Origin of the sequence: Kaistia geumhonensis (assembly GCF_030815145.1) — a bacterium.
GTDB classification, from domain to species: domain Bacteria; phylum Pseudomonadota; class Alphaproteobacteria; order Rhizobiales; family Kaistiaceae; genus Kaistia; species Kaistia geumhonensis.
This window is the reverse complement of the sequence record NZ_JAUSWJ010000001.1, coordinates 566,044-622,686: the sequence shown is the minus strand read 5'-3', so window position 1 is coordinate 622,686 and position 56,643 is coordinate 566,044. Positions and strand designations below refer to the sequence as shown.

Annotated in this window: 49 protein-coding genes and 1 pseudogene (2 of these 50 cut by a window edge); 30 read left to right on the top strand and 20 right to left on the bottom strand. The window is 67.3% G+C overall.

Annotated features, from left to right (window positions below):
- From trpD to QO015_RS02905, 4 genes are all read right to left on the bottom strand, one after another.
- A protein-coding gene (gene trpD / locus QO015_RS02920; protein WP_266281573.1) for an anthranilate phosphoribosyltransferase crosses the window boundary here: on the bottom strand, positions 1–813 show its 5' portion. Its footprint begins 201 nt before the window's first position; 813 of the gene's 1,014 nt are visible here — the first part of the coding sequence; the start codon lies at positions 811–813; its stop codon lies beyond the left edge, outside the window.
- Between the two features lie 4 nt (positions 814–817).
- Positions 818–1,429 (bottom strand): anthranilate synthase component II, encoded by a 612-nt coding sequence (locus QO015_RS02915; RefSeq protein WP_266281574.1) that lies wholly within the window; start codon positions 1,427–1,429, stop codon positions 818–820.
- A 12-nt stretch (positions 1,430–1,441) separates the two neighbouring features.
- The gene (trpE, locus tag QO015_RS02910) at positions 1,442–2,956 is read right to left on the bottom strand and encodes an anthranilate synthase component I (RefSeq protein WP_266281576.1); all 1,515 of its coding nucleotides are present in this window, start codon (positions 2,954–2,956) and stop codon (positions 1,442–1,444) included.
- Between the two features lie 290 nt (positions 2,957–3,246).
- The gene (locus QO015_RS02905) at positions 3,247–5,121 is read right to left on the bottom strand and encodes a peptidylprolyl isomerase (RefSeq protein ID WP_266281577.1); all 1,875 of its coding nucleotides are present in this window, start codon (positions 5,119–5,121) and stop codon (positions 3,247–3,249) included.
- Positions 5,122–5,362: 241 nt separating this feature from the next.
- Here QO015_RS02905 and tpiA point away from each other — a divergent pair, with 241 nt between their 5' ends.
- From tpiA to QO015_RS02875, 6 genes are all read left to right on the top strand, one after another.
- Positions 5,363–6,118 carry a triose-phosphate isomerase gene (gene tpiA, locus QO015_RS02900; RefSeq protein WP_266281578.1) on the top strand — a complete coding sequence of 252 codons (756 nt, stop codon included), beginning with the start codon at positions 5,363–5,365 and terminating at the stop codon, positions 6,116–6,118.
- Between the two features lie 152 nt (positions 6,119–6,270).
- Entirely contained in the window at positions 6,271–6,831 is a 561-nt protein-coding gene (gene secG, locus QO015_RS02895; protein ID WP_266281579.1) for a preprotein translocase subunit SecG, read from the top strand.
- A 165-nt stretch (positions 6,832–6,996) separates the two neighbouring features.
- Positions 6,997–8,625 (top strand): CTP synthase, encoded by a 1,629-nt coding sequence (gene pyrG / locus QO015_RS02890; RefSeq protein WP_266281580.1) that lies wholly within the window; start codon positions 6,997–6,999, stop codon positions 8,623–8,625.
- A 108-nt stretch (positions 8,626–8,733) separates the two neighbouring features.
- Positions 8,734–8,985 (top strand): GlsB/YeaQ/YmgE family stress response membrane protein, encoded by a 252-nt coding sequence (locus QO015_RS02885; RefSeq protein ID WP_266281581.1) that lies wholly within the window; start codon positions 8,734–8,736, stop codon positions 8,983–8,985.
- Between the two features lie 18 nt (positions 8,986–9,003).
- Positions 9,004–9,978 carry a lipoyl synthase gene (gene lipA, locus QO015_RS02880; RefSeq protein WP_266281582.1) on the top strand — a complete coding sequence of 325 codons (975 nt, stop codon included), beginning with the start codon at positions 9,004–9,006 and terminating at the stop codon, positions 9,976–9,978.
- Positions 9,979–9,981: 3 nt separating this feature from the next.
- Positions 9,982–10,446, top strand: a complete 465-nt coding sequence (locus QO015_RS02875; RefSeq protein ID WP_266281583.1) for a type II toxin-antitoxin system RatA family toxin — start codon at positions 9,982–9,984, stop codon at positions 10,444–10,446.
- A 14-nt stretch (positions 10,447–10,460) separates the two neighbouring features.
- Here the strand turns inward: QO015_RS02875 and QO015_RS02870 are convergent.
- Positions 10,461–10,934, bottom strand: a pseudogene (locus QO015_RS02870) (CinA family protein); the annotation flags it as partial.
- A 33-nt stretch (positions 10,935–10,967) separates the two neighbouring features.
- Complete coding sequence (locus tag QO015_RS02865) at positions 10,968–12,170, bottom strand: bifunctional 2-C-methyl-D-erythritol 4-phosphate cytidylyltransferase/2-C-methyl-D-erythritol 2,4-cyclodiphosphate synthase (protein ID WP_266281584.1); 1,203 nt, start codon at positions 12,168–12,170, stop codon at positions 10,968–10,970.
- A gap of 148 nt (positions 12,171–12,318) precedes the next feature.
- Here QO015_RS02865 and dusB point away from each other — a divergent pair, with 148 nt between their 5' ends.
- From dusB to ntrC, 3 genes are read left to right on the top strand one after another with little or no spacing between them, the layout of a single operon-like run.
- Complete coding sequence (dusB, locus tag QO015_RS02860) at positions 12,319–13,347, top strand: tRNA dihydrouridine synthase DusB (protein WP_370877386.1); 1,029 nt, start codon at positions 12,319–12,321, stop codon at positions 13,345–13,347.
- Positions 13,344–14,471 carry a two-component system sensor histidine kinase NtrB gene (locus tag QO015_RS02855; protein ID WP_266281585.1) on the top strand — a complete coding sequence of 376 codons (1,128 nt, stop codon included), beginning with the start codon at positions 13,344–13,346 and terminating at the stop codon, positions 14,469–14,471. Before dusB ends, QO015_RS02855 begins: the two co-directional genes overlap by 4 nt.
- A 1-nt stretch (position 14,472) precedes the next feature.
- Entirely contained in the window at positions 14,473–15,915 is a 1,443-nt protein-coding gene (gene ntrC / locus QO015_RS02850) for a nitrogen regulation protein NR(I) (RefSeq protein ID WP_266281587.1), read from the top strand.
- A gap of 42 nt (positions 15,916–15,957) precedes the next feature.
- Here the strand turns inward: ntrC and QO015_RS02845 are convergent, their stop codons facing one another.
- Positions 15,958–16,869 carry a transglutaminase domain-containing protein gene (locus QO015_RS02845; RefSeq protein WP_266281588.1) on the bottom strand — a complete coding sequence of 304 codons (912 nt, stop codon included), beginning with the start codon at positions 16,867–16,869 and terminating at the stop codon, positions 15,958–15,960.
- Between the two features lie 327 nt (positions 16,870–17,196).
- On the opposite strand from QO015_RS02845, the gene QO015_RS02840 reads away from it, so the two are divergent.
- The 5 genes from QO015_RS02840 to hflX all read left to right on the top strand — a co-directional run bounded on the left by QO015_RS02840 (position 17,197) and on the right by hflX (position 23,564).
- Positions 17,197–19,452, top strand: coding sequence for a sensor histidine kinase NtrY-like (locus QO015_RS02840; RefSeq protein WP_266281589.1), 2,256 nt, complete (start codon positions 17,197–17,199; stop codon positions 19,450–19,452).
- A gap of 18 nt (positions 19,453–19,470) precedes the next feature.
- Entirely contained in the window at positions 19,471–20,832 is a 1,362-nt protein-coding gene (gene ntrX / locus QO015_RS02835; RefSeq protein ID WP_266281590.1) for a nitrogen assimilation response regulator NtrX, read from the top strand.
- Between the two features lie 37 nt (positions 20,833–20,869).
- Positions 20,870–21,748, top strand: a complete 879-nt coding sequence (locus QO015_RS02830) for a D-amino-acid transaminase (protein ID WP_266281592.1) — start codon at positions 20,870–20,872, stop codon at positions 21,746–21,748.
- Positions 21,749–21,905: 157 nt separating this feature from the next.
- Positions 21,906–22,145 (top strand): RNA chaperone Hfq, encoded by a 240-nt coding sequence (gene hfq, locus QO015_RS02825; protein WP_266281594.1) that lies wholly within the window; start codon positions 21,906–21,908, stop codon positions 22,143–22,145.
- Between the two features lie 42 nt (positions 22,146–22,187).
- On the top strand, positions 22,188–23,564 hold the full coding sequence (gene hflX, locus QO015_RS02820; RefSeq protein ID WP_266282500.1) for a GTPase HflX: 1,377 nt from the start codon (positions 22,188–22,190) through the stop codon (positions 23,562–23,564).
- A gap of 10 nt (positions 23,565–23,574) precedes the next feature.
- On the opposite strand, the gene QO015_RS02815 is transcribed toward hflX, so the two are convergent.
- The 3 genes from QO015_RS02815 to QO015_RS02805 form a co-directional block, all read right to left on the bottom strand.
- Entirely contained in the window at positions 23,575–24,153 is a 579-nt protein-coding gene (locus QO015_RS02815) for a hypothetical protein (protein WP_266281596.1), read from the bottom strand.
- Entirely contained in the window at positions 24,150–26,438 is a 2,289-nt protein-coding gene (locus tag QO015_RS02810) for an NADP-dependent malic enzyme (protein WP_266281598.1), read from the bottom strand. Before QO015_RS02810 ends, QO015_RS02815 begins: the two co-directional genes overlap by 4 nt.
- Positions 26,439–26,538: 100 nt before the next feature.
- Positions 26,539–26,718, bottom strand: coding sequence for a hypothetical protein (locus tag QO015_RS02805; protein ID WP_266281600.1), 180 nt, complete (start codon positions 26,716–26,718; stop codon positions 26,539–26,541).
- A gap of 174 nt (positions 26,719–26,892) precedes the next feature.
- Between QO015_RS02805 and cysS the strand changes: the two genes are divergently transcribed.
- On the top strand, positions 26,893–28,653 hold the full coding sequence (cysS, locus tag QO015_RS02800; RefSeq protein WP_442358268.1) for a cysteine--tRNA ligase: 1,761 nt from the start codon (positions 26,893–26,895) through the stop codon (positions 28,651–28,653).
- Between the two features lie 18 nt (positions 28,654–28,671).
- Here cysS and QO015_RS02795 read toward each other — a convergent pair whose 3' ends face one another.
- Both QO015_RS02795 and efp read right to left on the bottom strand, forming a co-directional pair.
- On the bottom strand, positions 28,672–30,240 hold the full coding sequence (locus tag QO015_RS02795) for a putative bifunctional diguanylate cyclase/phosphodiesterase (RefSeq protein ID WP_266281604.1): 1,569 nt from the start codon (positions 30,238–30,240) through the stop codon (positions 28,672–28,674).
- A gap of 261 nt (positions 30,241–30,501) precedes the next feature.
- On the bottom strand, positions 30,502–31,068 hold the full coding sequence (gene efp, locus QO015_RS02790; RefSeq protein ID WP_266281606.1) for an elongation factor P: 567 nt from the start codon (positions 31,066–31,068) through the stop codon (positions 30,502–30,504).
- Between the two features lie 222 nt (positions 31,069–31,290).
- Here efp and epmA point away from each other — a divergent pair, with 222 nt between their 5' ends.
- From epmA to QO015_RS02775, 3 genes are all read left to right on the top strand, one after another.
- Positions 31,291–32,337, top strand: a complete 1,047-nt coding sequence (gene epmA, locus QO015_RS02785) for an EF-P lysine aminoacylase EpmA (RefSeq protein ID WP_266281608.1) — start codon at positions 31,291–31,293, stop codon at positions 32,335–32,337.
- Positions 32,338–32,351: 14 nt separating this feature from the next.
- Positions 32,352–33,452 (top strand): lysine-2,3-aminomutase-like protein, encoded by a 1,101-nt coding sequence (locus QO015_RS02780; protein WP_266281610.1) that lies wholly within the window; start codon positions 32,352–32,354, stop codon positions 33,450–33,452.
- Between the two features lie 94 nt (positions 33,453–33,546).
- Positions 33,547–35,085: an amidohydrolase family protein gene (locus QO015_RS02775; protein WP_266281612.1), complete on the top strand. Its 1,539-nt coding sequence runs from the start codon at positions 33,547–33,549 to the stop codon at positions 35,083–35,085.
- On the opposite strand, the gene msrQ is transcribed toward QO015_RS02775, so the two are convergent.
- Positions 35,022–35,951, bottom strand: coding sequence for a protein-methionine-sulfoxide reductase heme-binding subunit MsrQ (gene msrQ / locus QO015_RS02770; protein WP_266281614.1), 930 nt, complete (start codon positions 35,949–35,951; stop codon positions 35,022–35,024). The genes QO015_RS02775 and msrQ overlap by 64 nt on opposite strands.
- A 195-nt stretch (positions 35,952–36,146) precedes the next feature.
- On the opposite strand from msrQ, the gene QO015_RS02765 reads away from it, so the two are divergent.
- Genes QO015_RS02765 through QO015_RS02755 form a run of 3 tightly spaced genes read left to right on the top strand, consistent with a single transcriptional unit; the run spans position 36,147 to position 39,372 of the window.
- Positions 36,147–37,448, top strand: a complete 1,302-nt coding sequence (locus QO015_RS02765) for an efflux RND transporter periplasmic adaptor subunit (protein ID WP_266281616.1) — start codon at positions 36,147–36,149, stop codon at positions 37,446–37,448.
- Positions 37,445–38,173: an ABC transporter ATP-binding protein gene (locus tag QO015_RS02760; RefSeq protein WP_266281618.1), complete on the top strand. Its 729-nt coding sequence runs from the start codon at positions 37,445–37,447 to the stop codon at positions 38,171–38,173. The genes QO015_RS02765 and QO015_RS02760 overlap by 4 nt, the downstream gene beginning before the upstream one ends.
- On the top strand, positions 38,167–39,372 hold the full coding sequence (locus QO015_RS02755; protein WP_266281620.1) for an ABC transporter permease: 1,206 nt from the start codon (positions 38,167–38,169) through the stop codon (positions 39,370–39,372). Before QO015_RS02760 ends, QO015_RS02755 begins: the two co-directional genes overlap by 7 nt.
- 144 nt (positions 39,373–39,516) lie before the next feature.
- Here the strand turns inward: QO015_RS02755 and QO015_RS02750 are convergent, their stop codons facing one another.
- Entirely contained in the window at positions 39,517–40,443 is a 927-nt protein-coding gene (locus QO015_RS02750) for a carbohydrate kinase family protein (protein WP_266281622.1), read from the bottom strand.
- A 181-nt stretch (positions 40,444–40,624) separates the two neighbouring features.
- On the opposite strand from QO015_RS02750, the gene QO015_RS02745 reads away from it, so the two are divergent.
- From QO015_RS02745 to QO015_RS02730, 4 genes are all read left to right on the top strand, one after another.
- Positions 40,625–41,362 carry a cytochrome c biogenesis CcdA family protein gene (locus QO015_RS02745; protein WP_266281623.1) on the top strand — a complete coding sequence of 246 codons (738 nt, stop codon included), beginning with the start codon at positions 40,625–40,627 and terminating at the stop codon, positions 41,360–41,362.
- A 63-nt stretch (positions 41,363–41,425) separates the two neighbouring features.
- The gene (glmU, locus tag QO015_RS02740) at positions 41,426–42,781 is read left to right on the top strand and encodes a bifunctional UDP-N-acetylglucosamine diphosphorylase/glucosamine-1-phosphate N-acetyltransferase GlmU (protein ID WP_266281624.1); all 1,356 of its coding nucleotides are present in this window, start codon (positions 41,426–41,428) and stop codon (positions 42,779–42,781) included.
- A 121-nt stretch (positions 42,782–42,902) separates the two neighbouring features.
- On the top strand, positions 42,903–44,723 hold the full coding sequence (gene glmS, locus QO015_RS02735) for a glutamine--fructose-6-phosphate transaminase (isomerizing) (protein ID WP_266281625.1): 1,821 nt from the start codon (positions 42,903–42,905) through the stop codon (positions 44,721–44,723).
- Between the two features lie 121 nt (positions 44,724–44,844).
- On the top strand, positions 44,845–45,558 hold the full coding sequence (locus tag QO015_RS02730; RefSeq protein ID WP_266281626.1) for a DUF502 domain-containing protein: 714 nt from the start codon (positions 44,845–44,847) through the stop codon (positions 45,556–45,558).
- A 7-nt stretch (positions 45,559–45,565) separates the two neighbouring features.
- Here the strand turns inward: QO015_RS02730 and QO015_RS02725 are convergent, their stop codons facing one another.
- Both QO015_RS02725 and recG read right to left on the bottom strand, forming a co-directional pair.
- Entirely contained in the window at positions 45,566–47,290 is a 1,725-nt protein-coding gene (locus QO015_RS02725) for a chloride channel protein (protein ID WP_266281627.1), read from the bottom strand.
- A 92-nt stretch (positions 47,291–47,382) separates the two neighbouring features.
- Positions 47,383–49,491, bottom strand: coding sequence for an ATP-dependent DNA helicase RecG (gene recG, locus QO015_RS02720; protein WP_266281628.1), 2,109 nt, complete (start codon positions 49,489–49,491; stop codon positions 47,383–47,385).
- Between the two features lie 119 nt (positions 49,492–49,610).
- On the opposite strand from recG, the gene QO015_RS02715 reads away from it, so the two are divergent.
- The 3 genes from QO015_RS02715 to QO015_RS02705 are packed head-to-tail and all read left to right on the top strand — an operon-like array spanning position 49,611 to position 52,455.
- Positions 49,611–50,534 carry a class I SAM-dependent methyltransferase gene (locus QO015_RS02715; protein ID WP_266281629.1) on the top strand — a complete coding sequence of 308 codons (924 nt, stop codon included), beginning with the start codon at positions 49,611–49,613 and terminating at the stop codon, positions 50,532–50,534.
- Positions 50,531–51,280, top strand: a complete 750-nt coding sequence (locus QO015_RS02710; protein WP_266281630.1) for a pseudouridine synthase — start codon at positions 50,531–50,533, stop codon at positions 51,278–51,280. Before QO015_RS02715 ends, QO015_RS02710 begins: the two co-directional genes overlap by 4 nt.
- Positions 51,277–52,455 (top strand): BaiN/RdsA family NAD(P)/FAD-dependent oxidoreductase, encoded by a 1,179-nt coding sequence (locus tag QO015_RS02705; RefSeq protein ID WP_266281631.1) that lies wholly within the window; start codon positions 51,277–51,279, stop codon positions 52,453–52,455. The genes QO015_RS02710 and QO015_RS02705 overlap by 4 nt, the downstream gene beginning before the upstream one ends.
- 153 nt (positions 52,456–52,608) lie before the next feature.
- Here the strand turns inward: QO015_RS02705 and QO015_RS02700 are convergent, their stop codons facing one another.
- From QO015_RS02700 to QO015_RS02685, 4 genes are all read right to left on the bottom strand, one after another.
- A complete protein-coding gene (locus tag QO015_RS02700) occupies positions 52,609–53,889 on the bottom strand; it encodes an O-acetylhomoserine aminocarboxypropyltransferase (protein WP_266281632.1) in 1,281 nt (426 codons plus the stop codon).
- Between the two features lie 115 nt (positions 53,890–54,004).
- Positions 54,005–54,442, bottom strand: a complete 438-nt coding sequence (locus QO015_RS02695) for a CoA-binding protein (protein ID WP_266281634.1) — start codon at positions 54,440–54,442, stop codon at positions 54,005–54,007.
- Between the two features lie 8 nt (positions 54,443–54,450).
- Complete coding sequence (locus tag QO015_RS02690) at positions 54,451–55,290, bottom strand: SH3 domain-containing protein (protein WP_266281635.1); 840 nt, start codon at positions 55,288–55,290, stop codon at positions 54,451–54,453.
- Positions 55,291–55,301: 11 nt separating this feature from the next.
- A complete protein-coding gene (locus QO015_RS02685) occupies positions 55,302–55,751 on the bottom strand; it encodes a VOC family protein (RefSeq protein WP_266281636.1) in 450 nt (149 codons plus the stop codon).
- A 315-nt stretch (positions 55,752–56,066) separates the two neighbouring features.
- Between QO015_RS02685 and rplM the strand changes: the two genes are divergently transcribed.
- Together rplM and rpsI are read left to right on the top strand one after the other, a co-directional pair.
- Positions 56,067–56,531 carry a 50S ribosomal protein L13 gene (gene rplM, locus QO015_RS02680; protein WP_266281637.1) on the top strand — a complete coding sequence of 155 codons (465 nt, stop codon included), beginning with the start codon at positions 56,067–56,069 and terminating at the stop codon, positions 56,529–56,531.
- Between the two features lie 2 nt (positions 56,532–56,533).
- Positions 56,534–56,643: the 5' portion of a 30S ribosomal protein S9 gene (gene rpsI, locus QO015_RS02675; RefSeq protein ID WP_266281638.1), read on the top strand. 361 nt of this gene lie beyond the right edge of the window; 110 of the gene's 471 nt are visible here — the first part of the coding sequence; it begins with the start codon at positions 56,534–56,536; its stop codon lies off the right edge, out of view.

Genomic DNA, 56,643 nt, shown 5'->3' with positions numbered 1-56,643 from the left:
GTGGGCGGCGTCGCTGCCGCGGATGGCTTCGGCCGGCGAGACGGGCAGGCCGACCTCTTCCGGCGTGATGACGAAGGTCTCGACAGTGCCATTGTCGAGCGCCGCGACTCGGGTCGGCCCCGTCGAGGTGATCTCGTCGACGCCGCCGGCGCCGTGCACGATCCACGCCCGTTCCGAGCCGAGCGCGGCGAGGACCAAGGCGAGTGGCTCCAGCCATTCGGCCGCGAAGACGCCGACCAGCTGGCGGCGGACGCCGGCCGGATTGGAGAGCGGGCCCAGAAGGTTGAAGATCGTGCGCGTGCCGAGTTCGACGCGGGCCGGTCCGACATGCTTCATCGCAGCGTGGTGGGCCGGAGCGAACATGAAGCCGATCCCGGCCTCGCGGATCGCCGCCGAGATGACGGCGGGCGGCACATCGACATTGACACCGAGCGCCATCAACACATCGGCGGCGCCGGATTTCGAGGAGAGGGCGCGGTTGCCGTGCTTGGCGACGGGCACACCGGCGCCAGCCACCACGAAGGCCGAGGCGGTCGAGATGTTCAGCGTGTGCGAGCCGTCGCCGCCTGTCCCGACGACATCGACCGCATCCGCCGGCGCCTCGACCGTCAGCATCTTCGAGCGCATGGTCGCGACAGCACCGGCGATCTCGTCGACGGTCTCGCCGCGGACGCGCAGCGCCATCAGGAAGCCGCCGATCTGCGCCGGCGTCGCGTTGCCCGACATGATGATGTCGAATGCCGCTTCGGCCTCTGCGCGGGTGAGCGCCTGTCCGGCGGCCACCTTCGCGATGTGAACCTTGAACTCGCTCATGGCGTCAGGCCACCGACCGCGCCTGGCGATGACGGGCGTTCCAGTCGCGCGCGAGGTCGATGAAGTTCTTGAGCATGCGGTGGCCATGCTCCGAGGCGATGCTCTCGGGATGGAACTGCACCCCGTGCATCGGCAGCGTCTTGTGCATGGCACCCATCACGACCCCGTCGTCCGACTCGGCCGTGATTTCCAGCACCTCGGGCATCGTCTCGCGGCGAACCTGCAGCGAATGGTAGCGCGTCGCCTGGAACGGGCCGTTGATGCCCCGAAAGACGCTGCGGCCGGTGTGGCGGATGGTCGAGATCTTGCCGTGCATCTGGCTCGGCGCCCGCACGACGTCGCCGCCCATCGCCTGGCCGATGGCCTGATGGCCGAGGCATACACCGAAGATCGGGATCGTGTCGCCCACCTGCTCGATGAGATCGAGGCAGATGCCCGCCTCGTTCGGGGTGCAGGGCCCCGGCGAGAGAACGATTCCCTCGGGGTCGAGCGCCACCACCTCGTCGACGGTGATCTTGTCGTTGCGGCGAACCATGAGATCGGCGCCGAGCTCGCCGAGGTAATGGACGAGATTGTAGGTGAAGCTGTCGTAGTTATCGATGACGAGAAAGGACATGGCCGCTTCTCCCTACTGCCCGCGTCCGGCCTGCGAAGCGAACTTTACCGCTTCCTCGGCGGCGCGGAACAGGGCCCGCGCCTTGGCGATGCATTCCTGGTGCTCGCTCTCCGGCACCGAGTCGGCAACGATGCCGGCTCCGGCCTGCGCATACATGCGCCCATCCTTCACGATGGACGTGCGCAACACGATACACGTGTCCATGGCGCCGTCGGCGGAGAAATAGCCGACGCAGCCCGCATAGATTCCGCGCTTCTCCAGCTCCAGCTCGTCGATGATCTCCATCGCGCGCACCTTCGGCGCGCCGGAGACGGTGCCGGCCGGGAAGCCCGCGGCGAGCGCGTCCAGCATGTCGTTCGGCGCGGCGAGCCGTCCGACGACGTTGGAGACGATGTGCATGACCTGGCTGTAATATTCCAGGAAGAACTTGTCGGTGACCTTCACCGAGCCGATCTCGGCGACGCGGCCGACATCGTTGCGCCCGAGATCGAGCAGCATCAGATGCTCGGCGAGTTCCTTGGGATCGGCGAGTAGCTCGGCGGCCAGCGCCTTGTCCTGCTCGCTGGTCGCCCCGCGACGTCGCGTGCCGGCGATCGGCCGGATCGTGACCTCGCCGTCGCGCACACGCACCAGGATTTCCGGGCTCGATCCGGCGACCGCGAAGCTGCCGAAATCGAGGAAGTAGAGGAAGGGCGAGGGGTTGGTGCGCCGAAGCGCCCGGTAGAGCGAGAAGGGCGGCAGTGTGAAAGGCGCCTCGAAGCGCTGCGACAGCACAACCTGGAAGATGTCGCCGGCCGCGATGTACTCCTTCGCCCGCGCCACGATCTCGAGATAGCGCTCATGCGGCGTGTTCGAGACGACGTCGATGTCGAGATCGACCTCAGCCGGCTCGAAGGCACGATGCAAGGGCCCTTCGAGCGTGTCCACGACCCCGGTCAGCCGCTCGACGGCTCGGGCATGGGCTTGCGCCGCGCTGACACCGGCAGCGGGGCGCACCGGCGTGACGACGGTGATCTCGTCCTTCACGGCATCGAAGATGACCATGACCGTCGGGCGCATCATGATCGCGTCCGGCAGGCCGAGCGCGTCCGGATTGGGCGGCCCCAGATCCTCCATCTGGCGGACCATGTCATAGCCGAGATAGCCGAAGATGCCGGCCGACATCGGCGGCAGCCCCTCGGGAAGGTCGATATGCGATTCCGCGATCAGGCGGCGCAGGACGTCGAGCGAACCGCCTTCGACAGGTTCGAAGGCCTCGCGACCCGGCGTGACGTCGCGGTCGATCTCGGCCTTGTCGGCACGGGCGCGGAAGAGCAGGTCCGGCTCGATGCCGATCATCGAATAACGGCCGCGGACGGCGCCGCCTTCGACCGATTCGAGCAGGAAGGTGTTGCTTCGCCCGGCGGAGAGCTTGAGCATGGCGGAGACGGGGGTCTCCAGATCCGCGACGAGGCGGGTCCAGACGACCTGCGCCTCGCCCGATTCATAGTTGCGCGCGATCGTCTCTGGCGACGGCTCGATCAGCATGATGTCAGTCCGGTATCGGCGGGCGAAAACCCGCATCTGTGGCGGTATCGGCTCAGCCGCGCGGGCCCTGATCGGGCATCGGTTCGCGGCGCAATGCCCGGCCTTAGCCGGGCAGGGCGGTCAACGCCATCGCCACCCAGCATGCCAGCGCGCGTCGCCCTGCCAGCGTGCATCGGCGTCGCCGCGGCGCGCGGTCCGGTCGGCCGGGACCACCGCAGCCGTCGCCATCCGCTGGGCGCGGACGGCTCGATTGGCAGGGCGGATACGCTCGGTCGACATCGGTTCCTTCGTCAGCTCGCGCCGATCACGCGCTGCAGCGCCTGCTGGTTGACCTTGGCGCCGAGCTCGTTCTGCAGCTCGCTGATATACTGCTGCAGAAGATCGTTCTGCATCGCATCGGCGAGCTGCCGGGTCAAGGAGACTTCCTTGGGGTCGTCCTTCACGAAGGGCGTCTCGGTCACGCTGTCGACCTGAAGCACGATCTGTTGGTCCGGATCGACGCCCGCAACGGCGGCGGCATAGCCCTTCGGGCCATCGAAGGCAGCCTTCAGGGCGTCGGTCGAGAAGTCGGCCGGCGGCTTGCTGCCGCGCGTCTGGTCGGCGTCCGTCTGGACGGTGAGCCCCAGCGACGCCGCGACGGCATCCATCGTCTCGCCCTTGGAGAGGCGGGCCGCAGTCTCCTTGGCCTTCTCCGCGAGTTTCGTCTCGATCGTCGCCTTCTTCCAGGCCGCCGCGACCTGGTCCTTCACGCTGTCGAGCGTACGGTCGGCGGCAGGATCAATAGCCGAGACGGCATACCAGATCGTCGAGTCGCCATCGGCGAGCGCCTGGTTGTCGATGCCGACATCGCTCTCGAACGCCGCCTTCAGCAACTGGTCCTTGGCCGGCAGATCGGCGACCGGCTTGCCGTCGCCGTCGTTCCCCGTTGCGTCGACATTGACGGTGCGGAGCGTCAGCTTGTTCTTGGTCGCGATCTCCTGGAGCGTCGCGCCGCCGGCCCGCGCATCCTCGATCGAATCGCGGACGCTGGAGAGATCCCTGCGCGCGGCCTCGAGGGCGAGGTTCGACTTGATCTCGGCCTTGACCTCGTCGAACGGCTTGACCGTCGACGGATTGACTTCCGGCACCCAGAGCAGAACCGGTCCGAAGCTGCCCACGATCACGTCGCTGGTGGCGCCGGGGGCAAGCGAGAACGCCGCCTCGGCCACCTTCGGATCGATCAGCTTGTCGCGCGTGATGGTGCCAAGATCCGTGTCCGCGAGCTGGCGGCCGGTGCTCTGCACCACGCTCTCGAAGCTTGCGCCACCCTTCAGCTTGGCGGACTGCTCGTCGGCCGTCGTCTGGTCAGAGAAGATCAGCTGGTAGACATGCCGCGTCTCGGGCGTCGTGTACTGCGCCTTGTCGGCGTCATAGGCCTTCTGCGCCGTCGCGTCGTCGATATCGGACGGACGGGCGACGTCGTCCGGAGACAGCGTCATGATCGCGATCTCGCGAAGCTCGGGACGTTTCCAGTCGGCTTTGTGGTCGTTGTAATAAGCCGTCAGCTGCTCGGCCGTCGGCTCGCCCACATCCGTGATCAGCGAGGCCGGCATCACGATGTAGCGGATGGTGCGCGCCTCTGACTGATAGATGTGCACCGCTTCGGCGAGCGTGGCGGGCAGCGTCGCGCCGCTCGAGATGCTGTCGGCGAGCTGCTTGCGCCGCTCGACGGCGCGGCGCTCCAGCACATAATCGTCCTCGTTGAGGCCGTTGGCGCGCAGCAGCTGGACGAAATAGGCGCGGTCGAACGTGCCGGCAGCGCCCTTGAAGGCCGGGTCCGCGGCAATCTCCTTGACGAGCGTTTCCTGAGAAACGCCGAGGCCGAGAGTCTCGGCCTGGTCGTCGAGCGCCGCCTCGGTGATGAGGCGAGACAGCACCCGGTTCGGCAGTCCGAAGGCCTTGGCCTGGTCCGGGGTGATCTGCGTGCCGACCTGCTGGCTGAGATTCTGGAGCTCCCGGCGATAGGCCCGGTCGAAATCGACGACCGAGATTTCGGTATTGCCGACCTGCGCGACCGTATTGGTGCCGATGCCGCTGAGCGCCCCCGCGACGCCCCAGACGCCGAAGGAGATGATCAGGATGCCGATCAGGATCTTCGCCACCGGACCGGAGGCGTGTTTACGCATGGAATCGAGCATCGGCATCCTCTGGTAGAGGCGGTTCGCGCTGGAGGCCGCCTTCGTCTTCGCCCCGATTTGGGGCGCGCGATCATAGAAAGGCGGTTTCGCCGGAGCAATAGCCGCAAAGGATGGCGCCCCTGCTCTTTCCGCGGGTGCTTCCTCTCTCGCCGGCGCTCCCCCCTTGACTTGCCGCCGCCCGCTGACCGCATACAGGGGAAAGCGACCGAACAGCGGAGGAAATCGCGAAATGTCGAGGCTGAGGCCGATCGTCGTCGGCAACTGGAAGATGAACGGCCTGAAGTCGTCTGTCGCCGAGTTTTCGCGCATCACCGAGGGCTACGACATCGGCCTTCGCGCGAAGACCGATCTCGCCATCTGCCCGCCCTTCACACTCCTGTCCACCTTTGCGGTGGTGGCGCTCGGCTCGCGCGTCCTGATCGGCGGCCAGGACTGCCATCGCAGCCCGAGCGGCGCCCACACCGGCGACGTGTCGGCGGAGATGATCGCGGACACCGGCGCCACGCATGTCATCGTGGGGCACTCCGAGCGGCGTGCCGACGACCTCGACACCAACGCCGTCGTCCATGCCAAGGCCCGCGCGGCACGTCGCGCTGGTCTCATCGCCATCCTCTGCATCGGCGAGAGCGAGGCGGAGCGTGATGGGGGCAAGACGCTCGAGGTTCTCGAAACGCAGCTGGCGGCCTCGGTTCCGGATGGGGCGACCGCCGACAACCTCATCATCGCCTATGAGCCGATCTGGGCCATCGGCAGCGGTCGCACGCCGACGCTGGACGAGATCGCCGAGGCGCATGCCCATATCCGCCATCAGCTTGTGCTGCGCTTCGGCGACGAGGGCGAGGACATGCGTATTCTCTATGGCGGCTCCGTGAAGCCCTCCAACGCCTCCGACATCCTCGCCGTCGAGAATGTCAACGGCGCGCTCGTGGGCGGCGCGAGCCTGCGCGCCGTCGATTTTCTCGGCATCGCGCACAGCTATCCCTGAGCGGCACCGGCAGGGTCCTGACGGGCCTTCGGAGGCGTCCCCTTGGTCATTGGCGGGACGCCACCCATATCAGGCGCGCCCGGGCACTGGCATCGCCCGGGTCGATCGTGTACAAGGCGCCGGTTTTCAGAAGCTTCCGATCAGAGTCATCGATGCAGACAGTCATCATCGTGATCCACCTGATGGTGGTCGTCGCGCTCGTCGCCGTTGTCCTCCTGCAGCGCTCCGAAGGCGGTGCGCTCGGCATCGGCGGCGGTGGCGGCTTCATGACCGCCCGTGGATCCGCCAACGTCCTGACGCGCACCACCGCCATCCTGGCCGCCGTGTTCTTCGTGACGTCCATCGCCCTGACGCTGATTACGCGCTATGGCGACCGGCCCGCATCGATCCTTGACCGGATCCAGAGCGAGTCGGCCCCTGCGACGACGCCGGCTTCCGGCGATGGGCAGGGCATTCTCAACCAGCTGCCGCCGCGCAGGTCGGACGGTGCAGCCGCGCCGGCTTCGGGCGATGCGGCGACGCCAGCTCCGGCGACCGGCGCCGCGCCCGCGGCGCCCGCCACGGGTTCGGCTCCGGCCACGGGCTCGGCTCCGGCGACCGGCGCCGCGCCCGCGGCGCCCGCCACGGGTTCGGCTCCGGCCACGGGCTCGGCTCCGGCCAGTACGCCCGCTCCGGCGGCTCCCGCCGCGCCGACGGTGCCCAGCACCAACTAGGCGCCCTAAAGACCAGGAATTCCGGGACGTCGCCGCCCCTTCGCGGCGACGTTTCGTTTGGGGCGGACGAAATACCGCCCGAAGCAATTCATCGCCGCAGCCGGCATTCGCCGCGCTGTGGTTTGATCGAGCGAATCGTTCAATCGGAGGCTAAGGTAAGAGCCCATGGCGCGGTACGTATTCATCACCGGCGGCGTGGTTTCCTCGCTTGGCAAGGGCATTGCCTCGGCAGCGCTCGGCGCCATGCTCCAGGCTCGTGGCTACAAGGTCCGCCTGAGGAAGCTCGATCCCTATCTGAACGTCGATCCGGGCACGATGAGCCCGTATCAGCACGGCGAGGTCTTCGTCACCGACGACGGCGCCGAGACGGATCTCGATCTCGGCCATTACGAGCGCTTCACCGGCCGGCCTGCCTCAAAGGCGGACAGCGTCACCACCGGTCGCATCTATCAGGAAATCATCGCCCGCGAGCGCAGGGGTGATTATCTCGGCGGCACGGTGCAGGTGATTCCCCATGTCACCGACGCCATCAAGGCCTTCGTCCTGTCCGGAAACGACGATGTCGATTTCGTGCTCTGCGAGATCGGCGGCACGGTCGGCGACATCGAGGCGATGCCGTTCCTTGAGGCGATCCGGCAGATCGGGAACGACCTGCCCCGCGACGACGTCGTCTATATCCACCTGACGCTGCTGCCTTACATCCCGTCCGCGGGCGAGCTGAAGACCAAGCCGACGCAGCATTCCGTTAAGGAGCTGCGCTCGATCGGCATCCAGCCCGACATCCTGCTCTGTCGTTCCGATCGGCCGATCCCGAAGGAGGAGCGGCGTAAGCTCTCTCTCTTCTGCAACGTGCGCGAATCGGCCGTCATCCAGGCGCTCGACGTCGCGCACATCTACGACGTGCCGACCGCCTATCATGCGGAGGGGCTCGACACCGAGGTTCTCGCCGCCTTCGGCATCAAGGATGCGCCGACGCCGGATCTGTCGCGCTGGAACGCGCTGACGAGCCGGATCCGCAATCCCGAAGGCGAGGTCACCATCGCCGTGGTCGGAAAATACACCGGCCTCAAGGATGCCTATAAGTCGCTGATCGAGGCGCTGCAGCATGGCGGCGTCGCCAATACCGTGAAGGTCAATATCGACTGGATCGAGAGCGAGATCTTCGAGAAGGAAGATCCGGCGCCCTATCTGGAGCGCGTGAACGGCATCCTCGTTCCGGGTGGCTTCGGCGAGCGCGGATCGGAAGGCAAGATCCTCGCCGCCGGCTTCGCACGCCGGCGCAAGGTGCCCTATTTCGGCATCTGTTTCGGCATGCAGATGGCCGTGATCGAGGCGGCCCGCAACATGGCCGGCATCGAGAATGCGAGTTCGACCGAGTTCGGCCCGACCTCGGAGCCGGTTGTCGGCCTGATGACCGAATGGCTGCGCGGCAACCTGCTGGAGAAGCGCCACGCGGCCGGCGATCTCGGCGGCACCATGCGGCTCGGCGCCTATGAGGCGAAGCTGGAGCCCGGCTCCAAGATCGCCGAGATTTACGGGTCGACGGACATCTTCGAGCGCCATCGCCATCGCTATGAGGTGAATATCGACTACAAGGAGCGGCTCGAGCATTGCGGCATGCATTTCGCCGGCATGTCGCCGGACGGCGTGCTGCCGGAGACGGTTGAACTGCTCGATCATCCCTGGTTTATCGGCGTGCAGTATCACCCCGAGCTGAAGTCGCGGCCGCTTGCGCCGCATCCGCTCTTCGCCTCCTTCATCGCCGCGGCGAAGGAGCAGTCGCGGCTCGTCTGACGGCGACCCGGCCCCGCTCCCTGCATGACTCCCATGCAGGGCCTGCTCTGGCGTTCGGCCGGCCGCCAATCCATATTGGCGGAACAAGGGGAAAGGGAGAGACGACGAATGTCGGGTGTGGGCATTTTCATGACGATCGTGATCGGCATTCTCGCCGGTTGGATCGCATCGCGAACCATGGGCCGTCGTCACGGCCTGATCGTCAATCTCATCGTCGGCCTCATTGGCTCGTGGATCGGCGCGATCCTCGCCTCGACCTTCAATCTCGTGCCGGAGCCGGGCTTTGTCGGCAGCCTTGTGGTGTCGACCATCGGCGCCATTGTCCTTCTCTTCCTGCTCGGCCTCTTCCGCCGCGGCTAATTCCGACCCGGAGCTTCCATGGTCGTCGTTCTCGATACGGTCACCGCGCCCGCCACTGCCAAGGATCGCCGTCCGCGCCATCCCGAGAAGGCGAACCGGCCCGACACGCCGCTCCTGCGCAAGCCCGACTGGATCCGCGTCCGCGCGCCCGGCTCGCCCATCTATCGCGAGACGCAGGACATCGTGAAGAAGAACGGCCTCGTCACCGTCTGTGAGGAGGCCGGCTGCCCGAATATCGGCGAGTGCTGGTCGAAGAAGCACGCCACCTTCATGATCATGGGCGACACCTGCACGCGGGCCTGCGCCTTCTGCAACGTGCGTACCGGCATGCCTGAGGCGCTCGACCGCGCCGAGCCGCAGAAGGTTGCCGAGGCCGTCGCCAAGCTTGGCCTCGAGCATGTCGTGATCACCTCGGTCGACCGCGACGATCTCGACGATGGCGGCGCGCAGCATTTCGCCGAGGTCATCCTCGCGATCCGCGCCGCGGCGCCGGGCACGACGATCGAGATCCTGACGCCCGACTTCCTGAGGAAACCCGGTGCGCTCGAGATCGTGGTGGCCGCCAAGCCGGACGTCTTCAACCACAATCTCGAAACCGTGCCGTCGAAATATCTTAAGGTCCGGCCCGGCGCCCGCTACTTCCACTCGCTACGGCTGCTGCAGCGGGTGAAGGAGCTGGACGGCGAGATGTTCACCAAGTCGGGCATCATGGTCGGCCTCGGCGAGGAGCGGAACGAGGTCCTCCAGCTCATGGACGATCTGCGCGTCGCCGATGTCGACTTCCTCACCATCGGCCAGTACCTCCAGCCGAGCCGCAAGCATCATCCGGTCATCCGCTTCGTCGAGCCGACGGAGTTCAAATCCTTCGAAACGATCGGCTATGCCAAGGGCTTCCTGATGGTGTCGTCGAGCCCGCTGACCCGCTCGTCCCACCATGCCGGCGAGGATTTCGCGCGCCTGCGGGCCGCGCGCCAGGCTCAGCCGCGCGGCTGAGCCATGCCGAAATTCGACACGGAGCGCCGCGTCGCGCATTCCGCCGAGGCGATGTTCGATCTCGTCGCGGATGTCTCGAAATATCCGGAATTCGTGCCGCTCTGCGAGGCGCTGATCGTGCGCGGGCGCCAGTCCTCCGGCACCCGCGACGTCCTGATCGCCGACATGACGGTCGCCTACAAGATCGTCCGCGAAACCTTCACCACCAAGGTCGTGCTCGACAGGGACGCCGGGACGATTCGCGCGGAATATCTCGACGGCCCGTTCAAGCACCTCGACAATCTGTGGACCTTCACGCCGGACGGCGCCAGCCGCTGTCGCGTGCACTTCTCCATCGACTACGAATTCCGATCGCGTGCGCTCTCGATGCTGATGGGCAGCGTCTTCGACAAGGCCTTCCGGAAGTTCGCGGAAGCCTTTGAGAAGAGAGCGGATATCGTCTACGGCAAGCCGGCGCCGCCAGCCTGACGGCGGCCTCTTCAGCCCGCGGCCAGCCGCCTCAGCATCGCCAGGGCGTTCGCAACCGTGTCGTGACGCACGCCCGAGCGGTCGCGTCCCGAGAAGACATGGGCTTCGTGCACCGCCTGGCCGCCGCGTCGCATTGCAGCGAAATGGACGAGGCCGACCGGCTTGTCCACCGAGCCGCCGCCCGGGCCCGCGATACCGGTGACGGCGACTGCGAGATCGGCGTCGGACTTCGCCAGGGCCCCGACGGCCATCGCGAGCGCGACTTCCTTGCTGACCGCGCCGACCCTGTCGATCAATGCCGCCGGCACGCCGAGCATCGCCGTCTTGGCCGCGTTGGAATAGGTGACGAAGCCGCGGTCGACCACGGCGGAGGAGCCGGCGATTTCGGTCAGTGCGCCGGCGATCAGTCCGCCCGTGCAGGATTCCGCCGTCGCGATTATCAGTTTCCTGTCGGCGCAGAGCCAGATGAGATCGGCTGCGGCGGGCATCAGGGGCGTGAGATCGGTCATAGCGGCGTTCTCTCAGCTCTCGAAGGGGAGGCGAATCGTGGCCGTCGCAATCGCAGCGATGCCTTCGCGGCGCCCGACAAACCCGAGCTTCTCGTTGGTCGTCGCCTTGACGGCGACGCGGCCCGTGGAAATGCCCGCGATTTCAGCGATCCTCGCGCGCATCGCGTCGCGATGCGGTCCGATCTTCGGCGCTTCCGCGATGATGGCGAGGTCGAGATTCACGATCCGGCCCCCGCGCGCCGTGACGAGGCCGACGGCATGGGCGAGGAAGCGGTCGGAAGAGGCGCCGCGCCATTGCTGGTCGGAGGGCGGGAAGTGGCTGCCGATATCGCCCTCGGCGATCGCGCCAAGCAGGGCGTCCGTCAGCGCATGCAGCGCGACATCGGCGTCGGAGTGGCCGGCCAGCGTCTTCTCGTGCGGGATGCGGATGCCGCCGAGCCAGACCGCATCGCCATCGGTAAAGGGATGCACGTCATAGCCTGTGCCGACGCGAGTTTCGCCGGCCTCGAGCAGCGCCTCACCCTGAAGCCGCCGGTCGGCCACCGCGATATCCTCCTGGCTGGTCAGCTTGATATTGCTGCGGGCGCCGGCGACGAGCCGCACCGGTATTCCCGCCCATTCGGCCAGCGCCGCGTCGTCGGTGACTTCGACACCGGCCGCGGCGGCGCGGCGATGGGCGTCGAGAATGACGTCGAGATGGAAGCCCTGCGGCGTTTCGGCCGCGAAGAGGCCCTCGCGCGACACCGTGTCTGCGACGAAGCCCTCGGCATCGCCGCGCTTCAGCGTATCGGCGACGGGCGAGGCGGCGAGGACGGCGCGATTCGTGGAAAGTGCTTCGATGACGCGTGTTACGAGATCCCCGGTCGCGAAGGGCCGGACGGCGTCGTGGATGAGCACGGCGTCGGGCGCATGGGATGCGAGGGCTTCGAGCCCCGCGCGCACGGATGCCTGGCGCGTTGCACCACCCATCACGGGCGGCAGAAGCCCCCGAATGCCGGCCACCGCCTCGCGATAAAGTGCTTCGTCGTCGGGATGGATGACGACCGCCACATGTTCGACACGCGGATGGCCGAGAAACAGCGCCGCTGAATGGGCCAGCACGGTCCGGCCACCGACGATACGGTACTGCTTCGGCAGGCCCCCACCGGCGCGCACCCCGCGGCCGGCGGCGACGATCAGGGCGGCGATCCGGCGCGGCGGGGGAGTGGTCGGCATGGCGTCTGGTCCGGTCTCGGCGGCGCCGTTGCGGCGCGCGGCGCCGCATGGATCGGAGATTTCGTTCAGCTTCGCAACAAGTCTCTTGCCGACGCACAATCCCTGACTAATATGTGGGCAGAGACCTGCATGCCTATTCGGTAGTCAATTGATCGAAAACTCGACCTGCCTGCGCCGCCTGGCCGATCCGCTCGCGATCGGCGGGGTGACGATCGCCAATCGCGTGCTGTTGGCGCCAATGTCCGGCGTTTCCGACCGGCCCTTCCGCCGTGTCGCTGCCGCTCATGGGGCAGGGCTCGTCGTCTCGGAAATGGTGGCGAGCGAGGAACTCGCCGGCGGCAATCCCGAATCGGCGATGCGCGCCGAAGCGACGGGCAATTCGCTTCATGTCGTCCAACTCGCCGGCCGCGAACCGCACTGGATGGCCGAGGGCGCCCGTGCAGCGGCAGATGCCGGCGCCGACATCATCGATATCAATATGGGCTGCCCGGCCAAGCGCGTCACCACCGGTTATTCCGGCTCCGCGCTGATGCGCGATCTCGATCATGCGCTGACGCTGGTCGAGGCGACCGTGGCGGCGAGCCCGGTGCCGGTCACGCTCAAGATGCGGCTTGGCTGGGACGAGCGCAGCCTGAACGCGCCGGAACTGGCGCGTCGCGCCGAGGCCGCGGGCGTCGCGATGGTGACCGTTCACGGCCGCACGCGCTGCCAGTTCTACAAGGGCTCGGCCGATTGGAGAGCGATCCGCGCCGTCAAGGAGGCGGTGTCGATCCCGCTCATCGCCAATGGCGATATCCGCTCGCCGGCGGAGGCCGAGGAGGCGCTTCGCCTGTCGGGAGCCGATGGCGTCATGATCGGTCGCGGCGCCTATGGGCGGCCGTGGCTGCCGGGCGCGATCGCCGCCTTCGCGGCAACGGGCGCGATGCCGGAGGCGCCGTCGGGAGAGGCCCTCGCGGCCCTGCTGCTCGGCCAGTATGAGGAGATGATCGCGCTCTACGGGCCGATCCTCGGCATGCGCAATGCGCGCAAGCATCTCGGCTGGACGCTGGAAAATCTGGAGGAGGGCGCGGTGGACCCCGCGCTCCGCCAGGCGATCATGACGGAAACGCGGCCGACGAAGGTCGCGCAGATGCTCGGCCGCCTGATCGCCGACGCTCCGGTCAGGAGGGCTGCATGAACGCGCGCGACCCCGGCCCGCGCAAGGCCCAGGACATGTCTGCGACGCTGCTGCTCGATGCCTTGCCGCATCCGGTTCTCCTCGTCGACGAGAAGGGCCATGTCTCGGAAGCGAACAGCGCCGCTCAGGATTTCTTCCAGGTTTCGACCGCGATGCTGCGCCGCCAGCCGATCGCGAGCTTCGTGCCGTTCGGCAGTCCGCTGCTCGCGCTGATCGACCAGGTCCGCATGCGCGGCGCGGCCGTGAACGAATACCGCGTCGATGTCGGCACGCCGCGCAATGGCAGCGAGCGCATCGTCGACATCTATGCCTCGCCGATCCTGGAGCAGCCGCAGCATGTCGTTGTCATGCTGCAGGAGCGCACCATGGCGGAGAAGATCGACCGCCAGCTGACGCATCGCGGCGCCGCGCGGTCGGTGACCGGGCTGGCGGCCATGCTGGCCCACGAGATCAAGAACCCGCTCTCCGGCATCCGCGGCGCGGCGCAGCTTCTCGAATCCTCTGTCGACGACAATGACCGCGCCCTGACCCGCCTCATCACCGACGAGGCTGACCGCATCGTGAAGCTGGTTGACCGGATGGAGGTCTTCTCCGACGAGCGGCCGATCGAGCGCGACCCGGTCAATATCCATGTCGTGCTGGAACATGTGAAGCGCCTCGCCCAGTCGGGCTTCGCGCGGCATATCCGCATCGTCGAGGAATACGATCCGTCGCTGCCGCCGGTCTATGCCAACCGCGACCAGCTGGTTCAGGTCTTCCTCAACCTCGTCAAGAACGCCGCAGAGGCGATCGGCGACGATGCCGACGGCGAGATCCTGCTGACCACCGCCTTCCGCCCCGGCATCCGCCTGTCGGTCCCCGGCTCCGCCAACCGCGTGACGCTGCCGCTCGAGTTTGCCGTGCGAGACAACGGTCCCGGCGTGCCGCCCGACATGCTGCCGCATCTCTTCGATCCCTTCGTCACGACCAAGACCAACGGGACGGGCCTCGGCCTCGCTCTGGTCGCCAAGATCATCGGTGACCATGGCGGCGTGATCGAATGCGAATCCCAGCAGAACCGGACGATCTTCCGCGTTCTGATGCCGGCCTTCCCCGGCGCCCTGCCTCCAGACAAGGATGAATGAGATGCCGATCGGCAACATTCTCGTCGCCGACGACGATGCGGCGATCCGCACGGTGCTCAACCAGGCGCTGTCGCGCGCGGGCTACGAGGTCCGACTGACGTCAAACGCGGCGACGCTGTGGCGCTGGGTCAGCCAGGGCGAGGGCGACCTCGTGATCACCGATGTGATCATGCCGGACGAAAACGCTTTCGACCTCCTGCCGCGCATCAAGCGGGCGCGGCCGGAGCTCCCGGTGATCGTCATGAGCGCGCAGAACACGTTCATGACGGCGATCCGCGCCTCGGAAAAGGGCGCCTACGAATATCTGCCCAAGCCCTTCGACCTCAAGGAACTGATCTCGATCGTTGGCCGTGCGCTGGCCGAGCCCAAGCAGCGCCGGCAGGATACGCGCTCCGACGAGGGGGGCGAGAATATCCCGCTGGTGGGGCGTTCCCCGGCCATGCAGGACATCTACCGTGTTCTCGCTCGGCTGATGCAGACCGATCTCACGGTCATGATCGCCGGCGAATCCGGCACCGGCAAGGAACTCGTCGCCCGGGCGTTGCACGACTACGGCAAGCGGCGCAGCGGCCCCTTCGTCGCGATCAACATGGCCGCGATCCCGCGTGATCTGATCGAGAGCGAGCTGTTCGGCCACGAGAAGGGCGCCTTCACCGGTGCGCAGGCGCGCTCCGCCGGCCGCTTCGAGCAGGCCGAGGGCGGCACGCTCTTTCTCGACGAGATCGGCGACATGCCGATGGAGGCGCAGACGCGCCTCCTTCGCGTGCTCCAGCAGGGCGAATATACGACGGTCGGCGGACGCACGCCGATCAAGACGGATGTCCGCATCATCGCGGCGACCAACAAGGACCTGCGCGTCCTCATCAATCAGGGCCTTTTCCGCGAGGACCTCTTCTTCCGCCTGAACGTGGTGCCGATTCGCCTGCCGCCGCTGCGCGAGCGCTCGGAGGACATTCCGGACCTGGTGCGTCACTTCTTCACTTTGGTCGAGAAAGAGGGCCTGCCGCACAAGCAGATCGAGACCGCCGCGATCGAACGGCTTAAGCGCTACCGCTGGCCAGGCAATGTCCGCGAACTCGAGAATCTGATCCGCCGCCTCGCGGCGCTCTATCCGCAGGATACGATCACCGAAAACATCATCGAGACGGAGCTGGACCAGCCGGCGATCCATCTCCAGCCCTCGGAAACGGCGACGGAAGACACCCTGTCGGGATCGATGGAGCGACACCTCGCCGCCTATTTCTCCGGCTTCGGCGACAATCTCCCGCCGCCCGGCCTCTATCACCGCATCCTGCGCGAAGTCGAATATCCGCTGATCTCGACGGCGCTGGCGGCGACCCGCGGCAACCAGATCAAGGCGGCCGAACTTCTCGGCGTCAACCGCAACACGCTGCGCAAGAAGATCCGCGACCTCGATGTCCAGGTGATCCGCTCGTCGCGGTAGGGTGAATACCCCGCCGCGCTTCCGGGCTCCCGTTGCTTGGAGTCAGACAGAGGTCATGCTGCCGTCGAGCGTGAGGTCGACCATTTCCGTCCGGCCGGTCGTATAGGGCTGGCTATGGATGATGCGGGGAACTCTCAGGCGCGAGTCTCTCTCATAGATGGCCCGCAGCGCCGCGAAATTGATGCGCTCGTCACGGAGTTGCAAGGCGATCTCGTCGAGGAGCAACGCATCGCCCGGTTCGAGTGGCGCGTCATAGGGATAGGTACCGTTCAGGCCCCAGATGTCGAATGTCAGCATCTCGTGCCTGTTGAGGGCGGCGAAATCCCGGACGACTTCCCATCGCACACACCAGGCGCCCCGGAGATCGGGCGCGTAACCGAACTGTTCGGGATCGAGGATGCCGGCTCGGATTCCCCGCCAGGCAGCGTCCGCACTGATGAAACGACTGTCGTCCGCACAGGGCTGCAGCGTGTCCGGGTCGAATCGCTCCCATCGGCTGGCCACCGCGTCCCAGTATTCGCAGATCACATGCGATTGGCTGTGCCCTGGCTGCAGGTATGAGGCGAAGCCGTGCCGCACGCGGGCAGGAACGGAACGGTGCCGCAGGATGGAGCAGAGCAGGGTGGCAAAGTGTCGGCAATCGACGACGATGCGCCGTTCGATGTCCCGCTCGACGTCCCATGGGAGCGTGGCCGCCTCGTCAATTCTCTCGAGCAGGCGGGCGACCGGCCGCGTTTCGATGTCGAGGCGGCGGCGCTCATCGAGTACAATTCCGGCCGACCTGATCTTCCAGTTGTGGATGAGAACGTTCTGCAGAAGCTCGCTGATCTCTGCAGCCTCAGAGGGAAGGAAGTCGAATGCCCCCGCGCGCTGCCGCGGATTCGTGATGGCGCTCTGCTCACGATAGAAGGCGAGCCAGTCGTCGCTCGCGGTCGTGATAGTCCGTTGTTCCATGGCGACTCCGCATCAGGCTTGCGCTGGTTACGATCTGTGTGATCGGGGCAAGAACGCTACGCATCAGATATTCGTACGGATCGAGATTGTCGGTGGCATAGACCGCGTCGACCGTTGCGCGACGATTCCTTTCACAGACGAGGAACCTGACGTTCTTCCGTGCGAGTCGTTCGGCGAAATCCGCCAAGCGCGCTGTTGCCGGTCCGCCACAATGCTGTTGCAATTCGGTCTCAGTGTCCGGCGCATGTCACGAATCGGACACAGAGACCGCGCTAGCGGTCGGCGGATCGGCGGGCTGCCATTGTGAGCGCCGCCGCCGAGACCAACATGCCTGCCGCATCCGCGCGGCCGAGCCGACGCCGGCTGACGATCCGCGGTGCCGGCTATGTCACTGTGCTGTTCGCGCTGACCAGCGCCTGCGCCAGCTTCTTCGTTCTGATGGGGCTGACGCCAATCCAGCCGACGGATTCCGTCGTTTTCTGGGCGCTGGCAATCAACGGCTTCCTCACCTTCCTCCTCGTCGCCGAAACCGGGGTCGAGGTCTGGATGCTCATCCGTGCGAGGCGACGTGGCCGCGCCGCGGCGCGGCTGCATATCCGCATCGTGCTGCTCTTCTCGATCGTCGCCGTCGTACCGGCGGTGATCATGGCGATCGTTGCGAGCATCACGCTCAATCGCGGTCTCGATCACTGGTTCTCCGAGCGCACGCGCGCGATCGTCGACACGTCGCTGTCGATCGCGCAGGCCTATGCCGAGGAGCATGCGAAGACGCTGCGGGTCGACATCCTCGGCCTCAAGGCCGATTTCGAGCGCGCGCAGGCGTTGCTCGCGCGCGATCCGGACCAGTTTCAGAACTTCATGAATTCGATCGCCGCGCTGCGCGGCATTCCGGGCGTCTATCTGCTGAAGCCGGACGGCTCACCGATCGCGCAGGCCGAATTCCAGTTCTCCGGCAACTTTCCGGGTCCGCCGCTCGATGCGATGCGGAGGGCGCAACAGAGCGCCAACGAGCCGGTCCTCATCTCCCCTGGCGCGACCAATGTCGTCGGCGCGGTCGTCAAGCTCGAGAACTACAAGGACGTCTATCTCTACATCGCCCGCGAGATCGATCCGAAGGTCATCCGCTATATCGCGCAGACGAGCGCCAGCGTTGACGAATACAAGAACCTCGCGGCGACCCGTCTCGGCGTGCAGATCGCCTTCGCGGTGCTCTATCTCGGCCTGGCGCTGGTGCTGCTCCTGTCGGCCATCTGGCTCGGCATCGGCTTCGCCAACCGTCTCGTCGCGCCGATCCGCGTGCTGATCGATGCCGCCGACGAGATCGGGCAGGGCAATCTCGACGTCACCGTTCCGTTCCGCTCCTCGGACGGCGACCTCGGCGCGCTCGGCGCGACCTTCAATACCATGACCGCCGAACTCCGCAGCCAACGGGCGGAGCTGATGACGGCGAGCGAGCAGATCGATGCCCGCCGCCGCTTCTCCGAGGCGGTGCTGGCCGGCGTTTCGGCCGGCGTGATCGGCGCCGATGCGCGCGGCTTCGTTACCATCGCCAATCGCGGCGCGCTGCGCATGCTGGGCTCGGCCAGTGCCTCGGTGGTCGGCCGCCCGGTCGTCGAAGTGGCGCCGGAACTTGCTTCGGTCATGGAGGCCGCGCTCGCCGACCCCGTGCGGCATGAGCATCGCGACCAGGTCTCCTTGCTGCGCGAGGGACGCGACCGAACGATCAATGTCCGCGTGACGACGGAAGACGCCGGACGCGAGCAGCGCGGCTATGTCATCACGCTCGACGACATCACCGATCTGGTGACGGCGCAGCGCAGCTCCGCCTGGGCCGACATCGCGCGCCGCATCGCGCACGAGATCAAGAATCCGCTGACGCCGATCCAGCTTTCGGCCGAGCGACTGAAGCGTCGCTTCGGAAAGAACATCACCGAAGGGCGCGATGTCTTCGACCAGTGCACGGACACGATCATCCGCCAGGTCGGCGATATCGGCCGCATGGTGGACGAGTTCTCGTCCTTCGCCCGCATGCCGAAGCCGACCTTCGAGGAGCGCGACATCGGCGAGGCCGCGCGCGAGGCGGTCTTCCTCCAGGAGGTCGCCCATCCCGAGATCGCCTTCGTAGTCGATCTGCCGGAGGAGCCGCTCACCGGCCGCTTCGATCCGCGGCTGATGTCGCAGGCGCTCACCAATATCGTGAAGAACGCGACCGAGGCGATCGCAGCCGTGCCCGACGAGGAGAAGGGCCAGCCGCAGATCGTCGTCCGCGGTCGGATCGAGGGCGACAACAACATCGTCGAAGTGATCGACACGGGCATCGGCCTGCCGGCGGAAAATCGTCATCGGCTGCTCGAGCCCTATATGACGACGCGCGAGAAGGGCACCGGCCTCGGTCTCGCGATTGTCAGCAAGATCATCGAGGAACATCACGGCCGCCTCGAACTGCTCGATTCGCCGGCCGTCGCCGAGGGCGGCCGCGGCGCGATGATCCGCCTGACGCTCCCCCATGTCTCGGCTACGGCCTCCCCATCGGCTTCCCGCACGGTGGCGCCGCAGCCCGAACCCGCTACTCCCGAAGCCTGAAGAAGAAGACGGAATCCCATGCCTTCCGACATTCTCATCATTGACGACGAAGCCGACATCCGCGGCCTCGTTTCGGGAATTCTCGAGGACGAGGGTCACGGCACCCGGACCGCCGGCGACACCGACAAGGCGCTCGCCGAGATCGCGATGCGCCGTCCCAACCTCGTCTTTCTCGATATCTGGCTCACCGGAAGCCGCATCGACGGCCTGACCCTGCTCGACATGATCAAGGCGCAGCATCCCGATCTGCCGGTCGTGATGATCTCCGGCCACGGCAATATCGAAACCGCCGTCTCAGCCATCAAGCGCGGTGCCTACGACTATATCGAGAAGCCCTTCAAGGCCGACCGGCTGGTGCTGATCGCCGAGAGGGCGCTGGAGGCATCGAAGCTGCGGCGCGAGGTGCGGGAGCTCCGCGAGCGCGCCGGCACGATGCACGCGCTCATCGGCTCCTCGGCGGCGATGAACCACCTCCGCCAGACGATCGAGCGGGTGGCGCCGACCAATAGCCGCATCATGATCTCCGGTCCGTCGGGCTCGGGGAAGGAGACGGTGGCGCGCACCATCCACGAATTGTCGCATCGCGCATCCGGCCCCTTCGTCGTGCTCAATGCCGCGACGATCACGCCCGATCGCATGGAGCACGAGCTCTTCGGCACCGAGAGTGGCACGGGTCCTCGCAAGATCGGCGCGCTGGAAGAGGCGCATGGCGGCACGCTCTATCTCGACGAGGTCGCCGACATGCCGCGCGAGACGCAGGGCAAGATCCTGCGCGTGCTCATCGACCAGAACTTCCTGCGAGTCGGCGGCACGACCCGCGTCAATGTGGATGTCCGGATCATCTCCTCGACGGCGCGCGACCTCGAGCGCGAGATCGGCGAGGGCAGCTTCCGGGAGGATCTCTTCCACCGTCTCTCGGTGGTGCCGCTGCGCGTGCCCGCGCTTGCCGAGCGGCGTGACGACGTGCCCTCACTCGTCCAGCACTTCATCGAGCAGATCTCGCACACGACCGGGCTGCCGGTGCGCCAGGTCGGCGACGATGCGCTGGCCGTGCTCCAGGCGCATGACTGGCCGGGCAACATCCGCCAGCTTCGCAACAATATCGAGCGGCTGCTGATCCTTGCGCGCGGCGACGAGAACCAGATGATCACCGCCGACATGCTGCCGCCCGAAGTCGGCGAGATGCTGCCGACGACGCCCAATCGCGGCGGCGAGCATCTCATGTCGTTGCCGCTCCGCGATGCCCGCGAGATCTTCGAGCGCGAATATCTGACGGCGCAGGTCAACCGCTTCGGCGGCAACATCTCCCGCACGGCCGAGTTCGTCGGGATGGAGCGCTCGGCGCTGCATCGCAAGCTGAAATCGCTCGGCGTCGGCTGAGCGGAAGACCCTCCATCGTCACCGGAAGAAAGCCGAAATGTCGCGCATCGCCTATGTCAACGGCCGCTATGTCCGCCACGCCGAAGCTGCCGTCCACATCGAGGATCGCGGCTATCAGTTCGCCGATGGCGTCTACGAGGTCTGCGAGGTGCGCCGTGGCCGCCTGATCGACGAGACGCTGCATGTCGATCGTCTGGAGCGCTCGCTTCGCGAATTGAGGATCGCGATGCCCATGAGCCGGGCGGCGCTCGGCGCGGTGCTGCGCGAGACGGTCCGGCGGAACGTCGTTCGCGACGGCATGGTCTATCTGCAGGTGACCCGCGGCGTCGCGCCGCGCAACCACCTGTTCCCGGCGGCCGATACCGCGCCCGGCATCGTCGTGACGGCAAAAAGCGTTTCGCCGGCGTCGGGCGACAAGCGGGCGGAAGGCGGCATCGCCGTCATCAGCGTTCCCGACAATCGCTGGGAGCGCGTCGACATCAAGACGGTCGGGCTGCTGCCGAATGTCATGGCCAAGCAGGCGGCCAAGGAGGCCGGCGCCTACGAGGCGTGGTTCATCGACAAGGACGGCAACGTCACCGAGGGCTCATCGACCAATGCCTGGATCGTGACCGCCGACGGCACGCTGGTCACCCGCCCGGCCAATGGCGGCATCCTGCGCGGCATCACGCGGACGGTCATCCTCGATCTCGCTGCGAAGCATGGGCTGAAGGTCGAGGAGCGCGCCTTCTCGCTCGATGAGGCGAAGCGCGCCCGCGAAGCCTTCATTACCGCGGCGACGACGCTGGTCATGCCGGTCGTGAAGATCGACGACGCGGCGATCGGCAACGGCGCTCCGGGCTCGATCGCAACCGATCTGCGCGCCCGCTTCCACGATCATGCCGAGACTGCGCCGCGCTGGTCGCGCGGGCGCTGATGCGGCATTGCGGTATGCCTGTGCGATCGCCACATTTTGGGGCGTGACGGGCGGCGCTCCAGCGGGCAGACTGTCGACGGCCCGCATCGCGGAGCCTTGGGAGCGACGCGCCGGCCGGCGTGTCGATCCCCAACAACATCGAGACGTGAGATAAAAGATGGCGGATCGCGCGCAAAACCTTCAGGACACGTTCCTGAATCATGTCCGAAAGAGCAAGACTCCCCTGACGATTTTCCTCGTCAACGGCGTCAAACTGCAGGGTATTGTGACCTGGTTCGATAATTTCTGCGTGCTTCTGCGCCGGGACGGTCATTCGCAGCTTGTTTACAAGCACGCGATTTCGACCATCATGCCCGGAGCACCTGTGCAGCTCTTCGAACCGGGCGACGATGCCTGACCGGGCCGGGTGCCCGAAAGCGATAACATTGTGAGTGAAGAGATCGAGTTTCCGGACGACGCCGACCACGAGGCCGGCGCCGTTACCGAATCAACCGAGCGGGAACCCGATCGGACCGTGGTCCTCGTGCCGATCCGCTCGGCGCGAGGAAAGCGCGCGGCCGGTGAGGGGCCGTCCATCAAGCGCAGCCCGCAGGCGCGGCTGGAGGAGGCCGTCGGCCTCGCCAAGGCGATTTCGCTCGATGTCGTCGCGGCCGACAACGTGCCTCTGGCTCAGCCGAGACCAGCGACGCTGTTCGGCAGCGGCAAGGTCGAGGAGATTGCCGCGCTGGTGAAGGAAGAGGGGGCGGGGCTTGTTTTCGTCGATCACGCCCTGTCGCCCGTGCAGCAGCGCAATCTCGAAAAGGCGTGGTCGGCCAAGGTCATCGACCGCACCGGCCTCATCCTGGAGATATTCGGCGAGCGTGCGCAGACAAGAGAGGGCCGCCTGCAGGTCGAGCTGGCGCATCTCAACTATCAGAAGAGTCGCCTCGTCCGGTCCTGGACCCACCTCGAGCGGCAGCGTGGCGGCTTCGGCTTCCTCGGCGGCCCCGGCGAAACACAGATCGAGGCCGACCGGCGCGCCCTGCAAGAGCGCATCTCGCGCATCGAGCACGAGCTGGAAACAGTTGTCCGCACCCGCCGCCTGCAGCGCGAAAGCCGCCGCAAGGTGCCGCATCCCATCGTGGCGCTGGTCGGCTACACCAATGCCGGCAAGTCGACGCTGTTCAACACGCTGACCGATGCCGGCATCTTTGCCGAGAACCTCCTCTTCGCGACGCTCGACCCGACGCTGCGGCGGCTCAAGCTCCCGCACGGCACCGAGATCATCCTCTCCGACACGGTGGGCTTCATCTCCGACCTGCCGACCCACCTCGTCGCCGCCTTCCGCGCCACGCTGGAAGAAGTGATCGAGGCGACGCTGATCCTGCATGTCCGCGACATCGCCCATGAGGACAGCGAGGCGCAGGCGAAGGACGTCGAGCAGGTGCTCGGACAGCTCGGAATCGAGATCGGAAAGAGCGAGCGCATCATCGAGGTCTGGAACAAGATCGACCTCCTGCCGCCCGACGCCCGTCCTGCGGGCCAGCCCACGGCCGAGCCGGGCAGACCGGCGATCATGCCGATTTCGGCGCTGACGGGGGAGGGTATCCCCGCCCTGCTCCAACTCGTCGAGGATCGCATCACTCGCGACCGCCCGGAATTCGTCGTTGCGCTCTCGGGCGCGGATCTCGGCAAGCTGCACCGGCTTTACGAACTCGGCGAGGTCCTCTCGCGCGAGGACGACGCCGAAGGCGTCACGCATGCCGTTCTGCGTGTCCCGGAAAAGCACGAGCACGCCTTCCACGCGGAGTTTCCGCAGGCACGCCCGGCGCATTGAGGAGCGGCCGTCAGCTCGGAAGCGGGGTGACGGTAGCGGTGTCGCGCGGACGGATCTCGACCGCCATCGCCTTGATCTGCTCGTAGAGCTTCATCTCGCGTGCATAGGGCCACCAGTCGTAGAGCAGAAGCTCCGCCGGCCGCCACAGGCTGACCCAGCCGGCGATCAGGAAGCCTTCGCCGAACAGGCGGCCCTGCAGCGTGTAATGCGAGAAGATCTGCTCCGAAAGCGTCGAGAGCAACAGGCAGACTGCCCAGGCGATGAAGCCGATGCGGAGCGCGCGCTGGCCTTCGATACGCGTCTCGCGCACCTTCTGGCGCGACAGCCGCTTCTGGACGTCGCAATAGGTGGCGATGGCCGCCTTCAGGCGCTGCGGCAGGTCCGGCGTGATCTGGTCGGCCAGGAGATGGAGCACGATCCGTTCCAGCGGCGGCGCGGATCGCGGCCGCGCCTTCATCGTGTCCATCAGCTGGTCGATGCCCGACTCTTCGATGCTGTCGCCCCGGAACGGATCGAGGCTCGGCGCCTCGAAGAAATTGTGGATGTCCGTCAGGTAGAGCGCGGCGTCGCGGTCGGTGACCACGGTCATGATGCGTTTTGCGCCTCCACGGCAGCGAGCGTCGTCATGTTGGCGACGCCGCGCGAGGTCACCGACGGCGTCAGGATATGTGCCGGCTTGGCCGGGCCGAGCAGCAGCGGCCCGACATGCAGCGCGTCGGTCATGACCTTCACGACGTTGAGCGTGATGTTGGCGGCGTCGAGATTGGGGAAGACGAGGAGGTTCGCCTCGCCCGAGAGCTTGCCGCCCGGCATCGCCTTCTCGCGCAGGAGTTCGGAGAGCGCGGCATCGCCATGCATCTCACCGTCGACCTCGAGCTCCGGCGCGCATTCCCACAGAAGCTCGACAGCCCGGCGCATCTTCCTACTCGACTCGGTGTCGTGCGAGCCGAAATTGGAATGCGAGAGCAGCGCCACCTTCGGCGTGATGCCGAAGCGCCGCACCTGCGCGGCGGCGAGCTGCGTCAGCTCGGCGATCTCCTCGGCGCTCGGGTCGACATTCACATAGGTGTCGGTGAGGAAGGTCGTCGATTCCGACGAGATGAGGAGGCTCATCGAGGAGAAGCGGTGATTGCCGGCCCTAAGGCCGATCACGTCGCGGATGACGCCGAAATGGTTGCGGAACTGGCCTTCGAGGCCGCAAAGCAGCGCATCGGCCTCGCCACGCGCCACCGCCAGCGCGGCGATGACGGTGGTGTTGGTGCGCACCAGCGTGCGCGCCGCCTCGGGCGTCACGCCCTTGCGCCCGGTCTTCTCCAGATAGAGATCGACGTAGTCGCGATAGCGCGGGTCGTCCTCGGGATTGATGACCTCGCAATCCTCGCCCGGCTTGATCTTGAGGCCGAAGCGGTTGACGCGGCTGTCGATCACCGACGGGCGTCCGATGAGGATCGGCTGTGCCAGTCCGTCCTCGAGCATCACCTGCGCGGCGCGGAGAACCCGCTCGTCCTCGCCATCGGCATAGATGACCCGCTTCAGGTCCTTCTTCGCCGCCTGGACCATCGGCTTCATCACGAGGCCGGACTTGAAGACGAAACGCGTCAAGCGGTCCATATAGGCGTCGAAGTCGGCGATCGGCCGCGTCGCGACGCCGCTTTCCATCGCCGCGCGGGCGACGGCTGGCGCGATGCGCAGGATCAGCCGCTGGTCGAAAGGCGAGGGGATCAGGTAGTCGGGCCCGAAGACAAGCTCCACCCCGCCATAGGCCTGCGCCACGATGTCGGAGGCCTCCTCGTGGGCGAGCTCGGCGATGGCGCGCACCGCCGCGTGCTTCATCGCTTCGTTGATCGTCGTCGCGCCGACATCGAGCGCGCCGCGAAAGATATAGGGGAAGCAGAGGACGTTGTTGACCTGGTTCGGGAAGTCCGAACGGCCGGTGCAGATCATGGCGTCGGGTCGTGCGGCGCGCGCGAGATCGGGCATGATCTCCGGCGTCGGATTGGCGAGCGCCATGATCAGCGGCTGCGGCGCCATCTTGGCGAGCAGCTCGGGCTTCAGGATGCCGCCGGCTGAAAGGCCGAGGAAGATGTCGGCGTCGTCGATGACCTCGGCGAGCGTGCGCTTGTCGGTCTTCTGCGCATAGGCGGCCTTCCAGGGATCCATGAGCGCGGTGCGGCCCTCATAGACGACGCCTTCGATGTCGGAAACGAAGATGTTTTCGCGCTTGGCGCCGAGCGAGACCAGCATGTCGAGACAGGCGATGGCAGCCGCGCCGGCACCGGACGCGACGATCTTCGCCTCGCCGATCGGCTTCTTCTTAAGCGCAAGCCCGTTCAGGATCGCGGCACCAACGATAATGGCGGTGCCGTGCTGGTCGTCATGGAAGACCGGGATGTTCATCCGCGCGCGGAGCTTCTTCTCGATCTCGAAGCACTCCGGCGCCTTGATGTCCTCGAGATTGATGCCGCCGAAGGTCGGCTCCAGCGCCGCGACCACCTCGACGAAAGCGTCCACGTCGCGCTGCTCGACCTCGATGTCGAACACGTCGATGCCGGCGAACTTCTTGAAGAGGACCGCCTTGCCCTCCATCACCGGCTTGCCCGCCAGCGCGCCGATGGCGCCGAGGCCGAGCACCGCCGTGCCGTTGGAGATGACGGCGACGAGATTGCCGCGGGCCGTATAGTCGAAGGCCTTGGACGGATCGGCTGCGATGGCGAGGCAGGGCGCGGCCACGCCGGGGGAATAGGCGAGGGCCAGATCGCGCTGGTTGCCGAGCGGCTTGGTGGCGCGGATCTCCAGCTTGCCGGGCTGGGGGTAGCGGTGGAAGTAGAGGGCGGCCTCGTCGAGGGCGGCGCCTGCCGATCCCCTATCTGTCATGATGTGCCTGCGTTGTCTCGTCCGATGGGCGCCGCGTCGCGGCTCGGCCCACCTCTACAACAGCGGCAGCCCGGCGGCGAGCATTCGCTTCGCCCCGTTCCTAGAACGAGGCCTGCCGGCCGACCACTCCACAGCCGATTCCGGCATTGACGCAGAGGCCGATCATCGAGCCGCGGGGATCGCGGATCTCGGCATGAAGCGACGGCCGGATGAGCTCGGCCATGCCGATGCCGACCAGGGTGGCGAACAGCGTGATCGCAAAGAAGGAACGGGTAGCCATGATACGCAACTCCATCTGGGGCCGTGTCGATGCGCAAAACCCTGGCAGACCGCGCCTGAACCGGCCCTGAAATGCCCGTTCAGATATCGTTTGGACTCATTGCCATTTGATTAAAATTGTAAGCATCGGCGGTGTCGCCCACAGGGACAGCTTCGTCTTGACGCCCCTTGCGGAATGCTGCATCACCCTTCGCCATGTCGGCCTTCAAGCGTCTCGATTGCCTCTGTTGCTGCGGCTTGCCGGCGGCCTGACCGGGCCGACAATCGATCCGTGCCGCGCGCGGAAGAACCTGAACGCAGCAGCAGGAAGACCGGGCATCCGATGACGCTCCGCCTCCACAACACGCTCACCAAGGAACGCGAGACCCTGGTGCCGATCGATCCGCGGCATGTGCGGATGTATGTCTGCGGCCCGACGGTCTACGACTTTGCCCATATCGGCAACGCCCGGCCGGTGATCGTGTTCGACCTTCTGTTCCGCCTGCTGCGCCATCGTTATGGCGCGCGGCATGTCGTCTATGTCCGCAACATCACGGACGTGGACGACAAGATCAACGCGCGCGCCGCCGCCGAATATCCCGGCCTGCCGCTCAACGACGCGATCCGCATCGTCACCGAGAAGACGAACGCGCAGTTCCAGGCCGATGTCGCCGCGCTCGGTTGCCTCGCGCCGACCGAGCAGCCGCGCGCCACCGAGCATATCGACGCCATGAAGGCGCTGATCGAGCGGCTGGTCGAGAAGGGTGTCGCCTATGTCGCGGAAGGCCATGTGCTCTTCTCGCCCGCCGCGATGGACCGACTGCCCGGCGTGCCGCGCTATGGCGCGCTGGCGCGCCGCTCGCTCGACGAGATGATTGCCGGCGCCCGCGTCGATGTCGCCCCCTACAAGCGCGACGCGACCGATTTTGTCCTCTGGAAGCCGTCGAGCGACGAGGAACCCGGCTGGCCGTCACCGGCGGGCATCGACGGCCGCGGACGTCCGGGCTGGCATATCGAATGCTCGGCGATGTCGATGGCACGCCTGCTGGAGCCCTATGGCGGCGGCCTTTCCTGCGACGACCCGACGAAGAACGTCTTTGACATTCATGGCGGCGGCATCGATCTCGTATTCCCTCACCACGAGAACGAGATCGCGCAGACCTGCTCGGCCTTCGGCAACGAGCGGATGGCCAATATCTGGATGCATAACGGCTTCCTGCAGGTCGAAGGCGAGAAGATGTCGAAGAGCCTCGGCAACTTCGTCACCATCCGTGAAGTCATGGAAAAGCTGGCCGACCAGCGTTTTCCGGGCGAGATTGCTCGGCTGACCATGCTCAAGGCGCATTATCGGCAGCCGATCGACTGGACGGAGAAGGGCCTCGCGGAATCGACCGTCGAGATCGACAATCTCCGCCGCGCGCTGCGGGCCGCTGTCGCTGGCGAGCCCTCCGATGCCGTTGTGGACGCATTGGAAGACGACCTCAACACGCCGCTCGCGCTCGCCGAGATCTGGCGGCTGGCTTCCGAGGCGCGCTCGGCTGCGTCGCCGGCCCGGCGCCGTGAAGCTGCCGACAGGTTGGCGGGCTCGCTCGTGCTACTCGGCTTCGGTCGGCTGGTCGATGACTGCACGGAAGGCAACGCCATCCTGCGCGAGGAACTCGACGCCAAGATCCTTGCGGCCAGCCGCGCCGTGATCGATCCGGACGAGTTCGAGCGGATTGGCAACGAGGCCTCGGCCGCCTTCGACGAGACGCTCAAGCTGCGCGAGGCGGAATCGCTCGGCCTCGACGTCGAGGAGATCGGCCAGCTCATCGCCGCGCGCCTCGAGGCGCGGCGTGTCAGGAACTTCAAGGAGGCGGATCGCATCCGCGCCGAGCTCGACGAGATGGGCATCGCGCTCAAGGATGCGAAGGATCCGGTTTCCGGCGAGATCGTGACGAGCTGGGAACCGAAATAGCGATGGCGGCGGCGCGGTTCAGTTCACGAGCCGCGGCGCTGACCCGCCGTTTCCGAGGCCGACATGGCCGAGGCGGATGTCGTTGAGCCAGGCCGCGGTGGCCGCCGAGGAGAGCGGCTTTCCGAACAGATAGCCCTGGCCGATATCGCAGCCGACATCGCGCAGGATCTCGGCGACGTCGGCGATCTCGATCCCCTCCGCCGTCGTTTCCATGTCGAGCGAGTGGGCAAGCTGCACGATGGCGCGCACGATCTTCCAGTTCTCGATGTTCTGACGAGCGCCCTCGAGGAACAGACGGTCGATCTTGAGGCGGTCGATCGGCAGGTCGTTCAGGTGGCGGAGGCTCGAATAGCCTGTGCCGAAATCGTCGAGGGCGACTGCGACGCCGGCGTCGCGCAGCGCCGTCAGCATCAGCTTGGCCGAAGCCACCTCGTCGACGAGGGCATTTTCGGTGATTTCCAGTTCGAGCCGGCTCGGGGCGAGCCCGGCGCTGCGTAGGATGGCGAGGATGCGCGAGGCGAATTGTGGTTCAGCGAACTGCGTCGGCGAGACATTGACCGAAAGACCGAGCTCGCTGGGCCAGGTCTTGGCATCCGCGCAGGCGCTGGCGAGGATCCGGTAGAAGAGATCGCCGACCCGGCCGAGCTCCTCCGCCATCGGGATGAAAGCCGCCGGCTGGATGAGGCCGTAGCGGGGATGGTCCCAGCGGGCCAGGACCTCGAAGCCGGTGAGCCGCCCGTCTTCCAGCGCAACGAGCGGCTGGTAGAAGGGCACGATCTCTCCGGAGGAGATGGCCCGGCGGAGGTCGGTCTCGAGCGTCGAACGCCGGCGCAGGGCCTCGCCCATGCTCGCCTCGAAGTAATAGAACGTACCACGACCACCCTGTTTGGCCTCGACGAGCGCGATGTTCGCTGCGCGCAGCAGGTCCTCGGCATTGGAATCGGCAAGCTCCGAGGTCGCGATGCCGATCGTGGCGCCGATCGAAAGTACGCCCTGCGGCACCCAGACCGGTGCCGCGATGCTGTCGATCAGCCGCCGGGCCACGCGCCGCGACAGGTCGACCACCGTTTCGTTCTCGACGAGCAGGGCGAATTCGTCGCCGCCGAGCCGCGCGATCGTGGTGCCGACAGTCTGGAAGGTGCCGAGCCGGCGCGCGACCTCGACGAGCAGCATGTCGCCGACGCCGTGGCCGTGCAGGTGGTTGACGTTGCGGAAGCGGTCGAGATCGATGGTGAGGAGCGCAAAGGGCGACCCGCCGGCGCGGCGGCGCTCGATCGCCCGTTCCAGTTCGGCGATGAAGGCGGCGCGGTTGAGGATGCGCGTCAGCGGATCGATCTGGGAGAGGAGGCCGAGCTGCTTTTCGCGGCTCAGCGCTTCATCGAGGCGGGATGCGAGCTGGCTGAACCGGCGGAGGACGAGGAGGGCGATCGACGCGCCCGCGAACACAGCCGTCGCGGCGACGACCTCGCCGCGGGAATCGAGGAAGCCCGCGCCGCCCGGGACGAGACGCAACGCCGAGAGCAGCAGATAGACGCAGCCCGTCAGGATCAGCACGACCGACAGCTCGATGGCCGCTCGCCAGGTCACGCGCAGTCACTCCCCATTTTGCCGCGTTTCCCGTCCCCAAGCCGGTATGCGACACGACGCCGCCAGTTCATGCGCGCGACGCTTGAAGAATTCGTTATCCTCAAGGCTAGCTTAACGCCAGTACAGCATTTTGACGCGTTCGGGCAGGGGGCGGCCGCGAAGGCTCGTCTGTTTGGTTACCGCGGGTTGCCAGGCTCAAACGAAAAGACCCCGCGCCGGATCGGAGCGGGGTCTCTTAGGAACCTTCGGATGATCCGCGGATCAGTCCTTGGCGCGCTCGACATAGGAGCCGTCGTCGGTCAGCACGACGATTCGTGTGCCGGCTTCGATATGCGGCGGAACGGTGGTGCGGACGCCGTTGGAAAGCGTTGCCGGCTTGTAGGAGGCAGAGGCGGTCTGCCCCTTCGTCACCGGCTCGGTTTCCACCACTTCGAGCGTCACGCGCTGCGGCAGGGTGATCGAGACAGCCTGCTCCTCGAAGATGGCGAGGCGGACCACCATGCCCTCCTGCAGATAGGGGGCCGAGTCGCCGACGACATCCTTGGAAACGATGATCTGGTCGTAGTTCTCGGTATTCATGAAGGTAAAGCCTTCGCCGTCCTGGAACAGGTACGAATAGTCCCGGTCCTCGACATAGGCGCGCTCGACCTGCTCGGTCGTCTTGTAGCGGTTGGAGATCTTCACGCCATCGGAGAGGCGGCGCATGTCGATCTGCGTCGTCGGGGTGCCCTTGCCGGGGTGGAAGCTCTCGGCGATCAGAACGGCATAGAGCTTGCCGTCGATCTCGATGATATTGCCCTTGCGGATCTGGCTGGCGATGACTTTCACGGGTGTCGGGTCCTTGACTGTGGCACCCGCCGCGGGGCGCTTCATGAGTGGCGACGCGCCGATGACAGGCGCGTGAATGGCGCGCAACATAGCGATTCCGCCCGCGCTTGCCAGTCCAAAGTGCAGAGGACCCGCCGCCGGAGCCTTGCTTCGCCGCCGGTTCGGCGGCAGAGAACGCGGCGGGGCTCTCTTGGCCCCTCCGGCCTTGCTCTGGATTAGTCGATGACCGACCACGCCTCGCCTTGGTGGACGCCGCATGTCCACGCCGATCGTCGCCCGCATCTTCTCGCGCGCGGGCGGATCAAGGCTGCGATCGCGTCTTGGTTCGCCGGCGAGGGCTTCACCGAGGTCGAATGCGCCATCCTGCAGGTCTCTCCCGGCAACGAGACCCATCTCTCCGCCTTCGCGACCGAGCGGATCGCTCCGGATGGGTCAAGGGAGACGCTCTATCTGCATACCTCGCCGGAGTTCGCCGCCAAGAAGCTGCTGGCCGCAGGAGAGGAGCGGATCTTCACGCTCGGCCCGGTCTTCCGAAATCGCGAGCTCGGCCCCCGGCACGCCAATGAGTTCTCGATGCTCGAATGGTATCGCGCCCGCGCGCCCTATGCGGCGCTGATGGCCGACTGCGCCGCGCTGCTCGCGACGGCGGCGGCTGCCGCGGGCGTGTCGATGCTCTCCCACCGCGGCCGGACTTGCGACCCTTTCGCGGAGCCGGAGCGGCTCAGCGTCGCCGATGCCTTCGCCCGTCACGCGGGCATCGATCTCCTCGCGACGGTCGACGAGACGGGTGCCACACATCGGGATGCGCTCGCCTCCGCCGCCGGGGCGGCCGGTCTTCGGGTTGCCGCCGACGACGACTGGGGCGACATTTTCAGCCGCGTCATCGCGGAGCGCGTCGAGCCCCATCTCGGCATAGGCCGCGCCACGATCCTCGACGAATACCCCATCGCGGAAGCGGCGCTTGCCCGGCGCAGCCCGCGCGATCCCCGCGTCGCGGAGCGGTTCGAGCTCTACGCCTGCGGCGTCGAGCTGGCCAATGGCTTCGGCGAACTGACTGATCCAGCCGAGCAGCGCCGCCGCTTCGTCGCCGACATGGACGAGAAGGAGCGCATCTATGGCGAGCGCTATCCGCTCGACGAGGATTTCCTTGCCGCCCTTGCGATCATGCCCGAGGCCTCCGGCATCGCCCTCGGCTTCGACCGCCTCGTGATGCTGGCGACGGGCGCGCCGCGGCTCGATCTCGTCGTCTGGACACCCGCGGCGCGATGACCGAAAGAAGGGCCATGACCAAGCCCATCGCATCCGGCGCCGCCGTCCCCGAGCCGGCGATCGTGCCGATCGCGCCGCGCCCGGCGCTGAGGAGCGCAGCGGCGCTCGTCGAGGCCGGGCTCGTCGCGCCAGCCGACCAGGCCGCGCTCGACGAGGTCGGCGCACGCTATGCCGTCGCGGTGACGCCGGATGTCGCGGCGCTGATCGATCCCGCCGATGGCGCCGATCCCATCGCGGCACAGTTCATTCCGTCCCGCGCCGAACTCGAGACGCGACCGGGCGAACTGGCCGACCCGATCGGCGACGACGCGCACAGCCCGCTTCCCGGTCTCGTCCATCGCTATCCTGACCGCGTCCTGCTGAAACTCGTCCACGCCTGTGCCGTCTATTGCCGCTTCTGCTTCCGCCGCGAGACGGTCGGACCCGGCGGCTCGACCTTGCTCGGCGACGAGGCCTTCGCAGCGGCGCTGGCCTATATCGCCGACCGGCCGGCGATCTGGGAAGTGATCTTCACCGGCGGAGACCCTCTGGTGGCGGCGCCCCGGCGCCTCGGCGCGCTGCTGGATCGCTTCCGCGCCATCGATCATGTGAAGGTGCTGCGCTTTCATACGCGCATCCCGGTCGTCGACCCCGGCCGCATCGATGGCGCGCTCGTCCGGGCGCTCACCGGGACGGGCAAGGCGGTCTATGTCGCCGTGCACGCCAATCACCCGCGCGAGTTCACACCGGCCGCCCGTGACGCGCTGGCGCGCCTCGCCGATGCCGGGATCGTTCTCGTCAGCCAGAGCGTGCTGCTCAAGGGTGTCAACGACGACCCGGAGACCATGGCCGCGCTGATGCGGGCCTTTGTCCAAGCTCGGGTGAAGCCCTATTACCTTCACCATGCCGATCTCGCGCCGGGGACCGCGCATTTCCGCACCTCGATCGAATCGGGGCAGGCTCTGATGCGCGCGCTGCGCGGCCGCCTCTCTGGCCTCGCGCAGCCGACCTATGTGCTCGACATCCCCGGTGGCTACGGCAAGGTTCCGGTCGGGCCGGACTATGTCGACCCGGACGGCACGATCACCGACCCGAATGGCGGCGTGCACGCCTATCCGTTCGCGGCGGAGGTGTAGGGATGGGAGCCTTCCTGCGGGTGCAGCGCCCCGCCTAGCTCAACCGTCCGCTTCCTGTTCTAATGCGATCGAAATCGCACATTGCGGGGATGACATGAGCTCGTTTTCGATCATTCGCGGCGGCAGGCTGCTCGATGCGGCCGGCCGCACGGCGCCGTTCAAGGACATCCTGGTCAAGGACGGCGCCATCCTCGAAGTGGGCGAGCCGGGCCTCGCCGCGCCTCCAGAGGCGGAGGTCGTCGATGCGTCGCGACACCTGATGCATCCCGGCCTCGTCAACTCCCATACCCATGGCAGCGGCGCTCTGACCCGCGGCTATCTCGACCGCTGGAACCTCGAGATGCTGCTGATGGCGGCGCCGCGGCGCTTCGGCAACCAGAGCGCGGAGATCAAGTATCTCAACACCTATCTCGGCGCGGTCGAGATGGCGCTGAAGGGATGCACGGTCGCCTATGACCTGACCTTCGGCGTTCCGGTGGCGACGACCGAGGAACTGATCGCGATGGGCCAGGCCTATCGCGACGCCGGCATCCGCGCCGTCATGGCGCCGATGCTGTCCGATATCAGCTTCTACCGCGCCATTCCCGGCCTCGTCGAAAGCCTGCCGGCCGAGCTTCAGCGCCTGTCCGTGATCGACGCCGCGGATGCGACCGACGAGGTTCTGAGGCTTATGGGCGAGGCGCTGGCCGCCTGGCCGCACGATCGCGATCACGTCAAGCTCGGTGTGGCGCCGACGATCCCCACCCATTGCTCGGACGCACTGATGCGCGGCTCGGACCGCTTGGTTCGCGACTACGACACGGTGATGCAGAGCCATGTCGGCGAATCGAAGGTCCAGGTGCTGGCGGCCAAGGAGTTCTGGGGCAAGTCGATGGTCGCCCATATCGACGAGCTCGGGCTGATCGGCCCGCATTTCTCCGTCGCGCACGGCGTCTGGCTCGACGACGACGACATGCGCCGCCTCGCCGATCGCGGCGCCTCGGTCTCGCACAATGCCGGCAGCAACATGCGGCTCGGTGCCGGCATCGCGGATTCGCGCCGCATGCTGGAGCTCGGCGTCAATCTCGGCATCGGCACCGACGGCGCCACCTCGTCCGACAACCAGAACATGTACGAGGCGATGCGCGCGGCGCAGCAGGTCTCCTGCGTCCGCCAGCCCGACCACCGCCTGTGGCTCTCCGCGCCCGAGGTGATCGCTGCGGCGACCACGGGCGGCGCGCGGCTCACCGGCTTCGGCCATGTCGGGTCGATCGAGCCCGGCAAGCGCGCGGACATCGTCTTCCTGACGCTCGACCATCCGAACTGGATGCCGGTCAACGACCCGTCGAACCAGCTCGTGCTGGTCGAGGACGCGACCGCCGTCCGCCACGTCATGGTCGACGGGCGCTTCATCGTCCGGGACGGGCGTCACCTCGCCTCCGACATGGCTGCCCTGGCGGGCAAGGCCGAGGCGGCGCGCGAGACGATCGCCTCGCTGAACCAGGCCGACATGGCCGTGGCGGAGCGGCTCGAGGAGGCGGTCACGAGTTTCTGCCGCAGCCTTTCGGCGAAGCCCTACAGCGTCGAGCGTTACGCGGCCTTTCCTTGCCGTTGCGAGACGCCGGAGGCCGGTTTCGCGGCGACGCCGGCCTGAGCCCGGCGTGAGGGTTTCCGCGCGGCGATCGGGATGCGGATCGCCGCGACTGCGATGACGGCAAGGGAGATGCCGAGCACGATCCAGGCTGGCCGAATGCTCGTCTTCCACGCGAAATTCGTCGGCAGGACGCGCGAGAACGGCGCGCCGACCTTGAGGTAGTAGTAGAGCGCCTCGCCAAGCCCCGTCGCGACGACGATCACGATCGCGAGGATCACGGTCGCTGCCAGCGTTCCCGCCTTCTGCTCGCCGATCCGCGCCGCGAGAAGCCGCCAGAGGGCGAGCCACGCCGCGATCGCTGCCATCACGATCGGCTCGGTGACGCCGAGCTTCGATTGCAGGAAGAAGTGCACGGTGGCGAGCGCGGCCACCGGATAGACGAGCCGGTGCAGCGCCCGCCATTCGATGCCGCCCATGCGGCGCATCATGCCTTCGGTCGAGGTCGCGGCAAGTGGCACCAGCATCAGGAGGGCGACGAAGCCGATGGTGAGATAGGGCCGCGCGATGATCTCGGACACGACCTTGCCGAAATCCCAGCCGAGATCGCCGGCATAGGCGACGAGGTGGATGACGGCGTAGGCAAAGGCGGCGAGGCCCAGCATGCGCCGCAACTGGATCAGGTCGCCCCAGCGCCAGACATGGCGGAGCGGCGTCACCGCGAGCGAGATCAGCAGGAATCGGATCGCCCAGAGGCCGGTTTGATGATTGATCTCGATATAGGGCCGCGGCCCGAGACTGCCGGTCGCGGCGCGGAAGAGAAGCCAAAGGCCTGGCGCGAGGACGCCGGCGAAGACCAGCGATTTCAGCAGGGAGACATTGCCGCGCCGGTCGAGCCAGGGCAGCGGAAGTGCGGCGCGTTCATGCATCGGCAGGGCCTTCGTTGTTGCTCACCGCTTCTACGGCACGCGGCGCCGGATCGTGACAGAGCGCGCGATCATGCTTCCGTGATCGCCGAAAAGCTCCGCAACCCTCGGCCCATAATTGATACAACTCATCATTTGACCGGCGGGTCCGGTGCAAACAAGGGTGCGCATCGACGGAAGAGCACCCAGATGAGGCAGATGAGCGAAGACACCGCCGTTGCCGGCACCCATCAGACGGCGGCCGAACCACGAGTTGCCAGCGCGCCGACCGGCGATCTCGGACGGCTCCTCGGCGAACCCGCCCGCCGGCGCCCGCCTCGGCGGCGCGTTATCGCGCTCGTTGCCGCTCTCGGCCTTCTCGCGCTCGCGGGCGTTATGTGGAGCATGATGTCGACGGGCGGGGCATCGTATCGCTTCACCACCGCGCCGGTCACGACGGGCGATCTCACGGTGACGGTCACCGCGACCGGTTCGATCCAGCCGACCGAGAAGGTGGACGTGTCGAGCGAGCTTTCCGGCCGGATACGCTCGGTGAATGTCGACTACAACAGCCCGGTCAGGACCGGCGACGTGCTGGCCGAACTCGTGACCGACAATCTCGACGCCGCCGTCGCGAGCGCCGAGGCGAAGCTCGCCGCCGCGAATGCCAATGTCGCGAAGACGCAGGCGACCATCGCCTCGACGCAGAGCACTCTCGCCAACAAGAAGGTGCTGGTCGGCCGCAACGTCTCGTCCTCGCAGGAGCTGATCGAGGCGCAGGCGGCCTATGACGGCGCTGTCGCGGCCGAAGCCGCCGCGAAGGCCGATGTGCAGGCTGCGACGGCCGATCTCAGTCTCGCGCGGACCAACCTCTCCAAGGCGAAGATCCGCTCGCCGATCGACGGCGTCGTCCTGACGCGCAGCGTCGATCCGGGCGCGACCGTCGCCGCCTCGCTGTCGGCGCCGACGCTGTTCGTCATCGCCGGCGATCTCCGGGAGATGGAGCTGCAGGTCGATGTCGACGAGGCCGATGTCGGCAAGACGGCCGTGGGGCAGGCGGCGACCTTCACGGTGGATGCCTATCCCGACCAGACCTTTCCGGCTGCGATCAAGGATATCCGCTTCGTCTCGGAAACGACCAACAACGTCGTCACCTACAAGGCGACGCTCACCGTCGACAATGCGAAGCTGCTGCTCCGCCCCGGCATGACGGCGACGGCGGATATCGTCGTCCAGCAGGAAAAGGACGCGACGCTCATCCCGAACCCGGCGCTCCGCTACGTGCCGCCGGCGGAGAGCGGCAACACGCGCGCCTTCGGCCTCTTCTCGGCGCCGCGCATGGGCGCGATCACAAAGGCCGAGCCGACCGGCAACGGGCGAACGGTCTATGTGCTTCGCGACGGGACGCCGACCCCCGTGACCATCGAGATCGGCGCCACCGACGGGGTCAACACCGAGGTGAAGAGCGGCGACCTCAAGCCCGGCGACCAGGTCGTCACCGACGCGGCGCCGGTGAAATGACCGCCCCGGAGATCGAGTTCCGCGCGGTCTCGAAGGTCTATGGCAGCGGCGACGCCCGTGTGAAGGCGCTCGACGGCGCCAGCTTCAGCATCGCCCGGGGAGAATTCGTCGCCATCATGGGCCCGTCCGGCTCGGGCAAGTCGACGACCATGAACATCATCGGCTGCCTCGATCGGCCCACATCGGGCGAATATCTGTTCGAAGGGGTGCCGACGACGACGCTGTCGCGCAACCAGCTGACACTGCTCCGCCGCCATCGCCTCGGCTTCGTGTTCCAGGGCTTCAACCTCCTCGCGCGGACCTCGGCGGTCGAGAATGTCGAGCTGCCGCTCGTCTATCGCGGCCTCGGCACTGCCGAGCGGCGGAAGCTCGCCCTCGCGGCACTGGCACGGGTCGGGCTCGAGGGCAGGGCGGGACACACGCCGGGCGAACTCTCGGGCGGCCAGCAGCAGCGCGTGGCGATCGCGCGCGCCATCGTCACCGAGCCGGCCGTGCTGCTGGCCGACGAGCCGACAGGCAATCTCGATACGAAGACCAGCGAGGAGATCATGCGCCTCGTGACGGCGCTCAACCGAGAGCAGGGCATCACCGTGATCATGGTGACGCATGAGCCGGACATCGCCGCATTCGCCGCGCGGACCATCCGCTTCGTCGACGGCCGCATCGAGGGCGATTCGGCGACTGCGGCGGCGCGGGTGGGCATCGGAGAGCCAGCATCATGCTGACGGAATCGCTGAAGCTCGCGCTGAGAACGATCCGCCGCAATCCGATGCGTTCGTTCCTGACGGTGCTCGGCATCGTGATCGGCGTCGCCGCTGTCATCGCAATGGTGACCATCGGCAACGGCACCACCGCCAAGGTGACGGCCGACATCTCCAAGCTCGGCAGCAACATGCTGTTCGTCCGGCCCGGCCAGTTCGGCCCCGGCCGGGCGAGCACGACGGCGAAGTCCTTCAATGCCCGCGACGTGTCGGCTATCCAGCAGCAGGTTCCCGGCATCCGCGCGGTCGCGCCTGTCGTGCAGAGCTCGGCGACAGTGATCTTCGGCGGCGAGAGCCGCTCCAGCAGCGTCGTCGGCACCTCGGACGACTATCTACTGGCGCTCGACTGGGACCTCGCGGCAGGCCGCAGCTTCCTCGAGACAGAGGAGCGCAGCGGGCGCGCCGTCTGCATCATCGGCGAGACGGTGCGGGTGAAGCTATTCGGCGCGAGCGATCCGATCGGCCAGCCGCTGCGCGTCGGCACGGTGCCCTGCGAGGTGATCGGGTTGCTCGTCAAGAAGGGGCAGTCCGGCATGGGCGCCGACCAGGACGATACCGTCCTGATGCCGCTCCGCGCCGTGCAGAGGCGCATCACGGGCTCGACCGATATCGGCATCGTCCTCGTCTCGGCGCGCGATGGTGTCGCGACATCGAAAGTGCAGGGCGATCTTGAACGGCTGCTGCGCGAGCGGCGCGGCATCGTCGCCGGCAAGGACGACGACTTCTCCGTCAACGACATGACGCAGATGCTGGAGACCGTCGCTGGTACGACCCAGCTCCTGACGGGCCTTCTCGGCGCGGTCGCCGCCGTCAGCCTGCTCGTCGGCGGCATCGGCATCATGAACATCATGCTCGTGTCTGTGACCGAGCGGACGCGCGAGATCGGCATCCGCCTCGCCATCGGCGCGCTCGAATCGCAGGTTCTGTCGCAGTTCCTGGTCGAAGCCGTCGTGCTGTCGCTGTTCGGTGGGACGGTCGGTATCCTGCTGGGGCTCGGCCTCGCGTATTCGGCGATCGGGCTCCTCGGCGTGCCCTTCGTCGTGAGCCCGTCGATCATCGCCATCGCCTTCGCCTTCTCGGCGGTCATCGGCATGCTGTTCGGCTATCTGCCGGCCCGCCGCGCCGCCCATCTCGATCCGATCGAGGCGCTCCGGCACGAGTAGGAAGCGCCGAAGGTCCATACCGGCGGCCGACAGCGCGCTCCGGCCTCCGCTCTCTCCGGCGGGCCGGCGGGAGAGATGGAGACGGGCTGCTTCTCGTCGCAGCCCCTCCTCACCCTCTCTCGCAGGCGGGAGAGGGAACAGGTCTCACGCCGCGAGTTCGTCCCGCCAGGGAGGATTGGCGCCGGCGCGCGAGCAGGTGATCGAGGCGACACGATTGGCGAAGTCGAGCGCGTCCTTGAGCTCGCGATGATCGAGCGTGCGCAGGCGCGTGATGTCGAGCAGACCCTTCTCGTGCAGCCGGGCGAGGAATCCGCCCGTGAAGCTGTCGCCGGCGCCGACGGTGTCGACGACGGTGGTCGGCACGATCGGCGAAAACACCTTGCCCTTGCGGGTGAAGGCCGTGACGCCGGCGCCGCCGCGCGTGACGACGACGAGGCCCGCTCCGCCCTTCAGCCAGCCCTCGGCGATCGTCTCGGGATCGGCGCCGGGATGCAGCCATTCGAGATCGGCCCCCGAAATCTTCACGATGTCGGCGCCGCAGGCGAAGGCCTCGGCCCGCGCCATGAAGGTGTCGCGGTCGGCGATCAGCGTCGGGCGGACATTGGGGTCGTAGCAGATGACGCGTCGGCCGCGATTGTCGTCCATGACCTGCGCGAGGCGCGAGGCGAAGGGTTCGGTCGCGAGCGAGAAGGAGCCGAAATGCAGCGCCTCGACCTCGTCGCCGATCGGCGTATGCGCGGCGGGGTCATGCAGGCGGCCGGCGGTGTTCTCGTCGAAGAAGGCGTATTGCGGCTCTTCATGGGCGAGGCTGACGAAGGCGAGCGTCGTCGGACGGGCCGAACGGCCGGCATATTTGAGGTCGACGTTGCTGCGAACCAGCTCGTCCGCGAGCATGTCGCCAAAGAAGTCGGTCGAGATGCCGCCGAGGAAGCCCGTCGGCACGCCGAGGCGGCCCGTGGTGAGCGCGACATTGTAGGGCGAGCCGCCGACCGCCGGCCGGTAGCTGTCGCGTCCCTGCTCATCCTTGGTCGGCAGGAAGTCGATCAGCGCTTCGCCGCACGCCACGATCATTTCGGTCACCCCTCCGCTGGACTGGTGCTCTGCCATCTATCGGAAGCGGACCATCGCGCCAAGGGGGAGGCGCGGCAGCGACACATGCGCTCTCGCATTTCCGTGACTGGCCACGATCCGGCGATGCCCTATAAGCGACGGCGACCCATCGTGGCCGGCTCTGCGGGTGAAGCGTGAGACGATGAATGCCGACGTGACTCTTCTGGGCGCCCTCATTGCCGGGCTGCTTTCCTTCGTGTCGCCCTGCGTGCTGCCGCTGGTGCCGCCCTATCTCTGCTACGTCACCGGACTGTCGCTGGAGGAGGTCACGCAGCGGCGTGCCGAGAGCGAGGTGAGGCGGGTCGTGACGCTGTCGTCGCTCGCCTTCGTGCTCGGCTTCTCCACGGTCTTCGTGCTGCTCGGCGCCACGGCATCCGTGGTCGGCCGCATGATCGCGCGCTATCAGGACGTCCTCGCCATCGCGGCCGGGCTCGTCATCATCGTGATGGGGCTGCATTTCCTCGGTGTGTTCCGGCTTCGCATCCTCCATCGCGAAGCGCGGCTTCGGGTCGACAACCAGCCGGCCGGCCTTGCCGGCGCCTATGTCCTCGGTCTCGCCTTCGCCTTCGGCTGGACGCCCTGCATCGGTCCCGTGCTGGCCGCCATCCTGGCGGTGGCCGGCTCGACCGACACCGTGGCGCGGGGCGCGGGTCTCCTCGCCATCTATTCCCTCGGCCTTGGCATTCCCTTTCTGCTGGTCGCCTTCTTCGCCGAGCATCTTGTCGAGGCGCTGGGGCGCTTCCGCCGCCACCTGCCCAAGGTCGAGAAGGCGATGGGCGCCTTCCTCGTCCTGGCCGGCCTCATGTTCCTGACCGGCCAGATGTCGCGACTCTCCTTCTTCCTGCTCGAGACCTTCCCGCAGTTGCAGCAGATCGGCTGAGGCCGGCTTGACCGGAGCGGCCGGGATCGCGCAAAGCTGGCCCTCTCGACCGGAGGGACCGCCATGACCGAACGCACTTCGCTCGCACTCGTGCTCGCAGCCGGCGAGGGGACGCGGATGCGCTCCGGCCTGCCCAAGGTCATGCACAAGGTCGCGGGACTCCCCATGCTCGGCCATGTGCTGAAGGCGGCCGAGAGCGCCGGCATCGGCCGCTTCGCCGTGGTCGTCGGCAGCGGCGCAGACGCCGTGAAGAGCTTCGTGGCCAAGCGAGTCCCGGACGCGGGGCTCTACGAACAGCTCGAGCGGCGCGGCACCGCCCATGCCGTGCTCGCCGCCCGCGAGGCGCTGGCGGAAGGCGCCGACGACGTGCTCGTCCTCTATGGCGACACGCCGCTGGTGACCGCCGGCACGCTCTCCCGCCTGCGCGCCGAGATCGCGAAAGGCGCGGCGGTGGTCGTGCTCGGCTTCCGCCCGGCCGACCCGACCGGCTATGGCCGCCTCATCGTCGAGAACGGCCGTCTCGTCGCCATCCGCGAGGAAAAGGACGCGTCGCCCGAGGAGCGCCGGATCGGCCTCTGCAATGCCGGATTGATGGCCTTCGCCGGGGCTGGCCTCGTCGAGCTTCTCGGCAGGATCGGCAACGACAATGCCAAGGGCGAGTTCTACCTGACCGATGCGGTCGGCATCGCCCATGCCGAAGGCCTCTCGGTTGTCGCGATCGAGACCGACGCCGACGAGGTCGCGGGCGTCAACACCCGCGCCGAGCTTGCCGCCGTCGAGGCGATCTGGCAGCAGCGCGCGCGCCGCGCCGCCATGCTGTCGGGCGTCACGCTGGTGGCGCCGGAGACGGTGTTCTTCTCGCACGACACGGCGATCGAACCGGATGTGACCATCGAGCCGAATGTCGTGTTCGGCACCGGCGTCAGCGTCGAGGGCGGCGCCGTCATCCATGCCTTTTCGCATCTCGAGGGCGCACGCATCGGTTCCGGCGCCGCGGTCGGGCCCTTCGCGCGGCTGCGCCCCGGCGCCGATGTCGGACCCGAGGCCAAGGTCGGCAATTTCGTAGAGGTGAAAAACGCCTCCATCGGGGCCGGCGCCAAGGTGAGCCACCTCACCTATATCGGCGACGCCAGCGTCGGCGCGGAGGCGAACATCGGCGCCGGCACGGTCACCTGCAATTATGACGGCTACGACAAGGCGAAGACGATCATCGGCGAAGGGGCCTTCATCGGGTCGAACAGTTCGCTGGTGGCGCCGGTCACGATCGGCGACGGCGCCTATGTCGGGTCGGGCAGCGTCGTCACCGAGGATGTGGCGCCCGACGCGCTCGCCCTCGGGCGCGCTCGGCAGGTCGAAAAGCCGGGCTGGGCGGCCCGCTTCCGCGCCGCCAAGGCAGCGAGCCCGCGAAAGCGCGTCTGACGGCCGCGTGAAAACGCGAAACAGGAAGTGATTTCCTCGCCTTGCAGAGGAAAATTAAGGGCTCCTCCATCACGTTCTGAAAATCGGCGTCAGTCGCCGATCGGCACGAAGGGGGACGCGCATGTGCGGCATCATCGGCATCCTGGGCCAGACGCCCGTCGCGCCGCTGCTCGTCGACGGGCTGAAGCGGCTCGAATATCGCGGCTATGACTCGGCTGGCATCGCGGTGATCGAGGGTGGTCACCTCGCCAGCCTCCGGGCCGAGGGCAAGCTGCGCAATCTCGAGGCGAAGCTCGCCGGGAACCGCAAGGCGGGCCGCATCGGGATCGGCCATACCCGCTGGGCGACGCATGGCGTTCCGTCCGAGCGCAACGCTCACCCGCATCTGACGGAGCGCGTCGCCGTCGTCCATAACGGCATCTTCGAGAACTTCCGCGAGCTGCGGCTGGAGCTGGAAGCGGCCGGCCGCGTCTTCTCCTCCGATACCGATACCGAGGTCATGGCGCATCTCGTGACGGCCAATCTCGCCGACGGCATGGCGCCGCTCGCCGCCGTCCAGGCAGCGCTGGCGCGGGTGCGCGGCGCGTTCGCGCTGGCGTTTCTCTTCGAGGGCGAGGACGATCTCGTCATCGGCGCCCGCCGCGGCAGCCCGCTCGCCATCGGCTGGGGAGCCGGCGAGATGTTCCTCGGCTCTGACGGCATCGCGCTCGGTCCCTTCACCGACGAGATCACCTATCTCGACGAGGGCGACGTGGCGGTCGTGACGCGCGCCGGCGCGGTCATCCATGACGAGACGGGCCGCGTCGTCGAGCGCCCGGTGACCCGCACCCACGGCAACACCTATGTCGCCGACAAGGGCAACCATCGCCATTTCATGGTGAAGGAGATCCACGAGCAGCCCGAGGTGACGGGCCGCACGCTCGCCCATTATCTCGACCTCGCTGAAGGTCGCGCCCGCCCGCCGGAGGGCATCGATTTCTCGCGGATCGACCGCCTCTCGATCACCGCCTGCGGCACGGCCTTCTATGCCGGCTTCGTCGCCAAATACTGGTTCGAACGCTTCGCCCGCCTGCCGGTCGACATCGATATCGCCTCGGAGTTTCGCTATCGGGAGCAGCCGCTCTCGAAGGACGGCCTCGCGATCGTCATCTCCCAGTCGGGTGAGACGGCCGATACGCTCGCCTCGCTGCGCTATGCCCGCGTCGAGGGCCAGCGGATCGCCGCCGTCGTCAATGTCCGCGAATCGACCATCGCCCGCGAGGCGGATGTCGTGCTGCCGATCCTCGCCGGTCCGGAGATCGGCGTCGCCTCGACCAAGGCCTTCACCGCGCAGCTCGCGGTGCTCGCCGCAACGGCGATCGCTGCCGGCCGGGCGCGGGGCTCCATCGACGATGTAGAGGAGGCGCGGCTCGTCGCCGCCTTCAGCGAGGTGCCGCGCCTGATGCATGAGGCGCTGCGGCTCGAAGGCCAGATCGAGGCGCTGGCGCGCGATCTCGCCAAGGTCAAGCACTGCCTCTATCTCGGCCGGGGCACCAGCTATCCGATCGCGCTCGAGGGCGCGCTGAAGCTGAAGGAAATCTCCTACATCCATGCCGAGGGCTATGCGGCGGGCGAGCTGAAGCACGGGCCCATCGCGCTGATCGACGAGGAGATGCCCGTCGTCGTCATCGCGCCCTTCGACCGCGTCTTCGAGAAGACCGTCTCCAACATGCAGGAAGTTGCGGCGCGCGGCGGCAGGATCATCCTCGTCACCGACCGCAAGGGCGCCGAGGCGGCCGCGATCGACGCCGCCGCGACCATCATCCTGCCCGAGATGCCCGCGAGCGTGACGCCGCTCGTCTATTCGATCCCGGTGCAGCTGCTCGCCTATCACACCGCCGTCTTCATGGGCACCGATGTCGACCAGCCGCGCAATCTGGCGAAATCCGTGACGGTCGAATAGCGCCGTTGCGGCGGCGTGGCGAAGGACGCGCCGCCCTGTGCCTGCCAACGAGGCTGGCGATCCTTTTCCAAGCCGTCATAATGCTGTGCGACAGTCCGATTTCCTGTCGCAAGGAGACGGCATGAGCCTCGAAGAGCCCCCGACATCCACGCCGCGAGAGCCGCCCGGCCGACGGCTGGTCGCACGGTTGCGGAACTATTTCCTCACCGGGCTCGTGATCGCGGCGCCGATCTCGATCACGATCTATCTCACCTGGTCGCTGATCAAATGGATCGACGGCTGGGTGAAGCCGATCATCCCGCGTGAATACAGCCCGGACGGCTATCTGCCCTTCTCCGTGCCCGGCTTCGGCGTCGCTGTCGCGGTGGTGGCGCTGACGCTGCTCGGTTTCCTGACGGCGAATTTCGTGGGGCGGGCGCTGGTCGGCTTCGGCGAGCGGCTGGTCGGGCGAACGCCGTTGGTGCGCACGCTCTATGGTGCGCTGAAGCAGCTCTTCGAGACGATCCTCTCCTCCAAGAGCAAGTCGTTCCACAAGACGGCGCTGATGGAGTTTCCCTACAAGGGCGTCTGGGCCATCGTCTTCATCGCCAACGACACGCGCGGCGAGATCCGCCAGCGCATCGGCGACGACGGCGAGGAGTGGGTGACCGTGTTCCTGCCGCCGGTGCCTGCCCCGACCGCCGGCTTCATGCTATTCGTGAAGCGCAAGGACCTCATCGAGCTCGACATGACGGTCGAGGAAGCGGCCAAGATCGTCCTCTCCGCCGGTCTCGTCGTTCCCGAATACGATCCCGACCGCATCCGCGCGCAGGCGCAGCGGCTGCCGGGACACTGATCGAGCTTCAGCTTTCGCCGGAGAGCGACCGGCGCGCCTTGTCGAGTTCCTCGGCATAGCGGCGCAGTAGATGGGCTTCCGTCAGCAGGCCGATCACCTGCTTGTGGTCGAGATCGTCGACCACCGCCAGTTCCTCGCTTTCCGCCGCGTCGAACAGGGCGGCGGCCTCGCGCGCCGTCATGTCCGGCAGCAGGACGCTGCCCTGGTAGCGGCAGAGCGGCGCCACCGTCTCGTCACCCGCCTCGGCCGTCGCATGCGCATCGGCGATGAGCACGATACCGGCATAGGCGCCGTTGGCATCGGTCGCGACGACGCGCTGCGCCGAGCCGAGCGGATAGAGGCTGCGGAAGGCGTCGAGCCGCATGGTGGCGACGATCGGGCGGACATCGGTTCGCATCATGCGGCCGACGGTCAGATCGCGTAGCCAGCCGATATCCTGCGCGCCGCGGATCGTCTCGCCGCGCAGATGCAGGCGCCAGGTCGAGAAGGAGTAGCCGAAGAGCTGCCGCACGGTGATCGTCGAGAGGATCGAGGCTGCGAGGACGATCCCGGTCAATTGCAAGTCGCGCGTCGCCTCCAGCGCCAGAAAGGTCATGGTCAGCGGTCCGCCGATGACGCCGACCGCAAGCGCGCTCATGCCGACGACGGCCGTGACCGTCGGGTCGAGGGCGAGGCCGGGGAAGAGCATCTCCAGCGAGACGCCGTAGAGCCGGCCCGCAAGCACGCCGAGAAAGAGCGAGGCGAAGAAGAGGCCGCCACGAAAGCCCGAGCCGACCGAGGCCGAGGTCGCTGCGATCTTGGCGAGGATCACGATGATCAGCGTCCCCACGGCCGGCGTCGTGGCGAGGTTGAGATAGAGCGCGCCATGGCCGCCGGAGAGCGCCTGCGGCGTGACGAGGGCGAGCGCCCCGACGGCGACGCCGCCCACCGCCGGGCGGAAGAATCGGGGCAGCCCGCTTGTCTGGAAGCCGCGCTCGACGAGCGTGATCAGCCGCATGATCCCGATCGCGAGCAGGCCGAGCAGCAGGCCGAGCGCCAGATAGGGCGGATAGTGCGTCGCATCGACCTGGAATCCGTCGCTGATCGAGATGATGTGGGCTTCGAGGCCAAGCGCGCGCGAGATGAGATAGCCGGCCAGCGCCGCGATCAGCACCGGCGCGACATTGGCGACCGAATAGACGCCGATGATGAGCTCGAAGGCGTAGAAGGCGCCGGTGAGCGGCCCCCCGAACGCGGCCGCGATCGCCCCCGCCGAGCCGCAGCCGACCATCAGGCGGAGATCGGTCCGGCGAAGGCCGAACCGCGTCCCGAGCGCCGAGGCGATGCCGCTGGCCACCTGCGTATAGCCTGCCTCGAGGCCGACCGAGGCGCCGAAGCCGTTCGAGATCGTGTTTTCGAGCCCGACACGGAGGCTGTCGCCGAGCGACATCTGGCCGCCATGCAGCGCATTGGCCTCGATCGGGTCGACGATCAGGCGGCGACGATTGCGGAAGATGTAGATGACGAGGCCGAGAAGGGCACCGCCCGCCACGGGAATGGCGGCATGCCACCAGTCGATCGACATCGAAGCGCTCAGCTTCTCGTCCGGGTCGATGCCGTAGAGCAGGACATGCAGGCCCTGCGTGATCGAGGCGATGGCGACCACCACGATGCCGGACAGCACGCCGATCAGCGCGGCGAAGCCGAGAAGGGTCGGCTCGCTCGACCTGAGCAGCGCGCGCAGCCGGATCATCAGGCGTTCGGGGGTGGTGGGGAGAGGCATGGATGCTGTCGGATGAGGTGGGTATCCCCACTAACGCCGAAACACGGCAGTTGCGAGACGGTTCAGCCCGCGCGGAGCAGCCGGATCGCGGCATCCCGGCCGAAGAGATAGAGCAGGAGGCGAAGTGCGCGGCCGCGCTCGCTTTCGAGGCCCGGGTCGCGCTCGACGATCATGCGCGCATCTTGCCTGGCGATCTCGAACAGCGCGCCATGCTTCTCGAAGCTCGCGATTCGGAAGCCAGGAACGCCGGATTGCTTGGTGCCGAGAAGGTCGCCTTCGCCGCGCAGGCGAAGGTCCTCTTCGGCGATACGGAAGCCGTCCTCCGTCTCGCGCATGATCGCCAGCCGGTCATGGGCGGTTTCGCCGAGCGGTCCGCGATAGAGCAGCAGGCATGTCGACGCGCCCGATCCGCGCCCGACGCGCCCGCGAAGCTGGTGGAGCTGCGCGAGACCGAAGCGCTCGGCATGCTCGATGACCATGATCGTCGCGTCCGGCACGTCGACGCCGACCTCGATCACGGTCGTCGCGACGAGGAGCCGCGTTTCGCCGCGCTGGAAGGCGAGCATCGCAGCGTCCTTTTCGGCCGCCTTCATGCGCCCGTGCACGAGCCCGACCATCGGGCCGAGCGCCGATCTCAATTCGGCGAAGCGGGCAGCGGCCGCCGCTGCATCCACCTCTTCCGATTCCTCGACCAGCGGACACACCCAATAGGCCTTGGCGCCGGCGGCGATCGCAGAACCGATCCGGCCGACAACCTCGTCGAGCCTCTCCAGCGGAATGGTGCGTGTCTCGATCGGCCGCCGACCGGCCGGCTTCTCCGTGAGCCGCGAGACATCCATGTCGCCGAAGGCGGCGAGGACGAGCGTGCGCGGGATCGGCGTCGCCGTCATCACGAGGATGTCCGTCGCCGAGCCCTTGCCGGCGAGCGCGAGGCGCTGGTGCACGCCGAAGCGATGCTGCTCGTCGACGATGGCGAGGCCGAGGTCGCGAAACGCGACGCCCGCCTGGAAGACGGCATGCGTGCCGACCACGAGATCGAGCGAGCCGTCAGCGAGCGCATCGAGGATCGCCTGCCGCTCGCGACCCTTCTCGCGTCCCGTGAGCACGGAGAGCCTGATGCCCGCCGCCGCGGCGAGCGGGGCCAGCGTCTTGGCATGCTGGCGGGCGAGCAGTTCTGTCGGCGCCATCAGCGCCGCCTGCGATCCGGCCTCGACGACGATCGCCGCCGCCATGAGGGCCACGAGCGTCTTGCCGGAGCCGACATCGCCCTGCAGCAGGCGCAGCATCCGGTCCGGCGCCGCGAGGTCGGATTCGATTTCGGCAATCGCCTGCTGCTGGCTCCCGGTCAGGCTGAAGGGCAGGGCGGCCGAGATCGCCGCCCGCATGCGCCCGTCGCCACGCCTTTCGAGGCCCGAGGCGCGGCGAAGATTGGCGCGGGTGAGGGCGAGGGCCAGCTGGCTGGCGAGGATCTCGTCATAGGCGAGCCGCGAGAGATGCGGGCTTTCGGGTAAGAGGTCCGTTTCGGCGGACGGCGCATGCGCAGCCTCCAGCGCCGCCTTGAAGGCCGGCCACCGGCGCTGCGCGAGCAGCGGCGCGTCCATCCACTCGCCCAGGACCGGGACGGCCTCCAGCGCTCCCTGGACGGCGCGGGCGAGCGTCTTGCGGGCGAGGCCGGCCGTCATCGGATAGACCGGCTCGACCATCGGCAGTTTTTCGAACGCCTCGCGGTCGACGACATGGTCGGGATGGACCATCTGCGGCCGGCCGTTGAACCACTCGACCCGCCCGCTGACATAGCGGATCGCGCCGACCGGCATCATGCGTTCGAGAAAGGTCGTTTCGGCATGGAAGAAGACGAGCGCGATCTCGCCGCTCTCATCGGTCGCGAAGACGCGGTAGGGCTGCTTGCGGTTTCCGGACGGTGGCGGAACATGCCGGTCGATGCGAAGCTCGAGCGTCACGATCGCGCCTTCCGGCGAACGCGCGACGCCCGGCTGGTTGCGGCGGTCGACGATCCCAGTCGGCAGGTGGAAGAGGAGGTCCACGACCCGCGGCAGGCCGGCGCCTTCCTCGGTCCCGAGCAGGCGTCCGATCGCCTCGCCCACCTTCGGACCGACACCGGCAAGGCTCGTCACGTCGCGGAAGAGCGGGTTGAGGATGTCGGGGCGCATGGCGGCGTTCTGTCTCCGGCGAGCCCTCAATACTGATGCGCGCGGCGGCCCGTAAAGCCAAAACTCTTTCGCCGCGGCGACTTCGCCTGTAGGAACGCGCGTTCACGACAGGATCGGGCATGGCAGAGCAGCACCAGCAGCACGGCGTCTATGGAGTTCCGCCACCGGACCTCGCCGAGGTTCCGGCGGGGGCCGTCCAGTTCTCGCCGCTGGTGCCCGGCGCCGCTCGGCTCGAGGATGCCGGCGGCAGCCTCGCCTCGCTGGTGATGCTCGCGCCGCCCGGCACCGTCGAGCGCGGCCATGCGCTCGCGCTCGGCCTCGAGGCGCTCGCAGACGGTGGCGAACTCACCGTCATGGCGCCGATCCGAAAGGGCGGCAGCCGACTCGCCGCCGAACTTCAGGCCTTCGGGCTCGATGCCGAGGCCGCGCCGCGCCGCCATCATCGCATTGCCACGGTCCGGAAGGATCGCCCGCTGGTCGGCATCAAGGAGGCGATCGAGGCCGGCAAGCCGCGCATCGTGCAGGAACTCGGGCTCTGGTCGCAGCCGGGCATCTTCGCCTTCGATCGCGTCGACCCGGCGACGCGCATGCTGATCGACACGCTGCCGGTCGTCTCCGGGCGCGGCGCCGATTTCGGCTGCGGCATCGGCGTCCTCGCCCGCGCGGTGCTGACCTCGCCGCTGGTGACGTCGCTCCTCCTGGTCGATATCGACCGCCGCGCGGTCGACTGCGCCGAGCACAATGTCGTCGATCCTCGCGCCGCCTTCCTGTGGGCGGATGTGCGAACCGCCCGCAACCTGCCGGAAGGTCTCGATTTCGTCGTCATGAACCCGCCCTTCCATGACGGCGGCGTCGAGGATCGCCAGCTTGGCCAGACCTTCATCCGCCGCGCCGCGCAGTCTTTGCGTCGTGGCGGGCGGCTCTATCTCACCGCCAACCTTCATCTCCCTTATGAGAGCGTGCTCGCCGAGGCCTTCGCCCAGGTGCGGCCGCTCGGCGATGGCGGCAGCGAGGGCTACAAGCTGGTCGAGGCCATCCGATGACCAAGATCCCGACGGCGCGGCTCGACAAGCTGCTGGCCAATCTCGGCTATGGCTCGCGCCGCGAGGTGCAGGCGCTCATCGAGGGCGGGCGGGTGATCCTCGATGGCGAAGCGGAGACCGATCCGGCGCAGCGCATCTATGTGAAGGCTGACCTCGTCTCGCGCATGACGGTCGATGGTGCGCCGCTCGATCCGCCGCCCGGCCTCATCCTGATGCTGAACAAGCCGCTCGGCGTCACCTGTTCGCAGAAGGATGCGGGGCCGCTGATCTATGGATTGCTGCCGGAGCGCTGGCGGCGCCGGGACCCGGCACTGTCGACGGTCGGCCGCCTCGACAAGGAGACCTCGGGTCTCATCCTGCTCACCGACGACGGCGCGCTGCTGCACCGGATCATCGCGCCGAAGAGCCACGTGCCGAAGCGTTACCATGTCCGCCTTGCCCGCCCGCTGGCGGGCAACGAGGGCGCCGCGCTCGCGTCGGGGACGCTGATGCTCGAAGGCGAGGAGAAGCCGCTGCTTCCCGTGGCGATGGAGACCGTCACCCCGACCGAGGTGTTCGTGACGCTGAACGAGGGGCGCTACCATCAGGTCCGCCGAATGTTCGCGGCGCTCGGCAACCATGTCGATGCGCTCCATCGCGACCGTGTCGGCGGCCTCGACCTGCCGGCCGATCTCGAGCCGGGCGCCTTCCGCATCCTGGACGAGGCCGGCATCGCGCGCATCTTCGCCGCGGAGCGGCCCGCGTGAATCGCTTCGACGTCGCCGTCATAGGAGCCGGCGCGGCCGGCATGATGGCAGCGGCGGAAGCCGGCCGTCGGGGCCGCAGCGTGCTCGTCGTCGATCATGCCCGCGCACCGGGCGAGAAGATCCGCATCTCCGGCGGCGGGCGCTGCAATTTCACCAATCTCGGCGCCACGCCGGCAAATTTCCTCTCCGCCAATCCGCGTTTCGCCATCTCGGCGCTGAAGCGCTATACGCCGCGTGACTTCATCGCGCTGGTCGAGCGTCATCGCATCGCCTGGCACGAGAAGAAGCTCGGCCAGCTCTTCTGCGACGGTTCGGCCAGGCAGATCGTCGAGATGCTGGTCGCGGAAATGGCCATGGGCGGCGTGACGCTGCGTCTCGCGACGCCGGTCTCGGGTGTCGAGCATGGGCCGGACGGCTTCCGCCTCGCGCTCGCCGGCGAGACCGTGGAGGCCGCCTCGCTCGTGGTGGCGACGGGCGGACTGTCGATCCCCAAGATGGGCGCCACCGATTTCGGCTATCGCATCGCGCGGCAGTTCGGCATCGCCATCCTGCCGACCCGTCCCGGCCTCGTGCCGTTGACCCTCGATCCGGCGCTTCTTGAGAAGACCGCGCCGCTGGCCGGTCTTTCGGTCGAGGGGAGGGCGAGCTTCGGCAAGACGGGATTCGACGAGGCGTTGCTCTTCACCCATCGCGGGATTTCCGGTCCGGCGATCCTGCAGATCTCGTCCTTCTGGAAGGAGGGAGAGCCGATCCGCATCGCCCTCGCTCCGTCGGTCGACCTGCTGGCGCGACTCCGCGAGGCGCGCGCCACGAATGGCCGTCAGGCGCCCGCCACGCTGCTCGGCGAGGTGCTGCCGAAGCGGCTGGCGCTGTTCGTTTCAGCCGAGGCGAAGGCGCGTCCCCATCTCGCCGATTGCAGCGACGCGGTGCTCACCGCGATCGATGCGTCCGTGAATGGCTGGATGCTGCGGCCGAACGGATCGGAAGGCTACCGCACCGCGGAGGTCACGGTCGGCGGCGTCGATACGGCCGAACTCGACCAGAAGACGATGATGGCGAAGCGCGTGCCCGGCCTCTTTTTCGTCGGCGAGGTCGTGGACGTCACCGGCTGGCTCGGCGGCTACAATTTCCAGTGGGCCTGGGCCTCGGGCTGGGCGGCCGGACAGGCGGCGTGAGATTGGTTCGGAGCCGCATGGCTCGCCTGCGACCGCCCGTCAGTCGCGCGCATCATGCCCTGGCGTGTCAGCGCATCCACGACTTGCCTGACTGACGCCGACGACGAACGTCATGGCTGGGTCGAGCCCGGCCATGACGTTCTGATGCGATCCTTACGCCAACGCCTGCTGCAGGTCGGCGATGATGTCTTCCTTGTCCTCGATGCCGACCGACAGGCGCACCGTGTCCGGACCTGCGCCGGCCGCGACCTTCTGCGCGTCGGAGAGCTGGCGGTGGGTCGTCGAGGCGGGGTGGATGATGAGCGAGCGCGTGTCGCCGATATTGGCGAGATGCGAGAAGAGCTTCACCGAGGAGACGAGCTTGATGCCCGCGTCATACCCGCCGGCCAGCCCGAAGGTCAGGACGGCGCCGGCGCCCTTCGGCGCATAGCGGCGGGCCAGATTGTGATAGCGGTCGCCCGGCAGGCCGGCATAGCTGACCCACGACACGGCCGGATGATCGGCCAGGAATTCGGCGACGGCGAGCGCATTCTCCGAATGACGCTGCATGCGCAGCGGCAGCGTTTCGATGCCGGTCAGGATCAGGAAGGCGCTGTGCGGCGCCAGAGCCGGGCCGAGATCGCGCAGGCCGAGCACGCGGCAGGCGATGGCGAAGGCGAAATTGCCGAAGCTCTCGGCGAGGACGATGCCGCCATATTCGGCGAGCGGCTGCGACAGCTTGGGATAGCGGCCCTCGCGCGACCAGTTGAACCGGCCGCCGTCGACGATCACGCCGCCGATCGAATTGCCGTGGCCGCCGAGGAACTTGGTCAGCGAATGGACGACGATGTCCGCGCCATGCTCGAACGGCTTCACGAGGTAGGGCGTCGCCAGCGTGTTGTCGACGATGAGCGGCACGTTCGCCCGCTTGGCGACGGCGGCGATGGCTGCGATGTCGGTAACGATGCCGCCGGGATTGGCGATCGATTCGATGAAGATCGCCTTGGTCTTCGGCGTGATCGCCCGCTCGAAGGAGCCGATATCGTCGGGATCGGCCCAGACGACGTTCCAGCCGAAGCTCTTGAAGGCGTTGGAGAACTGGTTGATCGAACCGCCATAGAGCTTGCGGGCGGCGACGAACTCGTCACCGGGCGACAGCAGCGTGTGGAAGACGAGGAGCTGCGCCGCATGACCGGACGCAACCGCGAGCGCCGCCGTGCCGCCCTCGAGCGCCGCCACGCGCTCCTCGAGCACGGCGTTGGTCGGGTTGCCGATGCGGGTGTAGATGTTGCCGAAGGCCTGCAGGCCGAACAGCGACGCCGCGTGGTCGACATCCTCGAAGACGAAGGACGTCGTCTGGTAGATCGGCGTCGCGCGGGCGCCGGTCGTCGGGTCCGGCTGCGCGCCGGCATGGACGGCAAGCGTCGAAAATCCCGGAATCCTGTCTTCGGCCATGATCACCTCCCAAGCCGTGGCGCACTTTTTCTATCGATAGCGCGGACTGGCAGGCGCAGGCAAAGAACATTGTTCCGCCGCCGCGCCCGATCTCAGGATGAATTTGCCGAAGCGGTCAGCGACCGAGCAGGCGAGGGCGGTCGATGGCCGGGCAGCGGTTCATGACGACCTTGATGCCGGCCGCCTCCAGCTTCGCCGCGGCCTCGTCGTTGCGGATTCCGAGCTGAAGCCAGACGACGCGCGGCAGGCGCGGCAGCGCGAGAATCTCGTCTGCCAGCGCGGGGATCGCATCGGAATTGCGGAAGACGTCGACCATGTCGACCGGTGCCGGAATATCGGCGAGCCTCGAATAGACCTTGCGATCGAGAATCTCGCCGCCGGCGAGCCCCGGATGCACCGGAAAGGTCTCGTAGCCGCAGCTGATGAGATAGGCGAGCACGCCATGGCTCGGCCGTTCGGCCTTTGCGCTGGCGCCGACCATGGCGATGGTCCGCGTCGTTTCGAGAATTTCGCTGAGATAGGCGTCGTCGTAGCGGTCGTGATTGACGGGCATTGCGTCCCCTAGAGGCTCGGCACGATGACCGCGGTCACGAGCCAGTTGTCGTCGACCTTGCCGAAGCAGACGCTGACCGCCTGGAAGCCGAGCGAGGCGTCGTTGGAAGCATAGCCGATCTTGCCCGAGGGGAGGGCCACGGAATACCAGCCGCCCTCACCGCCGTCGGTCTCCTCGGCGGCTTCGGCGTCGGTCGTGGCGCTGTCGGCGGGCACGTCGACCGACCCCTCGATGAAGGGCACGACCGTATTGGCGGGCAGCGTCTCCACCACCGGCGACTTGGCGTCCGGCTTTTCGTGGAAGTCGGTCTTTTCCGACAGGATCCAGAGATTGCCCGGCGGAACGTCGGCGGCCTCTGCCATGGCGACTGCCTTGGCGCGGTCGAACACCGGCTCGGCCGGCGCGCAGAGCCGGCCGCCGGCGATGGCGGACTTGCCGATCGTGCCAGGCTCCAGCGCGGTGCCGAAGAGATCGAGGATCATGCTGTCGAGGTCGTCGCGCGTGTATTCGACATCGGCCGAGCCCATCAGCGCGGCGGCCTCGTCGAGGCGCTGCGCCGACTCGTGCTTGTCAGGATTGGCGAGCGGGCCATGCGTCTGGCCGTCGGGGAAGCCGACGGCTGGCGAGTAGATCGCGAGATCCTTGGCGACAGCGAGCTTCAGGAAGGTTGAATCGCTGGAGTCGAGCGCCTTGCGGAGCGATTCGAGGAAGGTCTTGAGGCCCGGATCGTCCGCTCCGGCAGTGTCGTAGGTCGCCGTGACGCTTTCATAGGGCTGGATGGCCAGCGCAGGGAGCGGCGCGAGCAGAGCCGCGGCCGCCAGCGGGAGAGCAAGGCGAAAGGTCGTCATGGCAAGCCTCTTCATGCGGCCGGGCCCGGAAGGGCGAGGCGGCCGGCCTCGTCGAAGGCGAAGAACGGGTTGTAGGCCACCTCCCAGAGATGGCCGTCGGGATCGGCGAAATAGCCGGAATAGCCGCCCCAGAACACCTTGGACGCCGGCTTGACGATCGAGGCGCCGCTGCGTTCGGCATGGGCGAGGGCGGCATCGACCGCCGCTTCCGAATCGACATTGTGCGCGAGCGTCACGGCCCGAAAGCCGTCGCCGGCGGGCGCGACGGTCGCGTCGTCGGCCAGTTGCTCGCGGTTGAAGAGCGCGAGAACGACTCCGGAAAGCTGGAAGAAGACGATCTGCTCCTGGCTGGCCGATGACGGCTGCCAGCCGAGCTTCTCGTAGAAACTGCGCGCCCGCGCGACATTCGCGACGCCGAGCGTCACGATGCTGAGCCGCGGGGAAAGGCCGTTTTCCGTCATCTGTCGTTCCCTGACCGTGCCTGTTGCGCAGCACAATAGCCGATCGACCGGGCGCGGGAAGGGCCGGGGCGTCCGTTCCCGCTCGCCGGATCATCAGAGCGCAGCATCATGGCGGAAATCCGCCGGGCGCTCTATGTGGTATCATGGTACGAATATGGCCATGCCAATGGAATTCATGCAGAAATTCGGCTTTGCCACGTGTTCGTCATGGTTGACGCGAGGGTCCGGCCCCTGTAGACGAAGCGCCAACGACGGGGTGAAGGCCCTGCCGCCTCCATTCCCCTGCCTGAACGGGCACGAGAAACGGGTTTCACAATGAGCACCATCTCCACCAAGCCGGCGGATGTCGAGAAGAAGTGGATTCTGATCGACGCCACGGACCTTGTCGTCGGACGGCTTGCCACGATCGTGGCCAACCGCCTGCGCGGCAAGCACAAGGCGAGCTTCACCCCGCATGTCGACGACGGCGACAACGTCATCGTCATCAATGCGGAGAAGGTCGTGTTCACCGGCCGCAAGTATACCGACAAGCGCTATTACTGGCACACCGGCTATATCGGCGGCATCAAGGAGCGCAGCCCGCGCCAGCTGATCGAGGGCCGCTTCCCGGAGCGAGTCATCGAGAAGGCTGTCGAGCGCATGCTGCCCGAGGGTCCGCTCGGCCGTCGCCAGTTCTCCAATCTCCGCGTCTATGCCGGTGCCGAGCATCCGCATGAGGCGCAGCAGCCGGAAGTCCTCGACGTCGCGGCGCTCAATCCGAAGAACAAGAGGGTTGCCTGACCATGGCCGATCTCCAGTCCCTCCAGGGCCTCGTCACGGCCTCGACCGAGAACGCCGCCCCGGTTCACGTTCAGAAGCTCGACGCGCATGGCCGTGCCTATGCGACCGGCAA

Coding starts and splice junctions, on each gene's coding strand:
- QO015_RS02915 (WP_266281574.1), bottom strand. CDS start 1,429: ATGTCCTTTCTCGTCATCGATAACTACGACAGCTTCACCTACAATCTC.
- trpE (WP_266281576.1), bottom strand. CDS start 2,956: ATGCTGATCGAGCCGTCGCCAGAGACGATCGCGCGCAACTATGAATCG.
- QO015_RS02905 (WP_266281577.1), bottom strand. CDS start 5,121: ATGCGTAAACACGCCTCCGGTCCGGTGGCGAAGATCCTGATCGGCATC.
- tpiA (WP_266281578.1), top strand. CDS start 5,363: ATGTCGAGGCTGAGGCCGATCGTCGTCGGCAACTGGAAGATGAACGGC.
- secG (WP_266281579.1), top strand. CDS start 6,271: ATGCAGACAGTCATCATCGTGATCCACCTGATGGTGGTCGTCGCGCTC.
- pyrG (WP_266281580.1), top strand. CDS start 6,997: ATGGCGCGGTACGTATTCATCACCGGCGGCGTGGTTTCCTCGCTTGGC.
- QO015_RS02885 (WP_266281581.1), top strand. CDS start 8,734: ATGTCGGGTGTGGGCATTTTCATGACGATCGTGATCGGCATTCTCGCC.
- lipA (WP_266281582.1), top strand. CDS start 9,004: ATGGTCGTCGTTCTCGATACGGTCACCGCGCCCGCCACTGCCAAGGAT.
- QO015_RS02875 (WP_266281583.1), top strand. CDS start 9,982: ATGCCGAAATTCGACACGGAGCGCCGCGTCGCGCATTCCGCCGAGGCG.
- QO015_RS02865 (WP_266281584.1), bottom strand. CDS start 12,170: ATGCCGACCACTCCCCCGCCGCGCCGGATCGCCGCCCTGATCGTCGCC.
- QO015_RS02855 (WP_266281585.1), top strand. CDS start 13,344: ATGAACGCGCGCGACCCCGGCCCGCGCAAGGCCCAGGACATGTCTGCG.
- ntrC (WP_266281587.1), top strand. CDS start 14,473: ATGCCGATCGGCAACATTCTCGTCGCCGACGACGATGCGGCGATCCGC.
- QO015_RS02845 (WP_266281588.1), bottom strand. CDS start 16,869: ATGGAACAACGGACTATCACGACCGCGAGCGACGACTGGCTCGCCTTC.
- QO015_RS02840 (WP_266281589.1), top strand. CDS start 17,197: ATGCCTGCCGCATCCGCGCGGCCGAGCCGACGCCGGCTGACGATCCGC.
- ntrX (WP_266281590.1), top strand. CDS start 19,471: ATGCCTTCCGACATTCTCATCATTGACGACGAAGCCGACATCCGCGGC.
- QO015_RS02830 (WP_266281592.1), top strand. CDS start 20,870: ATGTCGCGCATCGCCTATGTCAACGGCCGCTATGTCCGCCACGCCGAA.
- hfq (WP_266281594.1), top strand. CDS start 21,906: ATGGCGGATCGCGCGCAAAACCTTCAGGACACGTTCCTGAATCATGTC.
- QO015_RS02815 (WP_266281596.1), bottom strand. CDS start 24,153: ATGACCGTGGTCACCGACCGCGACGCCGCGCTCTACCTGACGGACATC.
- QO015_RS02810 (WP_266281598.1), bottom strand. CDS start 26,438: ATGACAGATAGGGGATCGGCAGGCGCCGCCCTCGACGAGGCCGCCCTC.
- QO015_RS02805 (WP_266281600.1), bottom strand. CDS start 26,718: ATGGCTACCCGTTCCTTCTTTGCGATCACGCTGTTCGCCACCCTGGTC.
- cysS (WP_442358268.1), top strand. CDS start 26,893: ATGCTGCATCACCCTTCGCCATGTCGGCCTTCAAGCGTCTCGATTGCC.
- epmA (WP_266281608.1), top strand. CDS start 31,291: ATGACCGACCACGCCTCGCCTTGGTGGACGCCGCATGTCCACGCCGAT.
- QO015_RS02780 (WP_266281610.1), top strand. CDS start 32,352: ATGACCAAGCCCATCGCATCCGGCGCCGCCGTCCCCGAGCCGGCGATC.
- QO015_RS02775 (WP_266281612.1), top strand. CDS start 33,547: ATGAGCTCGTTTTCGATCATTCGCGGCGGCAGGCTGCTCGATGCGGCC.
- msrQ (WP_266281614.1), bottom strand. CDS start 35,951: ATGCATGAACGCGCCGCACTTCCGCTGCCCTGGCTCGACCGGCGCGGC.
- QO015_RS02765 (WP_266281616.1), top strand. CDS start 36,147: ATGAGCGAAGACACCGCCGTTGCCGGCACCCATCAGACGGCGGCCGAA.
- QO015_RS02760 (WP_266281618.1), top strand. CDS start 37,445: ATGACCGCCCCGGAGATCGAGTTCCGCGCGGTCTCGAAGGTCTATGGC.
- QO015_RS02755 (WP_266281620.1), top strand. CDS start 38,167: ATGCTGACGGAATCGCTGAAGCTCGCGCTGAGAACGATCCGCCGCAAT.
- QO015_RS02750 (WP_266281622.1), bottom strand. CDS start 40,443: ATGATCGTGGCGTGCGGCGAAGCGCTGATCGACTTCCTGCCGACCAAG.
- QO015_RS02745 (WP_266281623.1), top strand. CDS start 40,625: ATGAATGCCGACGTGACTCTTCTGGGCGCCCTCATTGCCGGGCTGCTT.
- glmU (WP_266281624.1), top strand. CDS start 41,426: ATGACCGAACGCACTTCGCTCGCACTCGTGCTCGCAGCCGGCGAGGGG.
- glmS (WP_266281625.1), top strand. CDS start 42,903: ATGTGCGGCATCATCGGCATCCTGGGCCAGACGCCCGTCGCGCCGCTG.
- QO015_RS02730 (WP_266281626.1), top strand. CDS start 44,845: ATGAGCCTCGAAGAGCCCCCGACATCCACGCCGCGAGAGCCGCCCGGC.
- QO015_RS02725 (WP_266281627.1), bottom strand. CDS start 47,290: ATGATCCGGCTGCGCGCGCTGCTCAGGTCGAGCGAGCCGACCCTTCTC.
- recG (WP_266281628.1), bottom strand. CDS start 49,491: ATGCGCCCCGACATCCTCAACCCGCTCTTCCGCGACGTGACGAGCCTT.
- QO015_RS02715 (WP_266281629.1), top strand. CDS start 49,611: ATGGCAGAGCAGCACCAGCAGCACGGCGTCTATGGAGTTCCGCCACCG.
- QO015_RS02710 (WP_266281630.1), top strand. CDS start 50,531: ATGACCAAGATCCCGACGGCGCGGCTCGACAAGCTGCTGGCCAATCTC.
- QO015_RS02700 (WP_266281632.1), bottom strand. CDS start 53,889: ATGGCCGAAGACAGGATTCCGGGATTTTCGACGCTTGCCGTCCATGCC.
- QO015_RS02695 (WP_266281634.1), bottom strand. CDS start 54,442: ATGCCCGTCAATCACGACCGCTACGACGACGCCTATCTCAGCGAAATT.
- QO015_RS02690 (WP_266281635.1), bottom strand. CDS start 55,290: ATGACGACCTTTCGCCTTGCTCTCCCGCTGGCGGCCGCGGCTCTGCTC.
- QO015_RS02685 (WP_266281636.1), bottom strand. CDS start 55,751: ATGACGGAAAACGGCCTTTCCCCGCGGCTCAGCATCGTGACGCTCGGC.
- rplM (WP_266281637.1), top strand. CDS start 56,067: ATGAGCACCATCTCCACCAAGCCGGCGGATGTCGAGAAGAAGTGGATT.